Annotated in this window: 58 protein-coding genes and 1 pseudogene (1 of these 59 cut by a window edge); 34 read left to right on the top strand and 25 right to left on the bottom strand. The window is 55.0% G+C overall.

The features are described from left to right. The 6 genes from ACR0EV_RS17605 to ACR0EV_RS17580 all read left to right on the top strand — a co-directional run. Positions 1-213: the final stretch of an iron-containing alcohol dehydrogenase gene (locus tag ACR0EV_RS17605; RefSeq protein WP_480801290.1), read on the top strand. The gene continues 903 nt to the left of window position 1, outside the view; 213 of the gene's 1,116 nt are visible here — the last part of the coding sequence; its start codon lies off the left edge, out of view; its stop codon occupies positions 211-213. 44 nt (positions 214-257) lie between these two features. Further along, positions 258-1,193 carry a LysR family transcriptional regulator gene (locus ACR0EV_RS17600; protein ID WP_480801289.1) on the top strand — a complete coding sequence of 312 codons (936 nt, stop codon included), beginning with the start codon at positions 258-260 and terminating at the stop codon, positions 1,191-1,193. A 126-nt stretch (positions 1,194-1,319) separates the two neighbouring features. Further along, complete coding sequence (locus tag ACR0EV_RS17595; protein ID WP_480801288.1) at positions 1,320-2,360, top strand: TRAP transporter substrate-binding protein; 1,041 nt, start codon at positions 1,320-1,322, stop codon at positions 2,358-2,360. A 32-nt stretch (positions 2,361-2,392) separates the two neighbouring features. After that, positions 2,393-2,884 (top strand): TRAP transporter small permease, encoded by a 492-nt coding sequence (locus tag ACR0EV_RS17590; protein WP_480801287.1) that lies wholly within the window; start codon positions 2,393-2,395, stop codon positions 2,882-2,884. After that, positions 2,881-4,200, top strand: coding sequence for a TRAP transporter large permease (locus tag ACR0EV_RS17585; protein WP_480801286.1), 1,320 nt, complete (start codon positions 2,881-2,883; stop codon positions 4,198-4,200). The genes ACR0EV_RS17590 and ACR0EV_RS17585 overlap by 4 nt, the downstream gene beginning before the upstream one ends. 104 nt (positions 4,201-4,304) lie before the next feature. Continuing rightward, entirely contained in the window at positions 4,305-5,546 is a 1,242-nt protein-coding gene (locus tag ACR0EV_RS17580; RefSeq protein ID WP_480801285.1) for a glycosyltransferase, read from the top strand. 130 nt (positions 5,547-5,676) lie between these two features. Here ACR0EV_RS17580 and ACR0EV_RS17575 read toward each other — a convergent pair whose 3' ends face one another. Next, on the bottom strand, positions 5,677-6,585 hold the full coding sequence (locus ACR0EV_RS17575; RefSeq protein ID WP_480801284.1) for a LysR family transcriptional regulator: 909 nt from the start codon (positions 6,583-6,585) through the stop codon (positions 5,677-5,679). 87 nt (positions 6,586-6,672) lie between these two features. Between ACR0EV_RS17575 and ACR0EV_RS17570 the strand changes: the two genes are divergently transcribed. The 6 genes from ACR0EV_RS17570 to ACR0EV_RS17545 all read left to right on the top strand — a co-directional run bounded on the left by ACR0EV_RS17570 (position 6,673) and on the right by ACR0EV_RS17545 (position 10,965). Beyond that, the gene (locus ACR0EV_RS17570) at positions 6,673-7,314 is read left to right on the top strand and encodes a class I SAM-dependent methyltransferase (RefSeq protein WP_480801283.1); all 642 of its coding nucleotides are present in this window, start codon (positions 6,673-6,675) and stop codon (positions 7,312-7,314) included. A 29-nt stretch (positions 7,315-7,343) separates the two neighbouring features. Continuing rightward, positions 7,344-7,778, top strand: coding sequence for a DUF6326 family protein (locus tag ACR0EV_RS17565; protein ID WP_480801282.1), 435 nt, complete (start codon positions 7,344-7,346; stop codon positions 7,776-7,778). Between the two features lie 59 nt (positions 7,779-7,837). Beyond that, positions 7,838-8,257: a DUF6326 family protein gene (locus ACR0EV_RS17560; RefSeq protein ID WP_480801281.1), complete on the top strand. Its 420-nt coding sequence runs from the start codon at positions 7,838-7,840 to the stop codon at positions 8,255-8,257. 4 nt (positions 8,258-8,261) lie between these two features. Then, on the top strand, positions 8,262-8,903 hold the full coding sequence (locus ACR0EV_RS17555; RefSeq protein ID WP_480801280.1) for a class I SAM-dependent methyltransferase: 642 nt from the start codon (positions 8,262-8,264) through the stop codon (positions 8,901-8,903). A 248-nt stretch (positions 8,904-9,151) separates the two neighbouring features. After that, positions 9,152-10,540 (top strand): MATE family efflux transporter, encoded by a 1,389-nt coding sequence (locus ACR0EV_RS17550; RefSeq protein WP_480801279.1) that lies wholly within the window; start codon positions 9,152-9,154, stop codon positions 10,538-10,540. Continuing rightward, positions 10,537-10,965 carry a glyoxalase superfamily protein gene (locus ACR0EV_RS17545; RefSeq protein ID WP_480801278.1) on the top strand — a complete coding sequence of 143 codons (429 nt, stop codon included), beginning with the start codon at positions 10,537-10,539 and terminating at the stop codon, positions 10,963-10,965. The genes ACR0EV_RS17550 and ACR0EV_RS17545 overlap by 4 nt, the downstream gene beginning before the upstream one ends. A gap of 262 nt (positions 10,966-11,227) precedes the next feature. Here ACR0EV_RS17545 and ACR0EV_RS17540 read toward each other — a convergent pair whose 3' ends face one another. The 12 genes from ACR0EV_RS17540 to ACR0EV_RS17485 form a co-directional block, all read right to left on the bottom strand. After that, on the bottom strand, positions 11,228-11,923 hold the full coding sequence (locus ACR0EV_RS17540) for a 3-oxoacid CoA-transferase subunit B (protein ID WP_480801277.1): 696 nt from the start codon (positions 11,921-11,923) through the stop codon (positions 11,228-11,230). Next, on the bottom strand, positions 11,920-12,576 hold the full coding sequence (locus ACR0EV_RS17535; protein ID WP_480801276.1) for a CoA transferase subunit A: 657 nt from the start codon (positions 12,574-12,576) through the stop codon (positions 11,920-11,922). The genes ACR0EV_RS17540 and ACR0EV_RS17535 overlap by 4 nt, the downstream gene beginning before the upstream one ends. Positions 12,577-12,707: 131 nt before the next feature. Continuing rightward, the gene (gene maiA / locus ACR0EV_RS17530; RefSeq protein WP_480801275.1) at positions 12,708-13,343 is read right to left on the bottom strand and encodes a maleylacetoacetate isomerase; all 636 of its coding nucleotides are present in this window, start codon (positions 13,341-13,343) and stop codon (positions 12,708-12,710) included. Between the two features lie 5 nt (positions 13,344-13,348). Next, positions 13,349-13,714 (bottom strand): Rieske (2Fe-2S) protein, encoded by a 366-nt coding sequence (locus ACR0EV_RS17525; protein ID WP_480801274.1) that lies wholly within the window; start codon positions 13,712-13,714, stop codon positions 13,349-13,351. Position 13,715: 1 nt separating this feature from the next. Continuing rightward, positions 13,716-14,984, bottom strand: a complete 1,269-nt coding sequence (fahA, locus tag ACR0EV_RS17520) for a fumarylacetoacetase (protein WP_480801273.1) — start codon at positions 14,982-14,984, stop codon at positions 13,716-13,718. A 69-nt stretch (positions 14,985-15,053) separates the two neighbouring features. Next, positions 15,054-16,424, bottom strand: coding sequence for a homogentisate 1,2-dioxygenase (hmgA, locus tag ACR0EV_RS17515; RefSeq protein ID WP_480801272.1), 1,371 nt, complete (start codon positions 16,422-16,424; stop codon positions 15,054-15,056). A 3-nt stretch (positions 16,425-16,427) separates the two neighbouring features. Beyond that, entirely contained in the window at positions 16,428-17,534 is a 1,107-nt protein-coding gene (gene hppD, locus ACR0EV_RS17510; RefSeq protein WP_480801271.1) for a 4-hydroxyphenylpyruvate dioxygenase, read from the bottom strand. Positions 17,535-17,695: 161 nt separating this feature from the next. After that, positions 17,696-18,538, bottom strand: a complete 843-nt coding sequence (locus tag ACR0EV_RS17505; RefSeq protein WP_480801270.1) for an HpcH/HpaI aldolase/citrate lyase family protein — start codon at positions 18,536-18,538, stop codon at positions 17,696-17,698. A 2-nt stretch (positions 18,539-18,540) separates the two neighbouring features. After that, positions 18,541-19,740, bottom strand: coding sequence for a CaiB/BaiF CoA transferase family protein (locus ACR0EV_RS17500; RefSeq protein WP_480801269.1), 1,200 nt, complete (start codon positions 19,738-19,740; stop codon positions 18,541-18,543). Between the two features lie 15 nt (positions 19,741-19,755). Continuing rightward, positions 19,756-21,249: a tripartite tricarboxylate transporter permease gene (locus ACR0EV_RS17495; RefSeq protein WP_480801268.1), complete on the bottom strand. Its 1,494-nt coding sequence runs from the start codon at positions 21,247-21,249 to the stop codon at positions 19,756-19,758. A gap of 8 nt (positions 21,250-21,257) precedes the next feature. Then, on the bottom strand, positions 21,258-21,770 hold the full coding sequence (locus tag ACR0EV_RS17490; RefSeq protein ID WP_480801267.1) for a tripartite tricarboxylate transporter TctB family protein: 513 nt from the start codon (positions 21,768-21,770) through the stop codon (positions 21,258-21,260). A 6-nt stretch (positions 21,771-21,776) separates the two neighbouring features. After that, entirely contained in the window at positions 21,777-22,715 is a 939-nt protein-coding gene (locus tag ACR0EV_RS17485) for a tripartite tricarboxylate transporter substrate binding protein (RefSeq protein WP_480801266.1), read from the bottom strand. A gap of 29 nt (positions 22,716-22,744) precedes the next feature. Between ACR0EV_RS17485 and ACR0EV_RS17480 the strand changes: the two genes are divergently transcribed. Then, entirely contained in the window at positions 22,745-23,761 is a 1,017-nt protein-coding gene (locus tag ACR0EV_RS17480; protein WP_480801265.1) for a LysR family transcriptional regulator, read from the top strand. Between the two features lie 365 nt (positions 23,762-24,126). On the opposite strand, the gene ACR0EV_RS17475 is transcribed toward ACR0EV_RS17480, so the two are convergent. Continuing rightward, on the bottom strand, positions 24,127-25,014 hold the full coding sequence (locus tag ACR0EV_RS17475; RefSeq protein ID WP_480801264.1) for a LysR family transcriptional regulator: 888 nt from the start codon (positions 25,012-25,014) through the stop codon (positions 24,127-24,129). A gap of 156 nt (positions 25,015-25,170) precedes the next feature. Here ACR0EV_RS17475 and ACR0EV_RS17470 point away from each other — a divergent pair, with 156 nt between their 5' ends. The 7 genes from ACR0EV_RS17470 (at position 25,171) to ACR0EV_RS17440 (ending at position 31,152) form a co-directional block, all read left to right on the top strand. Beyond that, the gene (locus ACR0EV_RS17470; protein ID WP_480801263.1) at positions 25,171-25,785 is read left to right on the top strand and encodes a nitroreductase family protein; all 615 of its coding nucleotides are present in this window, start codon (positions 25,171-25,173) and stop codon (positions 25,783-25,785) included. Positions 25,786-25,794: 9 nt separating this feature from the next. Beyond that, positions 25,795-26,763 carry a DMT family transporter gene (locus tag ACR0EV_RS17465; protein ID WP_480801262.1) on the top strand — a complete coding sequence of 323 codons (969 nt, stop codon included), beginning with the start codon at positions 25,795-25,797 and terminating at the stop codon, positions 26,761-26,763. A gap of 157 nt (positions 26,764-26,920) precedes the next feature. Next, entirely contained in the window at positions 26,921-27,883 is a 963-nt protein-coding gene (locus ACR0EV_RS17460; protein ID WP_480801261.1) for a DoxX family membrane protein, read from the top strand. Positions 27,884-27,924: 41 nt separating this feature from the next. Then, positions 27,925-28,413, top strand: a complete 489-nt coding sequence (locus ACR0EV_RS17455) for a hypothetical protein (RefSeq protein ID WP_480801260.1) — start codon at positions 27,925-27,927, stop codon at positions 28,411-28,413. Between the two features lie 240 nt (positions 28,414-28,653). Then, positions 28,654-29,085 carry a carboxymuconolactone decarboxylase family protein gene (locus ACR0EV_RS17450; RefSeq protein WP_480801259.1) on the top strand — a complete coding sequence of 144 codons (432 nt, stop codon included), beginning with the start codon at positions 28,654-28,656 and terminating at the stop codon, positions 29,083-29,085. Next, positions 29,069-29,971, top strand: coding sequence for an RNA polymerase sigma factor SigJ (gene sigJ, locus ACR0EV_RS17445; RefSeq protein WP_480801258.1), 903 nt, complete (start codon positions 29,069-29,071; stop codon positions 29,969-29,971). Before ACR0EV_RS17450 ends, sigJ begins: the two co-directional genes overlap by 17 nt. 161 nt (positions 29,972-30,132) lie before the next feature. Beyond that, the gene (locus tag ACR0EV_RS17440) at positions 30,133-31,152 is read left to right on the top strand and encodes an IS110 family RNA-guided transposase (protein ID WP_480801257.1); all 1,020 of its coding nucleotides are present in this window, start codon (positions 30,133-30,135) and stop codon (positions 31,150-31,152) included. 338 nt (positions 31,153-31,490) lie between these two features. Here ACR0EV_RS17440 and ACR0EV_RS17435 read toward each other — a convergent pair whose 3' ends face one another. After that, the gene (locus ACR0EV_RS17435) at positions 31,491-31,772 is read right to left on the bottom strand and encodes a winged helix-turn-helix transcriptional regulator (protein ID WP_113788289.1); all 282 of its coding nucleotides are present in this window, start codon (positions 31,770-31,772) and stop codon (positions 31,491-31,493) included. Between the two features lie 126 nt (positions 31,773-31,898). Between ACR0EV_RS17435 and ACR0EV_RS17430 the strand changes: the two genes are divergently transcribed. Then, positions 31,899-32,819, top strand: coding sequence for an SMP-30/gluconolactonase/LRE family protein (locus ACR0EV_RS17430; protein ID WP_480801256.1), 921 nt, complete (start codon positions 31,899-31,901; stop codon positions 32,817-32,819). A gap of 91 nt (positions 32,820-32,910) precedes the next feature. Here ACR0EV_RS17430 and ACR0EV_RS17425 read toward each other — a convergent pair whose 3' ends face one another. The 5 genes from ACR0EV_RS17425 to ACR0EV_RS17405 all read right to left on the bottom strand — a co-directional run bounded on the left by ACR0EV_RS17425 (position 32,911) and on the right by ACR0EV_RS17405 (position 37,218). Next, positions 32,911-33,069, bottom strand: coding sequence for a hypothetical protein (locus tag ACR0EV_RS17425; protein WP_480801255.1), 159 nt, complete (start codon positions 33,067-33,069; stop codon positions 32,911-32,913). Positions 33,070-33,111: 42 nt separating this feature from the next. After that, positions 33,112-34,458 (bottom strand): dihydrolipoyl dehydrogenase family protein, encoded by a 1,347-nt coding sequence (locus ACR0EV_RS17420; protein WP_480801254.1) that lies wholly within the window; start codon positions 34,456-34,458, stop codon positions 33,112-33,114. A 270-nt stretch (positions 34,459-34,728) separates the two neighbouring features. Continuing rightward, complete coding sequence (locus ACR0EV_RS17415) at positions 34,729-35,388, bottom strand: FMN-dependent NADH-azoreductase (RefSeq protein WP_480801253.1); 660 nt, start codon at positions 35,386-35,388, stop codon at positions 34,729-34,731. Positions 35,389-35,674: 286 nt separating this feature from the next. Beyond that, positions 35,675-36,601: a transcriptional regulator GcvA gene (gene gcvA, locus ACR0EV_RS17410; protein ID WP_480801252.1), complete on the bottom strand. Its 927-nt coding sequence runs from the start codon at positions 36,599-36,601 to the stop codon at positions 35,675-35,677. Between the two features lie 233 nt (positions 36,602-36,834). After that, entirely contained in the window at positions 36,835-37,218 is a 384-nt protein-coding gene (locus ACR0EV_RS17405; protein ID WP_480801251.1) for a Rossmann-fold NAD(P)-binding domain-containing protein, read from the bottom strand. 55 nt (positions 37,219-37,273) lie between these two features. Here ACR0EV_RS17405 and ACR0EV_RS17400 point away from each other — a divergent pair, with 55 nt between their 5' ends. Beyond that, positions 37,274-37,462 carry a hypothetical protein gene (locus tag ACR0EV_RS17400; protein ID WP_480801250.1) on the top strand — a complete coding sequence of 63 codons (189 nt, stop codon included), beginning with the start codon at positions 37,274-37,276 and terminating at the stop codon, positions 37,460-37,462. 46 nt (positions 37,463-37,508) lie between these two features. Here the strand turns inward: ACR0EV_RS17400 and ACR0EV_RS17395 are convergent. The 4 genes and pseudogenes from ACR0EV_RS17395 to ACR0EV_RS17380 all read right to left on the bottom strand — a co-directional run bounded on the left by ACR0EV_RS17395 (position 37,509) and on the right by ACR0EV_RS17380 (position 40,014). After that, a pseudogene (locus ACR0EV_RS17395) lies at positions 37,509-38,650 on the bottom strand (IS3 family transposase). Positions 38,651-38,851: 201 nt separating this feature from the next. Next, entirely contained in the window at positions 38,852-39,205 is a 354-nt protein-coding gene (locus tag ACR0EV_RS17390; protein WP_480801249.1) for a hypothetical protein, read from the bottom strand. Positions 39,206-39,232: 27 nt separating this feature from the next. Next, positions 39,233-39,568, bottom strand: coding sequence for a hypothetical protein (locus ACR0EV_RS17385; protein ID WP_480801248.1), 336 nt, complete (start codon positions 39,566-39,568; stop codon positions 39,233-39,235). Between the two features lie 23 nt (positions 39,569-39,591). Beyond that, a complete protein-coding gene (locus ACR0EV_RS17380; RefSeq protein ID WP_480801247.1) occupies positions 39,592-40,014 on the bottom strand; it encodes a hypothetical protein in 423 nt (140 codons plus the stop codon). Positions 40,015-40,121: 107 nt separating this feature from the next. Here ACR0EV_RS17380 and ACR0EV_RS17375 point away from each other — a divergent pair, with 107 nt between their 5' ends. From ACR0EV_RS17375 to ACR0EV_RS17330, 10 genes are all read left to right on the top strand, one after another. Beyond that, on the top strand, positions 40,122-40,874 hold the full coding sequence (locus ACR0EV_RS17375) for a helix-turn-helix domain-containing protein (RefSeq protein WP_480801246.1): 753 nt from the start codon (positions 40,122-40,124) through the stop codon (positions 40,872-40,874). 783 nt (positions 40,875-41,657) lie between these two features. Then, a complete protein-coding gene (locus ACR0EV_RS17370) occupies positions 41,658-42,578 on the top strand; it encodes a tyrosine-type recombinase/integrase (RefSeq protein ID WP_480801245.1) in 921 nt (306 codons plus the stop codon). A gap of 427 nt (positions 42,579-43,005) precedes the next feature. Continuing rightward, positions 43,006-44,190: a plasmid partitioning protein RepA gene (gene repA / locus ACR0EV_RS17365; protein ID WP_480801244.1), complete on the top strand. Its 1,185-nt coding sequence runs from the start codon at positions 43,006-43,008 to the stop codon at positions 44,188-44,190. Continuing rightward, positions 44,190-45,203, top strand: coding sequence for a plasmid partitioning protein RepB (repB, locus tag ACR0EV_RS17360; protein WP_480801243.1), 1,014 nt, complete (start codon positions 44,190-44,192; stop codon positions 45,201-45,203). The genes repA and repB overlap by 1 nt, the downstream gene beginning before the upstream one ends. 194 nt (positions 45,204-45,397) lie before the next feature. Beyond that, entirely contained in the window at positions 45,398-46,480 is a 1,083-nt protein-coding gene (locus tag ACR0EV_RS17355) for a helix-turn-helix domain-containing protein (protein WP_480801242.1), read from the top strand. 296 nt (positions 46,481-46,776) lie between these two features. After that, positions 46,777-48,891 carry a hypothetical protein gene (locus ACR0EV_RS17350; protein WP_480801241.1) on the top strand — a complete coding sequence of 705 codons (2,115 nt, stop codon included), beginning with the start codon at positions 46,777-46,779 and terminating at the stop codon, positions 48,889-48,891. Continuing rightward, a complete protein-coding gene (locus ACR0EV_RS17345) occupies positions 48,888-50,009 on the top strand; it encodes a phosphoribosyltransferase-like protein (RefSeq protein WP_480801240.1) in 1,122 nt (373 codons plus the stop codon). Before ACR0EV_RS17350 ends, ACR0EV_RS17345 begins: the two co-directional genes overlap by 4 nt. A gap of 2 nt (positions 50,010-50,011) precedes the next feature. Beyond that, complete coding sequence (locus tag ACR0EV_RS17340; protein ID WP_480801239.1) at positions 50,012-51,916, top strand: ORC-CDC6 family AAA ATPase; 1,905 nt, start codon at positions 50,012-50,014, stop codon at positions 51,914-51,916. After that, a complete protein-coding gene (locus ACR0EV_RS17335; protein ID WP_480801238.1) occupies positions 51,909-53,039 on the top strand; it encodes a hypothetical protein in 1,131 nt (376 codons plus the stop codon). Before ACR0EV_RS17340 ends, ACR0EV_RS17335 begins: the two co-directional genes overlap by 8 nt. Next, positions 53,036-54,109 (top strand): carbohydrate kinase family protein, encoded by a 1,074-nt coding sequence (locus ACR0EV_RS17330; RefSeq protein WP_480801237.1) that lies wholly within the window; start codon positions 53,036-53,038, stop codon positions 54,107-54,109. Before ACR0EV_RS17335 ends, ACR0EV_RS17330 begins: the two co-directional genes overlap by 4 nt. Positions 54,110-54,550: 441 nt before the next feature. Here ACR0EV_RS17330 and ACR0EV_RS17325 read toward each other — a convergent pair whose 3' ends face one another. Next, on the bottom strand, positions 54,551-54,952 hold the full coding sequence (locus ACR0EV_RS17325) for a hypothetical protein (protein ID WP_480801236.1): 402 nt from the start codon (positions 54,950-54,952) through the stop codon (positions 54,551-54,553). A 485-nt stretch (positions 54,953-55,437) separates the two neighbouring features. Here ACR0EV_RS17325 and ACR0EV_RS17320 point away from each other — a divergent pair, with 485 nt between their 5' ends. Both ACR0EV_RS17320 and ACR0EV_RS17315 read left to right on the top strand, forming a co-directional pair. Further along, positions 55,438-56,316 (top strand): DUF932 domain-containing protein, encoded by an 879-nt coding sequence (locus ACR0EV_RS17320; RefSeq protein ID WP_480801235.1) that lies wholly within the window; start codon positions 55,438-55,440, stop codon positions 56,314-56,316. Positions 56,317-56,830: 514 nt separating this feature from the next. Continuing rightward, the coding region (locus tag ACR0EV_RS17315) for a hypothetical protein (RefSeq protein ID WP_480801234.1) at positions 56,831-57,040 on the top strand (210 nt) is incomplete at its 3' end.

The following is a 57,040-nucleotide window of genomic DNA, read 5'->3' as shown; positions in this document are numbered from 1 at the left end:
GCTGCAGAGATACCCGAGGAAAAACCAACCGATATTTGGGTGCACGAAATGCTGATGAGCGTCGGCCTTCCCACCAAATTAAGCGATATGGGAGTCTTAGGTTCGGTTTTGCCTGAGATCGCAGAAAAAGCGGCCAAGGATCACCTTTCGGCGACAAATCCGCGCCCCGCTCAGGCCTCAGATTATCTGTCTCTGCTGGTAGCTGCGCTTTGATTCCGACCTTGAAAGGCCTCTTCAGGTCTGCCATGGATATTTGCATGGACCTAAGGCAGTTGAAGTATTTTCTTTCAGTGGTGGAGCACAATAGTTTCTCTGCTGCGTCAGAAGCTTTGAATGTCACGCACCCCGCATTGGGTCAGCAAGTGCGTAAACTTGAGGATGAGTTGGGTCTACAACTGTTCGAGCGTCACTCAAGAGGCGTGAGGACTTCAGCGGCGGGAGCACGACTGGTGGGTCATGCCAGAGAGATCGTGGAAAAGTTCCAGCATACTCGCGATGATATGGCGGCCTTTTCCTCAAACCCTGTTGGACGGGTTCGGCTTGGGGTCACGCCCGCTCTGGGGCGCGTTTTGGTTCCTCTCCTGTTAGAGCACTGCTCCGACAGATATCCTGAGTTGCAACTCCATTTAGTGCAAGGCTACGCCGACCACCTGGAACGCCGTTTGCGCGATCAAGAGCTGGATGTCTCAATAGTGCATAGCAAAATCGACACGCCTCACTTAGAGAGTGTGCCTTTATTTATTGAAGAAATCTGCCTGATTGGCGCACCCAACCTGCTGGAAGGTCTTGAGGAGCCAGTTGCCCCAGCGGAGCTTGCACAATTACCTTTGATCCTGGACGAACGAGGCCAACTCACGCGCACAACGCTGGAAAGCGTGCTAAATGGTACCACCGTCGGACAAAAAAACACTGTCGAGGTTCAAGCCGTCAATATCCGCCGGGAATTTGTGATGCAGGGTACGCATTGTGCTTTGGCCCCGCGCGCTTTGTTCTATGACGAATTTACCTTGGGCCACGTTCAGGCACTTCGGGTCGATCTGCCCGCCTTTAAGCGCACTTTGGGCTTGGCGACACCACGGGTCGAATCGATGTCCCGGGCAGTGGCAGTTGTCCGTGAATCTTTCGTGGATTTGGTCGGACAAGCCGCGCAAGAAGGCCGCTATGGTTGGCGAATCGCGCATAGCGACTGGTGAAACCATTTCTTACGTCGTGCGAAACTAGGACCAACATACACCCCGCGAGAAACCTCCTTTAATCTCGTCTTGGCAAAAGGGCCTGCCAACAACGCTGGCCTCCTGAGCTATTGACGGGAGGATCAAATGCTCAATCACTTCACCAAATGGACGGCAGCTATCACTTTGGTTACTGCCTCGACCATTTCGGCATCTGCCGCGGACCTCAAGTTTCACCATTTCCTGACACCGCAAGCCATGCCGACGGCCAAGGTCATGGTGCCATGGGCACAATCGGTCGAAGAAGCCTCGAGCGGAGAAGTCAAAATCACCCTTTTCCCCAGAATGCAATTGGGCGGCAAACCCCCACAGATCTCTGACCAAGTGAGCAAAGGCATCGTGGATTTTGGGTGGGTGCTACCCGGTTACACTCCAGGCCGTTTCCCACGGTTGGAAGTTTTTGAATTGCCCAGCGTTTACAATGGGGACCCGATGTCCACCTCGCTGGCTATCGCCGACATGACCGAGACCGCACTTGCGGACGATTATTCCCGCAACGGGGTCAAGCCCGTGCTGCAGATTGTTCACGCGGGCAATTTGATGCACTGCAAAGACAAGGCAATCCGTACTCTTGCTGACTTCGAAGGCCTGAAGATCCGAACTCCTTCGCGGACTGGAGGCTTCATGCTGGAGGCCCTAGGCGCCACACCCGTTGGGATGCCCGTGCCTGCGATCCCTGAGGCCCTTTCCAAAGGCGTGATCGATTGCGCAGCGATCCCATGGGAAATCGCAGCCGCGCTAAAGGTGCATGAACTGGCGCAATACCACACCTTGCTGGCCGACGAAGACCGGTTCGGTACCGCGGTGATCTTTACCCTGATGAACCCCGACACCTACGACGCCCTGGGCGCCAATGGTAAGGCAGCCATAGACGCCAACAGTGGGCGCGCGAGCTCGACCATGGCTGCAGAACAATTCATCGCAGGCGAAGGACCTGGGATGCAGGAAGCAATAGACCACGGCAATGAGGTTATCCTCCTGTCTGAGGAGGACTCCAAAGCTTTCAATGAACTGATGGAAAGCGTTGAAGCCCGTTGGGTGGAACAGGCTGCGGAGGCAGGTTTTGATCCGGTTGAGCTGATCGCAAAGGCGCAAGCCGCAATCGCTGCCAACGAAGCCTTGAACTAGGCATGGCACGCCCAGACCGTGTTGATCCGGCAGTGCCGCTGCCGGATAATTCATCTTTCCTTGGCAACATCGCCACTTTTTGGGGTCTGGCCGGCGGCTTGGTTTTTATCGGGTTGACGCTCGTCACAGTCGTCAGCATTCTGTCGCGCTGGCTGATTTCCGCCCCAGTGCCCGGGGATTTCGAACTGATCGAAATTGGCACGTCGCTCGGCGTGTTTATGGCGCTACCATACGCGCAGCTCGTCGGCGCTCATGTGATTGTCGACATTGCCACTGAAGGGATACCCCCACGCGGCCGCGCGGCTTTAGATGCCTTGGCCTCGTTTCTTTTTGGGTTTTTCATGCTGGTATTGACTTGGCGGCTATATCACGGGTTCCAGGACATGATCTCAGGACGTGACAATACGATGATACTTCAGATCCCTCTTTGGTCGACCTTCCCGATCATCATCGTCTCAACCTTTCTGACGGTGTTTGTCTGCTTGCAGACCGCGCTACAGCATTTTCGGAGGGCTCTGCGATGAGTGGAGCGACCGTCGCTGCAATCGGGTTTGGATTTCTCTTTATGATGATCGGTTTACGCGTTCCGATCGCTTTGGCCATGGCATTGGTGGGCGGGGTGGGTTTCATTTCCTATACCAACGCAGACGCGCTGCTGAATATGATGAACGCGCAGGCTTATTGGCGTTTCACCACCTATGATCTGTCCGTCGTCCCCCTGTTTATTTTGATGGGGCAATTGGCAACCAAGGCGGGCCTGAGCCAAGAGCTCTTTACAGCCGCTCGGGCTTGGACAGGTCATCGTCGAGGGGGGCTTGCCATGGCGGCCATCGCAGGATGCGCAGGGTTCGGCGCGATTTGCGGGTCATCATTGGCTACGGCTGCCACCATGGGCAAAGTCGCTTTGCCCGAGCTGAAACGCTACAACTACAATGGCGCCTTGGCGACTGGATCACTGGCCGCTGGCGGTACGTTGGGTATCTTGATCCCACCGTCGATCATCCTCGTGATCTATGCGATCATCGTCGAAGTGAACATTGTGACTATGTTCCAAGCCGCCTTTTTGCCGGGCATCCTAGCAGCTTTAGGCTATATCATCGCGGTATCCATCTATGTCCGCATCTACCCCAAAGCAGGGCCAGCTGCACCCCGGATGCCATATGCGAAGCGCTTTGCCGCGTTGCGCGCCGTGTGGCCGGTCCTGTTCATCTTTTGCCTTGTGATCGGTGGAATCTATTTCGGCATCTTCACGCCGACTGAAGCGGCGGCCGTCGGAGCCTTTCTGACCGGTGTGTTCGCTTGGGTGCGAGGATCGCTGAGTTGGGGTGACCTGAAGGAAGCAGTGCTTGGAACTATAGGCACCACCGCCGCGATCTTTATGATCCTTCTCGGTGCTGAGATGCTGAATGGCTTTCTCGCCCTGACGCAGGTGACATTCATGCTGGCTGATTGGTTTGCCAATTCTGGCCTTAGTCCCTACACGGTGCTGGCATTGATGCTTGTACTGTTCATCCTGATGGGCTGTGTAATGGATAGCCTGTCGATGATCCTTCTGACAATCCCGATTTTTTGGCCGATCTTGTCGGGTATGGATTTTGGTTTGAGCGAGACTGAGATGAAGGTCTGGTTTGGCATTATAGCACTGATTGTGGTCGAGATGGGTCTGATCACGCCTCCTGTGGGAATGAACGTGTTCATTATCAACCAAATGGCCGATCGTATTCCGATACGCGAAACGTTCAAAGGCGTAATTCCCTTTATGGCCTCCGACTTCGTTCGGGTTGTGGTCCTTGTCTCGATCCCTTGGATTACACTCTCTGTTCCGCGTCTTTTGGGATAGAGGTACACGCAAACTAAGCTGATCTGATAACCCACAGCATTTGCAACAATACGCGTGGTCTACGCAATCAGAGAAAGGCAGAACAAATCGCAAAGGTCTTGATCTTGACCCTCGGCAGCCGGGGCGACGTGCAGCCCTACTGCGCGTTAGCCAGCGAGTTGGTCCGACGTGGACATGCCGTAACCCTGTCGACCGGTCAGGGTTTTTCGGACATCATTCCGGACAAGGTTGCCTACCGACCCCTGTCCATCGACATGGAAGCGCTGCTGCAAGACCCGGGTATGCAGGCGGCTATGCATGGGGTCCGGGCCAAGATCCAGGCGTTCCGGGCCAGCCGCGCCATGATGCTACAGCAACTGGATGAGATGTGGGATATCGCGCAGGACATCGGCCCTGACGCCATCATCTATCATCCCAAATCCTTCATCGCGCCCTATCTAGCCCGTGCGCTTGGCATCGTCGCGATCCCAAGCTTCCTGCAGCCCGCATTCCAACCTACGCGAGAGTTCCAAAACCCCCTTTTGGGAATCCAAGGCGTCGGGCCGCGCAGCAATCGGCTTTTCGGTAGGGCGATGATCCGTCTGATGCGGTTTGGTCATAACGCCCTATTGAAAGGATGGTTTCCCCGGCACACGGATGTGCCCCGCACCCCTGACCTGGACGTTTTGGCCGGGTATCACCCGGACGGCGACACGCCACCGCGGCTTTATGCGCACAGCGCGTGTCTTGTGCCCAAACCCGCAGATTGGGGCGTACAGGATCACGTGACGGGCGACTGGCATGACCCTTCTCTCCAAACCTGGTCGCCGCCGGTAAATCTAGAATCTTTTCTCAATGCTGGACTTCCGCCGCTATATGTTGGTTTCGGCAGTACGCCGGCACAGAATGGCTCTCAAATCACCAACATTATTTTGGCGGCTCTCAAACAAACTGGTCAGCGCGCAATCCTTTCGGTTGGCTGGGGTGGACTTGAAGCACGGGAAAACATGGACTCCATCCTTTTCCTTGAACAGGCGCCACATGATTGGCTCTTTCCTCGCTGCCGTGCCGTTGTTCATCACGGGGGTGCGGGCACAACCCACAGCGGGTTGCGCAATGGGCGCCCGAGCCTAATCTGCCCGTACTTTGGGGATCAGCCGTTCTGGGGGCGACGTGTTGCGGCAATCGGGGCCGGACCAAACCCGGTGCCAGTGAAGTCTATGACCGTCGAAACGATGGCCAGTGCGTTACAGAAACTTGAAGATGACAGTTTTCACGAGGCGGCCGGTGCCGCTGCCAATTGTATGGCGCGCGAAACCGGGCCCATGACTGCTGCTGCACTGATCGAACGGACATTGGATGCATAGGTGCTGTACGACCTTTCAAGCGGCCGCATCAAGGCCGCATGCGACTTTCGCGCTCCGTCGCATCTGAAATATCGGAGCGGAGAAAGCAATCATTTGGCACGTCTTGCTATGACCGCGAGCCCGCTTGGTCCTAAGTTGCGACGCCGCGCCCTGCTTTAGCCAATCCTCGCGCTAACAAGTCAAACACGATGCGAATGCGACGGCTGGTTTGCAGTTCCCTGTGGGTCACCAACCAAATCGGAAACTCCAGTGAGGGAAACTCTGAAAGGACTTTCTCGACGCCCGGCTCGGCATCGCCCAGCACTTCGGGCTGCATCGAAACGCCGTAGCCGGCCTTCACGAGCTCCCAAGCGACGACACCGCTTTCACTCGACATCACGAAACGATCCGCCCGGACAGGAACGCCCATGTTGTGGAGCGGGGCCATAAGCCGCTCGGGATCTGCGTTGCCGACAAAGTCATGGGCCGCGATGTCATGGGCAGTCTTTGGGCGACCCGCGCGGTCAAGATACGCGGTTGCCGCGTAAAGGTTGGCGCGGAAATCCCCTACATGCCGCGCGATCAGATCGGGTTGCTCGGGCCGGATATGACGGATCGCGATATCCGCCTCTCGTTGTGTGAGGTTCTGCACGTCGCTTGACGCAACGATGCGGACACGAACACCGGGTGCCGCCTCGCGTAGCGGGGACAAGAGGCCCGGCAGTATTGAAGCAGACAACAAGTCCGTCGCAGTCACGGTGACTTCACCTGTTACCTCCTGCGATTTGCCGGTGGCCACGATAGAAATCAGCGTGGCCATGTCCCCCATGCCGCGCACTTGATCGAGCAGTTCACGCCCAGTCTCAGTAAGCGTCGGCCCGCGCACGCTGCGCTCCACTAGCGTGACGCCAGGCTTGGCTTCCAAGTCAGATACCTGTCGACCGATGGTCGGCTGAGTCGTCTTCAGGGCGCGCGCTGCACCGCTGAACGATCCTTCCTCAGCAGTCGCGAGGAAGGCCCGGACCTGGTTCCAGTCAAAAGAGATCGCATCCCAGTTCATGCATGGGCGTATAGCAGGTGTAGGAATTTCGGCAATCCACTGTTTCTCGATGCACAGCTATCTCAGCATCCAACACGGAGAAGCACTATGCAAAGCGACACATCAAATCCCGGTACCGCATCCTTCTGGGATCGGATCGCTCCAAAATATGCGGCCAAGCCGGTAAAGGATAAGGCAGCCTACCACCAGAAACTAGACTCCGTTCGAGCGCTCTTGAGTGCCGAGGATCGGGTGCTGGAAATCGGCTGCGGTACGGGCAGCACAGCCCTTCATCTTGCTCCCGCGGTGGCTGAGTTCGTCGCGACCGATATCTCAGGCGGAATGATCGCAATCGCCGAGGACAAGCGGAGCGCCACTGGCGTCATGAACGCTAAATTTGTCCAGGCGGATGCGAGCGAGACGCTCTACGAGGCGCCCTTTGACGCCATCCTGAGCTTCAGCCTGCTCCACCTCGTGGAAGACTTGCCCGCGGTCTTGGATTCTGTTTACGCTCAGCTCAAACCCGGCGGGCATTTTCTGTCGAAAACAGTCTGCCTGGGCGATGCTTCCATAGTCCTCCGCCTGTTCGTTCTCGCCCTCGGTGCGATTGGTCTGGCCCCGCCTGTTACTCCGCTCAGCAGGACCGGACTCAGCGGCGCGCTCAAACGCGCAGGGTTCGACCTAGTGGAGCACCGGTATTTCGGAAAAGGCAAATTGAACCCCTTCATTGTGGCACGGCGACCAGCCTAAGCCTTACATCAACGAGAGAGATTCCGAGCATGAGTGCAAAATCCCGACCGCAGAACCCTCGCACCGTTTTGTCAGTGCTGTGGGTTTTCCTGCTGATGAACATCATCTTCCGCGACATTCATCAGTTTCTTTCACCCGGCTACATGGAATGGGTCATGGCCGGCGAGATGTTTGGCCAGCAAATCACCGATAAGCTGTTGCTCTACGGAGGTTTTGCCGTCGAGGTCTTGATCCTGATGGTGCTTTTGCCGCATGTACTGCCGCGCCGTGCACTGCGGAACGTGAATTGCTTTGCTGCGGCGTTCACGACCGCGCTCGTGCTCTTCACTCCGCCTATTGATCCTGATGATGTGTTCTTCTTGGTTATCGTCATGTCGACGTTGGCGGCTATCGTCTGGTTCGGATGGACGCGGTTTGCTGTGCAATCTACCGCGACCCAGCAGCCTTATCCCAGCCCAGTTTGACACCGCGCGCCTAGTTACAAGGTGTCTACTCCCCGATCTGCAAACGAACGGACTTTATTATGCGCAAAGTGGACCCGCATCTCATGCTGGCGGCCCTGTGGCTGTTCATCCTGCTCAACATCATATTTCGGGACCTCCATCAGTTCGTGATGCCCGGCTTCATCGAAACCATCATGACGGGACACTTCAACGGGATGGAAATCACGTCTGAACTCATGCTGTTTGGCGGGGTCGTTGTCTCGGTTCCGATTTCGATGATCCCGCTCTCACTTATTTTGGAGAGGCGGTTTCTGCGGCCGCTGACCTTTGTCGGTGTCGTCATCACCACGGTCACAATGATCCCCCCTGCCCCAATGGATCTGGACGACGTATTTCATCTGGTTCTGCAATTCCTGGGTATTGCCGGCATCGTCAAAATCGCCTGGGGCGGGGCGCTCCAACAGGTTGTCCGCGGCAAGTTCATGGCAACGAGGCGATAGAACTATGACCTATCTCGCAAACTCTGACAGAGGTGCTATCGGGCTCTACGACAGGTTGGCTCCTGTCTACGACCAGCTCCATCAACGCTGGTTGCGGCTATCCGGAGGCGAGGCACAAGCTGCCCTTGAGGCCGCCGTTAGAGTCGAATTGGCGAAGAGGTCGCAACTCCTCGACGCGGGTTGCGGAACCGGCCGATTTGCGCGCCGCCTTTTGGCTGAAGGCGTCATGCCCAGACAGATCACCTTGTTGGATCCGTCAGAAGCCATGCTCGCACACTGCGCCGACCTCCCAGTGGAGACGAGCCGCGGCCGGCTTGAAGCTTTGCCATTTACCGATGCGTGCTTCGACATCGTGACCTGTGCATGGGCGATCGAAGCTGTGCCCGAACCAAACACTGCCTTGGAAGAATTATGCCGTGTGTTGCGACCCGGAGGGTTACTCTGTTTGACGTTCTGTGCCGAGAAACCGCAGCGAAACATCCTGGACTGGGTGATGCAAAAGCGAATTGTGTATCGTCAGACGGGCCGGTTTCTCAGCAGCGACTGGGTTGGTACATGTCTACGCGATGCGATGAGCTGCGACGTGCGTATCCTGCCGTCCGCAGGCCCCGCGGCGACGATAATCGCGCGTCGAAATCAAACCTGATGCGCTGTGGCTCGTGTCATGAGCTTCTACGCCATTAAGTGTACTGAATCGTTCAGAAGGGGCTTGACGACTACGCTGCCAGTTCGTAACTGACGGCATGGCTACAGACGCCTGCCGCTCGCTGACTTACGTCTTGGTGAAGTTCTGTATCAGACACGATCTTCGTCATCCCAGGCACATGTCGCGCGGATGGTAATGCGGGCCCCTTCCAAATCTTGCGTAACGTCAGCCAGAAGGAACACGGGGTCATGTCGTACCAATCCGACACCTACTTGAAGGGCCCGCTCGGCCCGATCTACGCAAAAACCGCGCTACCGATTATCTTTGTGATGGGCATGAACGGTCTCTTGGCCGTGGCCGATGCCCTTTTTCTTGGATACTTTGCGGGACCAGATGCGCTTGCAGCCGTCACGTTGATGTTCCCACTTTACATGTTGGTCGTGGCGCTTGCGACGCTTGTATCATCGGGCATGTCGAGCATCCTTGCACGTCATCTAGGCGCCGGGCGCGTGCATGACGCGCGGGCAATTTTCGCAGGCACCCATGGTCTTGCGGTGACTTTGGGCCTGACGCTTACATTGCTCTTTTTTGCATTGGGCGAACCTCTGGCCCTGCTTGTTGCAGGGGGATCCACGCATCTCGCTGACCTTGGGCTCGTTTACCTGCGCATTACAGTGCTGGCCGCACCGATGATGTTCATCCTGTCAATCAACTCTGACGCGCTTCGCAACGAAGGACTGGTCATGCTTATGGCGGCTTTGAGCCTTCTCGTTTCGCTGTCGAATATGGGTTTTAACTATATGTTGATCGGGTTGTTTGACATGGGCGTTGCCGGGTCGGCCTATGGCACAGCGCTATCACAGGTCTTGGCCCTTGCGATCATCCTGGTGTTCCGAGTGTTTGGCGAGACTGCGCTGCGACCCACTGCGCTCTGGCGGCATTCGGTCTTTACGGGGTGGGGACGCATCTTTGCGCTTGGCGCGCCGCAGAGCCTGAATTTCATTGGTTTAGCGTTAGGATCCGCCGCAATCTTGGCAGCACTCCAATGGGTCGAGGCCCCGAGATTTGATGCGACCGTCTCTGCATACGGCATCATTACGCGCCTGATCACGTTCGCCTTCTTGCCGCTCTTGGGTCTTGCCCACGCGATGCAGACCATCACCGGCCAGAACTACGGGGCGGGCACTTTCCATCGAAGCGATGCGAGCCTGCGCATAGCCGTCGTCGTGTCTTTTATCTATTGCGTTGTCCTGCAGCTTGGCATGAGCTTGCTCGCGGCTGAGATTGGGTCCGCCTTTGTCGCGGATGACACGGTTGTCTCTGAGGTTGCCCGCATTCTCCCGATCCTGTCTGCGGGGTTTTTCCTGGCGGGTCCCCTGATGATGGTTGCGATGCATTTTCAAGCCATCGGTGACGCGAGCCGAGCAGCGATGCTCGGTTTGTCCAAACCTTATCTCTTCGCGATCCCACTGACATTTGTATTAGCGCAGCAACTGGGTGAGGTTGGGATCTGGCTGGCGGCCCCTGCCGCGGAGATTTTGCTACTGATGCTGACAATATTTGTACTGATGCAATTGGCGCGGCGACGCGCGCTCAGCTGGGGCCTGTTTCAAACGCGAAAGGAGAGCTTGCTATGACCCGCGACCTTCCAACCCTTTCAGAGGCAAAAAAACTCGCTATGACGTTGCGGGAACGGCTGGTCGCAGAAGGGCGTGCGCTCGGTCACTCCCAGGCCCTGGAACGGATCGCTCACGACCATGGCTTTCGGGACTGGAACGGGTTTCGCGCGGCAATTGAGGCGCATCGCCCCAACGGCTGGATCAGCGGGGAGCGCCTGACCGGTCGTTATCTGGGCCAAGCCTTTAAGGCAACGATTCTGTCCTCTGAGCCATTGCGCCCCGGATGGTATCGCCTCGTGCTAGATCTCGACGAAGCGGTGGACGTCGTGCAGTTTGAGAGCTTTTCAAACCTGCGCAAGCAAATCCGTGCTGAAGTCGGACCGCAGGGCCATTCGAAAGAGCGTAGGTCCGATGGAACACCGCATGTGGTGATCGATCTGTGAGAGGTCACTTGGGGTTGTCCGCGGCGAGTCGGTACTTGCGGAATTGCGTGCCGTCCAAAGTGACGTCGCCCTCAGATACCGCACCCATGCGGGCCAAGGCCCTAAACTTGGTTCGCGTAGGTGGCAATAGAAATGTGACCGAGTTGATCCGCGCATCGGCACGGGCAAAGGCAAGCGCCTGATGGGTGACCCGCGTCCCAAAACCCAAAGGCTGACGGATTGTGAACTAGCCCAAAATCCCAATCCGCCCGTTCGAGCTTTGTCATTCAGCGTCAACCGAGGACGGAGACCAGGCTGACAATTTCATGACACCCACGTCCGAAGCAACGGAAAACGTAGCCTCAGTGCATTGCTTTATTTTCTCAATGGCTACACCCGGCGCAAATTCCTTGAGCACTAAGCCATCCCTTGTTGGTGCAAAAACCGCTAGCTCCGTAACAAGCAAATCAACTGGCCGAGTTGATGTTAGGGGCAAGTCGCATTCAGATACAATTTTTGATTTTCCTTTTGCGGAGTGCTGCATTGCAACGACAACGCGGCGCGCTCCTGTGACCAGATCCATCGCGCCACCCATGCCCGGTACAAGTTTGCCCGGAACCATCCAGTTAGCTAGACGCCCCAAGGTATCCACCTGCAAACCACCCAGAACAGTCATGTCCAGATGGCCACCACGAATAATTCCAAAACTCATAGCACTGTCGATCGACGCCGCTCCCGGCACAGCAGACACAAAGCCGCCGCCGGCGTCCGTCAAGTTTTCGTCCTCCATGCCTTCGGGTGGACGAGCACCAAGTCCAATGACACCGTTTTCGGCTTGAAAGAATACACCTGCATCAGAAGGTAGGTGGTTCGCAACCATACTCGGCAAGCCAATTCCCAGGTTAACAAGCATTCCAGGTTTGACCTCTTGTGCGACGCGCCTCGCGATAATGTCTTTGGGATTGGTCGGGCTTGTCATTTGCGAGGCCTTTCAAGTATGTAGTCCACTAGAATCCCCGGTGTTTTGACGTTGTCTGGCGGGATTGCGCCGACGGGCAATATATGCTCCGGTTCGGCAATTACAGTCTTACCAGCCATCGCCATTACGGGATTAAAATTGTGCGCTGTCAGTGAGTACTCAAGGTTGCCAACATAGTCGCAGTTTTTGGCTGAAATTAGAGCAAAATCGGCAGCTATGGCCCGCTCTAACAAATACTCTTGTCCATCAACGGTCGCGATCTCCTTCCCCTCGGCGACAGCAGTCCCCAATCCAGTTGGCGTAAGAATTCCTCCCAGTCCAACTCCAGCCGCGCGTATCTGCTCAACCAGCGTGCCTTGTGGGATGAGTTCAACTTCGATCTCCCCGGACATCATCATTTCCTGTGTTTGTGGATTCAATCCAATATGACTGGCGACGACCTTCCTGACAGCCTTTCCGGCAATTAGTTTGCCGATGCCAACGTCTGGCATTGCTGTATCATTGGCAATAATAGTCAGCCCCTTCGTACCGCGCGCGACAATCGCTTCGATAACCCTAGTGGGCGTTCCAACACCCATGAATCCACCAATCATTACGGTGGATCCATCCTTGATCATCTCGGCCGCAGTCTCTGCTTTTATCGCTTTTTTCATCTAACCTATCTCGCTACTTCTATTGGCGTGCGCCTTGAGCCTAGTCACAGAGCACTTCGCGATTTGCTCCGCTTCTTCTTGGCCTGAGCTCACGAGAGAGCTTCACTGCTCGACTTACGCGGCCACCCAACTTAAGCCGAATGTTTGACGACTTCGGGATGCGCCAACCTAAATGCCTCCAGTTTCTCAGTACCACTCGAGACAGCAATCAATCTCGGAAATGGAGCAAGATTTACCTCCCACCTTCTCGCGTTGTACAATTGTGGCACAAGGCAGCAATCCGCCAACGTCGGAACTTCTCCGAAGCAGTAGGTACTGGGTGGCAGCTGCTGCAACACGGCCTCAACGTCCGCCAATCCCGAGCTGATAAAATGCTTCATCCAATCCTTTTTTTCCCGGGCTGGTTCATCGAAATTTGCAGCTGCAAAGGCAGCCACGCGAAAGTTACAAACGGGATGAATCTCCATCGCGATTGCATAGGAGAGCGCTCGGACCTTTTGGGCGTCGATTTCTTTTTCTGGCAATAACCGGGAACCGGCCCTAGTGCCATGCAGGTATTCGATTATTGAAAGCGATTGGATGAGGATCTGACCATCAATCTCCAGAACCGGGACCAGGCCCTGTGGGTTCGTTTCAAGATGATCCGGGGATCGTTGCTCGCCCGCAAGGAGGTCCACAGTCTTGGACTCGTATTTGATCCCCAAAAGGTTCAGGGCAATGCGTACACGATAAGAGGCAGACGAGCGCCAATAGTCGTGCAGAACCACCCTGCTCACGTTGCCATTCCAATTACGATTTTGCCATGCACTTCCTGAACCGGTATCGGGTCAAGGCGCTCTCCGATACCTAAACCCTCTATGCCTTCGCCCGTTTCGACGGAAAAACCTGCCGAATGGTTGGTGCAGCGCAAGGTTGACTTGTCGGCCGAAATTAGACGATCACCCTTGTGGTCGAGCGGCAGGTATTGATGCGGACAGGCGTTGACATAGGCCTTCACCTCGTCGTGCCGCCGCACCAGCAGGATTGGATACCCTTCAAGTTCAAGGCAGAGCGTATCGCCATCAGGAATGTCAGCGACGGCACAGACCTCGATACCAGGCTCTGGGGCACCCCTGTAGGATTTCCACGCGTCCGACATGTCAGCCCCCGAAATCGACAGCGGGAAGGATCTTTCCGGCGCAGTTGCCGAACCCGATCCGGTAGTCGCCTTCACACCAGCCGGCGATGTCGATTGTGTCGCCATCTTCGAGGAAGGTGCGGGTGCCGTCAGCGACATCAAGGGGGTCACGACCGTTCCATGTCAATTCCAGCATCGAGCCGAAACTGTCCCGCGTCGGCCCGGAAATGGTGCCGGAGCCAAGCAGATCCCCCGTTTCCATAGCGCAGCCCGACGAGGCATGGTGCACGAGTTGAAGGGCCGACGAATAATACATGTACTTGTAGTTCGTCCGGCTGATTGTGCTGGGTTCTCCACCTTCAGGCGTCAAACCAACTTCCATCTGAATGTCGAAATTGTTCGGCGTCGCTTCCGACAGATACGGCAGCAGCGGCTTGGCACGCTCTGGTGCCGCCACTCGGAAGGGTTCAAGCGCCTCGCGGGTGACGACCCAGGGGCTGATGGATGTCGCGAACGCCTTGGACTGGAAGGGCCCGAGCGGCTGGTATTCCCAGACTTGGATGTCCCGCGCCGACCAATCGTTCATCAACACATAGCCAAAAATATTGTCATAGGCCTCTGAGGCGTTGACGGGTTGTCCCATCTTGTTGGGTGTGCCAACAACAGCGCCGAGTTCGAGTTCGATGTCCAGCCTTTGGCAAGGGCCGAAGCGGGGCCCCTCGTCATTTGGGCCTTTGAGCTGGCCGTTCGGGCGGTGGATATCCGTGCCTGACACAACCACAGTCGATGCGCGTCCATTATATCCGATCGGAATGTGCAGCCAGTTCGGCATTAACGCGTTGCTGGGATCGCGGAACATCGTGCCAACATTCGTGGCGTGTTCTTTTGAGGCGTAGAAATCAGTGTATGAGCGGACGAAGAATGGCAGATGCAGCTCGGCGGCAGATTGTGCGACAAGCGGGAGGTTCTGGTCGCCTCCGTCCGCATCGAGAAGCCCGGCAATCTTCGCCCGCGTTTCCGACCAGATGGCTTGCGGCAATGCCATGAATGGGTTTAGCACACCCTGGTCGAAGACCTTTTCGTCACCACCGGGCGCCAGCTTTCCCTCCGCTTCCAGCGCGGTCAGATCAAGAATGCTGTCTCCGATGGCCACACCCACGCGCCGCGAACCGTCTGCTTCCGAGAAGACCCCATAAGGCAGGTTTTGGATCGGAAAATCGCTGTCTGGCGCATTGGCGCTTTTGACCCAGCTTTGGCGTTTTGGGTCATGTGTATCGTTCAGAGCGGCCATGGCCGTCCTCCCTTCCCATGTCTTTTTTTGACCGCGCGGCCCAATGGGCCGCGCCTGATTTTGTTTGGGTTACTCGCCGTTCCAGACGGGTCGCTTGGGATCGAAATGGTTCCGAAGCGGTTTCCACGCGTCCGGATACTTCACTTGAAGCGTCTCCAGACCAGCAGCATATTTCGTGAGCTGTTGCGGGAATCGGGTCTCGAACATGAAAGCAATCGTGTTGTCCAGCTTCTCAGGCTCAAGGTCTTTCAGCGACGCTGCATAGAAAGCATCCGCATCAGGGCCATGTGGCAGCATCATGTTGTGACACGACATGCCGCCTGGAACAAAGCCCTCGGGCTTGGCGTCATAGACCCCTTCGATCAGCCCCATGAACTCCGACATGATGTTCATGTGATACCACGGCGGACGGAAGCTGTCTTCAGCCACCAGCCAGCGCGGCGGGAAAATCACGAAATCGATGTTGGCAGTTCCGGGTTCGCCAGACGGCGCAGTCAGAACGGTGAAGATCGACGGATCGGCGTGATCGTTGCGGATCGGACCAACGGGCGAATAGTGCCGCAGGTTGTACTTGTACGGTGCGTAGTTGCCGTGCCATGCCACCACGTCCAGCGGCGAGTGGTTGATCTCGCAGGCATGGAACTGCCCGCACCACTTGGCCACGACGCGGTGCGTCACGCCATCTCTTCGCTCGTAGGCTGCAACCGGCGACAGGAAGTCGCGTGGGTTCGCCATGCAATTGGCACCGATCGGTCCGCGCTCGGGTACGGTAAAGACCGCGCCATAGTTCTCGCAGATATACCCGCGCGCCTTGTCATCGCCGTTTAGGAGCACTTTGTACTTCACACCACGCGGGATACAGACAATCTCGCCAGGGGCCACGTCGATGATCCCGAACTCGGTAAAGAACCTCAGTGCGCCCACTTCCGGCACGATCAGCATTTCGCCATCGGCATTGTAGAAGACCTCTGTCTCCATGCTTGTCGTGACCGCATAGGTGTGGATCGCATAGCCAACCTGGGTCAGGACGTCGCCGCCGGTAAAGATGGTGCGCATACCTTCCAGCCAGGTGCCTGCGTCCTCCGGAATGGGTGCCGGGTCCCACCGCATCGGCGCTAGCGGCAAACCGCTTTCATCCGCAGTTGGGGCAGAGCGGAAATGCGGCAGCTCGAACCGGACCATGTCCGAAATATGCTGCACGGTTGGACGCATTCGATAGAGCCACGATCGTTCATTCGAAATCCGCGGCGCGGTAAAGGGTGAGCCGGAAAGCTGCTCTGCATAAAGACCATAAGGGCAGCGCTGAGGGCTATTCTGCCCGATGGGTAGGGCGCCTTCAATGGCCTCGGTTTCAAAGTCGTTGCCAAAACCGGGCATATAACCTTCGTTGTACTTGGCGCGGCTTTTGGCCACGACGAAATCATTGGTCGGAGCGTTCATCGATCAACCCTCCGCCTTCAGAACACCGCGCTGAATCTGATCTTCTTCGATCGATTCAAACAGAGCCTTGAAGTTGCCCTCGCCAAAGCCGTCGTCACCCTTGCGCTGAATGAACTCGAAGAAGATCGGCCCGATCACAGTCTTGGAGAAGATTTGCAAAAGAATGCGGGTCATTCCGCCTTTGACGACACCCTCGCCATCGATCAAGATGCCGTGCTTCTTCATCCGGTCCAGCGGCTCGTCATGGCCCTGTACTCGGTCATAAGACTTGTCGTAGTAGATCTCCGGAGGAGCAGGCATGAAGTCGATGCCCGCATCCCCAATCTTGTCGGTCGAGGCATAGATGTCTTCCGAAGCAACTGCGATGTGCTGGATGCCCTCGCCCTTGTATTCTTTCAGATACTCCTCGATCTGGCTCTGATCGTCTGAGCTTTCATTGATCGGAATGCGAATCTTGCCGCAAGGTGACGTCAAAGCGCGACTGGTCAGCCCGGTGATCTTGCCTTTGATGTCGAAAAACTTGATCTCGCGGAAATTGAACGCCGTGGCGTAGAACCGGTACCAGGTGTCCATGTTCCCTTGCATCACGTTATGCGTCAGGTGATCGATGTAGTAGAATCCGGCGCCTACAGGACGTGGGTCACGTTCGCTCAACCACTCAAAGTCCTTGTCATAAGGGCTTTTCCCGCCGTCATAGTCTTCGACAAAGTAAAGTAGAGACCCGCCAATCCCCACGACCGCGGGTACATCGATGGATTTGCCGTCACCGGTGTATTCTTCGGCCCCGTAGTCTTTGGCACACTTGAGTGCATGCTGGGCATCTACGACGCGCCATGCCATGGCCGGCGCACAAGGTCCATGCTCTTTGACAAACTCCGCCGCGTGACCACTTGGGTCGCGGTTGAGCACATAATTGACCCCGCCCTGCCGATAGACTGAGATGTCCTTGGTCTTGTGCTTGGCGACCTCGACATAGCCCATCTTGGTAAAGAGGTCTTCGAGAACACCCGGCTCAGGATGGGCAAACTCGACAAACTCGAACCCGTCCGTACCGGCAATGTTCAGTTCGTCAATCTTGGCTTTTGGGGCATCATGCGGAAAGGGTCCCATGGCTGGTCCTCCTTAATTTGCGTGGCTTACGTGCCCTCCACGCCGATTTCAAAGCCCCGGCCCGCGGGACGTTCTCCATCTCAGAACGCCTCGATCATAACGAGTATCGCGCCTAGGCGGAAATACAATGTTGATATCTCTTAAATTGCGTTTCCTTATAATCAGATCCTTGCGAGCATTGTGCGAGCCCGGGTCACCAAAGGTAAGTCAATCATCTGCCCGTCGACCTTGAAGATGCCCTCGCCCATTTGAGCCGCATCTTCTGCCGCAGCCACCACGCGCCGTGCCCAATCGAGTTCGTCCTGCGTCGGCGAGAACACCTCGTTCAACACGCCGACCTGGGCGGGATGGACCGCATAGCCTCCACTCGATCCGATAGCGCGGGCGTATGACGCCGCTTCCTGCAGACCGTCCAGATTCCGGAAGTCTGACATACTTGCCGCGATGGCATATGAAGCGACGGAGGCCGCACGCGCGGCCTGACCCACTTGCTGGGCGGCGGGTCTGAGCACTTCGGGCGTCGCCGCCACGCCCATCGACGTCGCATAATCCTCGACCCCCAAGGTCATGCCCTTAAGCCGCGGGGTCGCTTCCGCGATCTCGCTTGCCTTCAAAACAGCGCCAGCCGACTCCAACATGGCGATAAGGCCGATATTGCCCGCAGCAAGACCGCGCTCATGTTCCAACTCGTCGATCATGCCGCTGATTGCCCGGACCTGGCCCGCGTCTTCGCAGAGCGGCAAGTGAATCGCCGAGACACCTTCGATCACGCAGGCTTCCAGATCGCGGAATGCCGGCGCCCAAACCGCGTTGATCCGGACTGTTACATCCACGTCAGATGCTAGCCTTGCTACGGCATCGGGCAGCGCGGCTCGCGCCTCGTCTTTGCGGGACGGATCGACACTGGCTTCCAGATCGAGCACAATCGCATCGGCTCCGCGGCTAGCAGCCTTGGCAATGAATTTCTCTTCAAGCACAGGGATGAACAGAAGTGACCGCCACATCGTCAGGCACTCTTCTGGGCCAAGCCGGCAGCCTCGGCGTCAGCATATCCAAGTTCAGCCAATATCTCATCCGTATGCTCGCCCAGCTTTGGGGCAGGCGCACGCACGGTTCCTGGCGTTTCGCTCAGGCGCGGAAAACTCTGATGCATTGGCAGGCGCTCCATGTCCGCGCATTCATAGTCCAGAAGAACTTCCCGGCCTCGTACGTAAGGATGGTCGATCAGATCGGCGATGTCACAGATTGGGCCGACCGTGACGCCCTTGGCCTCGAAGTAGGCAAGGTTTTCCTCCAGCGTCCGTGTCTTCATATCGGCGGCGATAATCTCGTCAAGTTCTTCGGAGTGCTCAATCCGCGCGCGCGACGTCGCATAGCGCGGGTCGTCGTTTAATTCGGGCCGACCGATGGCAGCGGCCAGCTTCTCCCACATGGACTGCATCGAGGCGGACATTGCGATGTGTTTTCCGTCTTTCGTCGGATAAAGATTTCGCGGCGCGGCCACATCACTGGAATTCCCGGCGCGCTGCGGCACCTTTCCTGTCGCCTCATACGATGCTGCCCAAGGCCCCAGAATCCCGAATAGCGGCTCGAAAAGAGACAGATCAACCACCTGCCCCTTGGCGTGGCCCTTGTCGCGCGCAATCACAGCCGACAGAACACCGCCAAACCCTGCAAGCCCGGCCACCATGTCAGCGAGAGCCAAGGGCGGAAGGAGTGGCGGTTTGTCGGCCCAGCCGGTCATCGCGGCAAAACCCGACATGCCTTCGATCAGGCTCCCGAATCCGGGCTTTGATTTGTAAGGACCGGTCTGCCCCCAGCCGGAGACCCGCACGATGATAAGGTTCTCGTTGGTCTTCCAAAGGTCCTCGGGGGCCATGCCCCATTTTTCCAGGGTTCCCGGCACGAAGTTTTCGCACAGTATATCGGCCGAAGCGACAAGTTTATCGAGGACCACGCGTCCCTCGTCGGACCGGAAATCCAGCTCCATGCTTCGTTTCGAGCGGGCATAGACTTTCCACCAGCTTTCCGCCTCACCGAAACGGCGCAGATCGTCGCCTTTTCCGGGGCGTTCGATCTTGATCACATCGGCTCCGAAGTCCGCCAACATGTGAGTCATCATGTTACCAGCAGCGAGGCGTGTCATATCGACCACGCGCAGTGCGTTCAGCGGGCCTTTGGCATCAGGGGTGTAGGATGTCTTCATGGGGGTTCCTTTTCTTTAGCCGTCGGACAGGCGCTGGCGGTCTCGGACCAGGAGCCAAGCGACGAAGGGCGTCGCGGCGAAGAGCACCAGCGCAAAGGGATGATCGAGAATGGCAGACGGGCTGCGGCTGAGCAAAATCACCGATTGCCGGATCGACAGTTCAATCATGGGACCCAGGACGAGACCAATGATGAAGCAGACAATCGAGATTTCGAGTTTGAGCATGAAGAAGCCCAACACTGCAAATCCCAGCATCACCCAGACCGCAAAGAACCCGCCTTGGCTAATGTATATCCCAACGACGCAGAGCAAGAGTACGATGGGATAAACCACGAAAGGTGGCACTTTGACGATCAAAGCAAAGACCCGAAGCCCGATGCTGCCGACAACGAGCACCATTACGTTGGCCATAATCATCGCGGCAAAGAGGCCGTAGATGAGCGAAGCATCGCGCTGAAAAATCAGCGGGCCGGGCGTAACCCCGTGGATCAGGAAAGCTCCAACCAGCAACGCCGCGGTCAAGTTGCCGGGAATGCCGAGGGTCAAAAGCGGGATGAGGTTTGCGCCTGATACAGCCGAGTTTGCGCTTTCCGTCGCCGCGATGCCTTCGGGAACGCCCGTGCCGAGTTTTTCAGGCGCTTTCGAGAAGCGCTTTGTCGCGGCATAGCTGAGGAAGGCGGCGAGCGTCGTGCCAAGACCCGGCAGAGCACCAATCGCTGTGCCGATCCCGGCACCACGGAAAACCGTCTTCTTCAGCGTCAGGAATTCACGGAATGGCAGACGATCTTCGCCTTTGCTTGTAGCGACAGCCTTGGCATCCTCCGGGCGGTAGTTCCGGCCTTCCTGAAGGCGCAGGATAATTTCCGGGACCGCAAGGACGCCGATGGCCACGGCCGCTAGTGGCAGGCCGTCAAACAGATCGACCATTCCAAACGTGAAGCGAGGCGCGGCGGTTTCCGGATCTACGCCGATGGTGGCCAAAAACGCGCCGAGTGCTGCCGCAAAGATGCCTTTGGCTAGCGAGCGCCCCGAGAGTGAGGCGATGAGCGTGAGCGAGATCACCAGGATCGCGGCCAGCTCCACCGGTCCGGCGCGCAGGGCGAAAATGGCAAGCGTGGGCGCCAGAAGGATCAGCACGAGGTCCGAACAGCTGTCCCCCGCTACCGAAGAATAGAGCGCAGTTTGCAACGCTCGGCGCGGTTTTCCCGATTTGGCCAGCGGGTGGCCGTCGAGCGTGGTGGCGGCCGAATGCGGCTCGCCTGGTGTGTTGAGCAAGATGGCTCCGATTGCGCCTCCGAACCCCCCGCCCTTCATCACACCCACCAGCATCCCGATAGCCGCAAGCGGCGCCATGGTGAACGTAAGCGGGATGGCAACGGCGATCGCCATGGGCGCGTTCAGGCCGGGGACCGCACCGATCACGATCCCGATCACCACGCCCAGCACGACGGACAGAAACGTCGTCAGTGACAGGGCGTCGAGCATTGCTGCAATAATGAGGTCCATCATCTTTCCCTTCAGGGCAGCGGAAGCTCGAGGCCCCACCAGAAGCCAGCGTAGATAACCGCAGGTGCGGCCAGAGCATTGAACGCGTAAGCCCAAAGTGGCGCACGGCTGTGGATCAACGTGAAAGCGATCAACCCAAGGGGCGCCGCCACCCAGAAACCGGCATAAGGCGTGTCAACGGCTTCACCAACCAGGCCCATGACGGCGAGCATCACGGCAACGGCAACGATGCAGAGTGCGAGGTGCCCGACGTCCGCCCAAGTGAGCCGACCGGCGAGGGGATCTTCGACGCCGGAGCGTAGGTTCTGCACAATCAGAATGGCCCCGAGTGCGGCCATGAGCCATGCCAGGGCGCGAGGCGCGAGGCTGGGCGGAAGCCCGAAGGCGCCTGCGTCATTCACCTGAGCCGGGATGATCCAGAAAATCAGCGCGAGGCTGAAGATGGCGATCACAATCCCGAGGATGAGGTCGGTTGCGAGGCCTGGCGACGCGACGTCGCCAGATCCCTTGGGAGGATGCGTCATCGCACCTTACTCCGCGATGACCTTGAGGAGCTCCTGATAGGCAACCGCATCCGCCGCGATACCTTCGGCTGTCTCCGGCCCCGTCTTGAAGGTCTCAAAACCGCGGAACTTGTTGTTCACGAAGTCCTTGAACTCTTCAGACTGAACCGCTTCGGCCAGCGCGGCTTCCAATTTTGCCAATGCGTCTGGATCCATATCAGCAGGCCCGAAGAAGACGGCCGCTTCAACCACGCTCGCATCATAGCCAAGACCGTTGAGCGTCGGGATGTCGGCATGTTCCTCAATACCTTCCGGGTTAAGCGCCGCGACCACTTTCAAAGCACCGTCTTCCATCATCGGGAGAGCATTCGAGCCGGAGAATCCCAGATCGACATGACCGCCCAGGACGGCCTGGCGTGCTCCAGCGCCGCCACGCGTTGGCACGATGTTCACAGCCACGTCTTCCTGTTTGCCGATGTATTGCATGATTGCGCGATCCAGCGGGATAATTGAGGCATAATTGATCCAGCCTCGCTCCTTCGCGGTCTCAAGCATTCCGGCCCAGTCATCAAAAGGCGCATTGGGGGGTGCCGCCAACACGGTGCGATATCCATGGGTGGTGGCGATAAAGCTCACATCGTCGGGCGTGTAGCCGACGCTGCCAGTGAGCGGAGTGAAGGAAAAGGTTGTCGCGACTGCAAACCCGATTGTATACCCGTCGCCGTCCTGCGCGCGCACATATTCTGTTGCAACAGCACCGCCGGCGCCACCGCGGTTCTCGACGATGATCTTCTGACCAAGCGCGTTTTCCATCTCGGTCGCCAGAATACGTGCCGCCGTGTCGCTGCCGCCGCCAGCACGGAAACCGACCACAAGATTGATCGGTTTTTCCGGGAATTCGGCCCAGGCAGGTGCTGCAAAGGCAAAGGCAGCCACAGAATAGGTGAGTAATTTCGAAAGCTTCATGTTGGTTCCTCCCATCGAGCACGGCTGAAGTGCCCATCTTCGGAACCTTAACGAAATGCCTCAAAATACAGAAATACAATGTTGATATTTATAGTATCGCGATTCATTATAATAAGATGATCGAGAATAAGCATATTCGCAGCTTCCTTCGCGTACTTGACCTAGGGAGCTTTTCCAAGGCCGCGAAGTCGCTGAATATAGCACAACCAGCCCTGAGCCAGCATGTGCAGAAACTGGAAGATGCGCTCGGGACAAGGCTACTGGATCGGAGTGCGCATGGCGTCTCAGCCACGGCAGACGGGCGAGACTTCAGCGACCGAGCGCGAGACATTCTAGCCCAGGTCGACAGCGCGGAACGTCGGTACCGAAGGGGCTCAGACGAACTGATTGGCGAAGTTCGACTCGGATTGCCCGGGTCAGTTTGTCCGGTGCTTGCCCCGCCTCTCATGCAAGCCGCTGCGGAAGAATTTCCTGGCGTACAACTGCATGTGTTTGAACTGATGAGCGGCGATCTCGCAACTCAACTTCGAGAGGGTCGTTGCGACATAGCCGTTCTTTTTAACGTAGACGAGACTGAAGACTACACATCGGAGCGCCTTCTGACCGAACATCTGCAACTGATAGGCGCTCCTGATGCCCCTTTGGTTCAAGAAGAAACCATTGCAGCTGAACAATTGTCGGATGCGCCTCTGGTCGGCACCAGGCCTCCGCATGGGCTGCGGTTGGTCCTTGAGCGATGGTCAAGCGACTCCGGCGTGCGTCTGAGGATTCAGTTTGAGGCTGACGCGCCTTCAGTGTTGGTCAGGCTGGCCTCTCAAGGGTCCTGCTATTCCATCGTATCCAAAGCGGCAATAGCTCACGAAATTCCGGCCGGGTCGATCAGGGCCGCGGAGATTGTCGCCCCTCCAATCGAGCGGACTGTTTGCCTCGCGTCTTCCAAGCGACTCCCTCCCGATAATGCGAGGCAGCAGATCTACGCACTAACAAAGAAAACGGCAGCAAAACTCGTGGATGCATCGGCTTGGCCTGGGAGAGCATGCTCCTAAAACAGGATTAGACCGTGGCTCGGTTCTTATTGGATCAAATCGGGCTACCGAACAACGTTTGGTTGGCGAATTGCCAAAAGCTCCCAGATCTCTGACATAACCTTGCCCATAGCCGTGTCACGCCGGCGTATTGCGAATATCTCAGTGTGGCGAGGCGGGAAAGGACGTGCATCCGCCAGGATGCGCGCCCCTGCCAGGGCCTACCTTCCGCGATTGCTGGAACATACCCGACGGGCTGCACCCGATTTAGCTCCAATGGTGAGGACGCAATGATGCCCACTGAACAGTTCTTTCCGTCAACGCAGTGCGGTCTACTACTAACATCGCAGTGGGTCGGCGCATTCGGGCGTAAGATGCGGGCGCTTCTATCCCTGAAGCTCTTCAACAAGAAACTCGAGAAACACCCGGACCTTCGACATCACGTAGCGTCGGGAGGGATAAACGGCGTAGAGTCCGGTTTCGTTCGGCCTCCAGTCTTCCAGAGCCGTACTCAGCCGTCCCGCGGCCAGATCTTCCGCGACATACATTCGAGGGACAAGGCTCAGACCAAACCCGGCACGCAAAGCATCCCGGACCGCAAGGCTGGACGAAACTTTGTAGCGGCCCCGGACGGGGACTTTGACAGTTCGCCTGCCCTGTATGAAAGTCCATTGAACGGCATGGTCCGACAAGGTGAACTGGACGCAATTGTGCAACGCCAGGTCCTCGGGTCGGGTTGGACGACCGTGCTGTTCGAAATAAGATGGTGCCGCGCAGACGACGTGATCCATGATCATCAACTTTCGCGCAATCAGTCCCGAATCTTCAAGATCGTCACTCCCGCGCAGGGCAATATCAAACCCTTCTTCAACCAGGTTGACCCGCCGGTCATCCAACCTCAGGTCCAACGTCAGTTCGGGATATCGGTTGAGAAACTTCGGGATTTTTTCCGACAGGCCAATCAGCGTCACCGTAACTGGTGCGCTCACACGCAAAACGCCCGAAGGCGTATCCTGAATGGCCTGAAGTGTTGCGTCGGCTTCTTTCAAATCATCCAAGACTTGCACGACACGCTCGAAATACAGCGTGCCGGCCTCGGTGAGACTCATCCGCCGGGTCGTGCGATTGATCAGACGCGCCGAAAGATGCTCCTCCAACTCGCCGACATTCTTACTGATGGCAGCAGGAGACAGGTTCAGCTTGCGCGCCGCAGCTGCGAAACTGCCAAGCTCGACCACGGTTCGAAACACGGTAAGGGCGGTCATACGGTCCATGATTATTTACTTTAAGTGAAGTAAGAGTTCATCGATAGCCGTATTCTATACCTTCATGCATCACTGTATTTCATAAGGCATCAAGCTGCGTAGGCGATTTTGGCCACGCATCCACGGCAGGACAGAACGTCCGAGTAGATGACTAGGAGTCCCGAAATGCAAACATTCAGAACCGCCCACCATCCAATCGAACCGCTCTTCCTGGATCGCTGGTCCCCACGCGCATATGAAGCAAAACCCATGCCCAATGCCGATCTTCTGACCATCCTTGAAGCAGGCCGTTGGGCACCCTCTGCATTCAATGTCCAGCCATGGCGATTTCTGTATGCCCATCGCACCGACAAACATTGGACAGATTTCCTGTCGGTGCTGAACCCAGAAAACCGGCAATGGGCCGGATCGGCATCGGCGCTGATCTTTCTGATCTCGGACAAGGTGATGCCAGCTGATGAAGACAGGCCCGAGATGATCTCGAAATATAACAGCTTCGATGCTGGGTCCGCCTGGATGCAAATCGCGCTTCAAGCAACCGCGCTTGGCTACGCTGCCCATGCCATGGCGGGCCTTGATTTCGAACACGCGACCACAGTTTTGGGTTTACCAGACCGGTTTCGACTTGAGGTGGGGATCACCATCGGCCGCGCCGCCGAGGCCCATCGCCTTCCGCACGATCTGCGTGTGCGCGAGGTGCCGAGCAATCGATATCCGCTTGAGCAGATTTCCTACTCTGGTCCTTACCCCGCCAGCTTTACCGCATTCGCAGCAGAATAGGAGGTTGCCATGTCCTTCGACCCAAACGCATCCGTCAAACCAGCACTATTCAGAGCCGATCTGCATGTTCACTGCCTGATGCTGGTTGCGACATTCTTGGTCGCGACGTCCTTCCCGGTAGTCGCCGCCATCACAGACAGGCTGGACAGTGTTGTGCTGACTTTTGTGCGGTTCGCTCTTGCGACATTGCTATTCGCTCCGCTGGTGGTTTGGCGCTTCGGCATCGTCTGTCCCAGCCTGCGCGACCTGTTGCGCTACAGTTTGCTCAGCCTTCTGCTGGTCACGTTTTTCTGGTGCATGTTTGCATCCCTAAGAATGACCACACCGCTGAACACCGCCGCAATCTTCTCGGTAAGCCCCGTCATTACCGCAGGCATCGCAGCAATCCTGTTGCGCGAGCGGATGACCCCAGCCGCGCGTATTGCGCTTCCCCTAGGCGCGATTGGCGCGATTTGGGTGATATTCCGGGGTGATCTGACCGCACTTCTGGCACTGCAGATTGGTATGGGCGACCTGTTGTTCTTTGCAGGCACAATTGCGCTCGCTGGATATACCACACTGGTCAAAGTCCTGCACAAAGGCGAGCCTATGGCCCGCATGACCTTCTGGATATTGGCCACCGGATCGATCTGGCTTTTGTTAGTTTCTCTGCCCCGTCTTGGCAGTGTCTCCTGGGCCGAAATCCCGATCCGCACTTTGGCAGGCATCACCTATTTGTCGGTCTTCACCACCATTGTTACTTTTTTCCTGTTTCAGTGGAGTACAACCCGGATCGGCCCGACCCGTGTGATGTCCTACACATTCCTGAACCCGACTCTGGTGCTTTTGATCGGTTTGTTTGCGGGAAACACCCTGCCACCATTGGCAACCTGGCCTGGCATGGTGATGGCGATCGCAGCTACAGTCATTCTCCAGTCGGACTTCACCCGATGGTTCGGGTATATGAGACGGGGCATTCGGCCTACCGCGCCGAGTTAAGCCAATCCAAATCAACTGCTGTCCTGGGATACGAAAGGATCGCGACATGCCAAGTGTTCAACATCGTCTTTTTGCCACGATCCAGCGGCCTGCCCGCCAGTGTCTGACCAGTCCTGACCGGAAGAAACCAAGACAGCCAGCATTTGGCCTCGCTGGGTTGGTGGGCCTGCTGATAGTTCCGAATGAATCACAGGCGCATGTCCGTTGGTTTGTCGATCCCAACAGCCCCGAGGTTGCAACATTCGAGCCTTATACTCTGTTCGACCCCGCTGTATTGATCTGGATCGCGATCGCGACTGTCCTGATTGGAACTGCAATCTTCCTCGACTCTCGGTTGCCGACTGTTCCGATCGCCAACACCAAAATTCGCCATGATGTCATGGAGCTGATGCGGATCCTTACCGGTATTTCCTTTCTTTTGACCGCCTATGATGGCGCACTGGTCGCCCCTCACCTGCAGGCCCAGGGCGGGTTTGGGCTGTTTCTGGTGTTCCTGCAGGCCGGGATCGGGATTCTCTTGCTGAGTAACCACTTCCTGCACCATGCCGCCATCCTGATGCTGATCCTGTTCATGGGTATGATGATCCAGTTCGGCGTCGTTCGGTCGTTCGAATATGTCAACGTCGTAGGTATCGCGCTCTTCCTGCTCTTCAATTATTTCCCGACCGATGAATTGCGCGCAAAATTGAAACCGTACTCTGTAGACATGCTGCGAATATTTACTGGGCTTTCGCTGATCATGCTCGGTTTTTTTGAGAAGCTGCACGGTGCCGCGCTCGGCCAGGCATACCTCTCTGAGTATCAATGGAACTTCATGCAACTTCTTGGCTTCGACTGGTTCAGCGACAGGCTCTTTGTCCTTTCTGCCGGGGTTATGGAAGTCGTTTTTGGTCTTATCTTGGTCCTTGGCGTTGTCACCCGATTGAACATCCTCGTTGTTGCCGGGTTGATGCTAATCTCCAACGCTGTGTTCATCTTGCAAAGCGAGCAGGACGAAGCGCTGAAGGAACTGATTGGCCATCTGCCCATCATTGCCACCGCGCTGATCCTGCTGCTGTTGGGATATGGGCAACGGCTGAAGTTCACGGTTCGAAGATCTGCCAAGGTCGCAACGGCCTGATCTACGAGGCCCAGAGCAGCACATCTCGTTCGGAGGTTGCCATGAAACTATTTAGAAGAATTGAGGTTCCGCTGATATACGTCCTGTATTGGACCCTCGGCTGCCTGTTACTTGGTATACTGTTCGCACCTGCGGTCAGAACCTTTGACGTAAATCAGCCGGTCGACAAAGCGCATGGCCATGCCCAAATTCACAGCCAAGTCGAGGTTGATCCAGAAAACGCACCGAAAGTGTGGATCAAAGTTGAGAAGGACGCGCTCGCCGGTTGGAATGTCTACGTGGCTGTCGAGAACTTTCGGTTTGCACCTGAGCGGGTCAACCAAGCCAATACGACAAACGAAGGCCATGCCCATCTCTACCTGAATGGCATAAAGGTCACGCGGCTCTACGGAACCGCGTTTCACTTGACGGGATTGCAACAGGGGGAGAACGTCGTGTCGGTCAGTCTAAACGCAAACGACCACTCTGATCTGGTGTTGGGGGGCGAACCAATTGAGGCTTCAGCGTTGGTCGTCGTGGGTGATGAATAAGAGGTTCTGTCGCAAGTGGGTTTCCAGGCGCTTCGGCACTTTCATCGCCCCAATCGACATTGACACCACAACAACCTGTAGCGCGGCCTGTTGGGTGCCGCCCCGTAAACCTGAAACTGTTAGTGAAGAAAGAAGAATGTCTTTCATTTCAGATGCATGGCAACAATTGCGCGCCAACGCGTCACAAAAGGTGGCCGTGAATCGTCATCAAAGTAGAACATCAACGATAGGAAATAGACCATGACGAGTTCAAACGCGATCAAATATGAAACCGCGATCCCGGATGTCTTACAAACTCTCGCGGGCGTTCACGAGGTTCTCGATGGCAAGGGACTTGATTCAAAGCTGCGCCATCTTCTTCGGCTGCGGGCCTCGCAGATCAATCGCTGCGGGTTCTGCGTGAAGATGCACACGACTGAGGCGCGGCAAGATGGAGAAACCAGCGAACGGCTTGACCGGGTTATTGTTTGGGACCATGTCCGGGATTTCTCTGAGGCAGAAAAGGCGGGATTGGAATGGACCGAAGCGCTGACAATCCTTGACCCGAAGCTGGACCTTGGATCCATTCGCGCGAAACTGCGTAAGCATTTCTCGGATACCGAGATCGGACTTCTCACGACTGAGATAAGCATGATCAATCTCTGGAACCGGATCAATGTATCCAAACACTGAGCTTGCACAGGCTGAGGTCCTCTTTTTTGAGGATCTCAGACCTCGCCTCAACGGTCTGGCTTATCGCATTTTAGGCTCGTTCAACGACGCTGAAGATGCGGTACAGGACACATTCCTGAAATGGGCCAGCACCGATCGATCGGAAATCGAGAACACCGCGGGCTGGCTTATCTCGGTCTGTACCCGCCGCTGTCTCGACATGCGTCGAACGGGGGACCGGGCACGGATGGACTATGTCGGCGCCTGGCTACCTGAACCCATTCAGGTTGCTGTGCCGCCCGAGGCCGAGACGAGGGTTGAGCTGGCCTCATCTCTGTCGATGGCGTTCATGATGATGCTGGAACGGCTGACCCCAAAGGAACGAGCGGCCTACCTGCTGCACGACATCTTCGATCTCTCTTATGGCGAAATTGCGGAGACGCTGGACGTATCAGAACCCAGCAGTCGAAAACTGGTGTCGCGTGCTCGAGCAAGTGTTAGCCAATCGAAGACACGCCACGCAACACCAGAACCGCGCCAGGAAGAGTTTCTGACGGCGTTTCAATCAGCCGTAGAGACCGGCGAGCTCGGTCCGTTGACTCGAATGCTGGCTCAGGACGCAAGGTTGAGCACAGACGGTGGTGGCAAAGTGGCGGCGATACGTGATCCGATCCTTGGCCGGGACGCGATCTGTGATTTCGTCTCTCGCAAGTTGCGGCGCTATTGGGCAGAGCTTGATTGGACTCGGGCAGATCTGAATGGAGCGCACGGCGTTTTGATTCAGGCTGACGGGCAAACAAGCTCGGCTGTCTCTGCAACCTTTAACGAGGCTGGGTTCGTTCAGGAAATTCTGATCGTGCGCAACCCCGACAAGCTGCACAACCTAAATTCGGTGCAGGTTCACTAATCCAATCAGCCGCTCATGGCCCGAAGGAGACATCTGGCAGACCACTTGGATGCAGCGGTCGAACCCGCAAAGCTGATGGGGTGGATGGCTCCTGCTCCAACCGGCGTCGCGATGCGCCATATTGCAGGTGTCTATGTCTGCTTTCTGAGAGGAGCCACCCCATGCAAGTTACCACCATTGGTCTGGATCTGGCCAAGAACGTTTTTCAAGTTCACGGCATTTCTGAGGATGACACGGTCGTCTTCAATCGTCCGCTTCGGCGTGCACAAGTTCTGCCTTTCTTCGCGAAACTGGATCCGTGCCTGATCGGCATGGAGTCCTGCAGCAGCGCCCATCATTGGGCCCGAGAGCTTACCGCCCTGGGTCACGACGTGCGTCTTATCCCGCCAACGTACGTGAAGCCTTACGTCAAACGTGGCAAGTCCGATGCGATAGACGCAGAGGCGATCTGCGAAGCGGTCACGCGGCCGACCATGCGCTTCGTGGCGATCAAAACAGTCGAACAACAGGCTCTTCTGTCACTACACCGAGCTCGTGATCTTTTGGTCCGTCAAAGAACACAGCTGATCAATGGCTTGCGTGGATTGGTCGCCGAGTTTGGTATTTACATCCCAAGAGGCTTGGCTCGTGTGATTGGCTTTGCTGAAGAAATAACACTCGGTGAAGCTCTTGATTTGCCCGACATTGCCAACGAGGTGATCCGAAACCTGTCCGAGCAACTCATGGCTCTGCACAAGCGGATACGTTGGTACGAGGGACGGTTGAAGCAGGTCGCCAAAGAAGACGCGCGTGTTCGTCTGCTGCGCACCATACCTGGCGTCGGCGCTGTTACAGCCTCGGCAATCATCGCCAGCATCGGCGACGGGCATCAGTTCCGCAATGGACGCGAGTTTGCTGCATGGCTCGGTCTGACGCCAGCGAACAAATCCAGCGGAGGGAAAGAGAGGCTTGGTCGGATCACGAAGATGGGCGACCAATATCTCAGGCAACTGCTGGTCGTCGGGATGACATCGCTGGTGCGGCAAACCCGGTCACATCCGGAACGCGCAAGCAAATGGTTGGCATCATTGCTCGAACGCAAAACCGCTCGGGTTGCCACAGTCGCCATGGCGAACAAGACAGCACGGATTGTCTGGGCCGTTCTCACCCGCAGCGCACCTTACAATCCACATATGGTCTGAGGAGAAAAGAACCACGAGTAAGCAAGACCTGCGAGATGATGGTGCATAAGTCTGCCGCCAAAACCAGGGCACTCCGCCGAATGGCTCGGGTATTGCAGCCCGCAAAGCTGATAGGAACTTGGTTTGCGGAACCCATCAGGGCCAGCGGTCAAAACCGCGCAAACAGGCCGGACACATGACTGCTTCTGACAAATGCACAAATCAGATCAAAAACGTCTTGCTATGCAGGAGCCATCCACACAAGCTGTTCGCTGTATCTGCACGAACTCAGCGGTGACAGAGAGCTGGATCGCAGGACAAACCGAACCTTCAATCTATGATTCTGAACGTCCGCTCTCCTATTCCTGAGCGTGTAAGTGTTTCGCCCATTCCTTGCTGAAGTCTCCGAGTGGGCAGAGATGATCATAGAGGTGTTGCCCCAGATCAGTCGACGCATATCCTTCGGCAACGCGATGAACAAATCCCGCCGCTTGAAGCTCTTTCAGTCGGGTGTTGAGTGCCGCAGGTGAGATTGTTTCGCATTCTTCTTGCAGCTTTCGGAATGTGCATGGGCCAGCCTCGCTCAGCGTCCAAAGGACTCCCATAGCCCAGTGCCGTCCAAGCAGGTCGAACAGAGCCATAATGGGCGCGCCGCTTTTTGAACCACGGACAGACTGACCTGGTATCGGTATCTTAGTCACTTGCTATACTTTCTGTAGCGATCTATATTGCTATGTATTTTGTAGCAACCCGAGCCAGTATTGCCAATGACCAAGACAGACACATACGAAATCCGTGATGATCGGTTCAGACGCAGCGTCAAACTGGATGAGCCGATCGAGAAAATCTGGACAGGCGGCAAATGGACAGAAGGACCGGTGTATTCTCCGACGTTCAGATGCCTGATCTGGAGCGACATTCCCAATGATCGACGGCTCCGCTGGGACGAACTGACCGGAGCAGTCGGAGACATCCGCTCAGGCCTCGGATGCTACACGAATGGCTCAACGCTCGACCGGCAAGGGCGGATCGTGGCTTGTGAGCATGGGACGCGCAGTGTCACCCGGATTGAGCATGATGGGTCGGTTACGACTCTGGCCAGTCATTTCGAGGGAAAGCGGTTCAACAGCCCCAACGATGTAGTGGTGCGATCAGATGACACGATCTGGTTCAGTGACCCATCCTACGGAATCGAGTCTGACTACGAAGGGTTTCAGGCAGACCCAGAGCTTGACGGGGAGCATGTCTATCGTCTCGATCCGGCCACTGGCGATGTCACACAAGTGACTACTGACTTCGCCTGTCCGAATGGACTTGCATTTTCGCTGGACGAGCAAACGCTGTATATCGCTGACAGTGGTGGCACGCGTTACGCAAGCGGAGAGCATCATATCCGCGCGTTCTCCGTTAGTGCAGACGGCAAGCTCTCAGCCGGGTATGTCTTTGCTGAATGCGAAGAAGGCGTCTTTGACGGATTTCGGCTCGATACCCAAGGCCGTATCTGGACGAGCGCAAAGGACGGCGTTCATTGTTACCACCCGGATGGCACGCTGCTGGGCAAGATTTTCGTCCCAGAAGAAGTCTCGAATGTTTGCTTTGGCGGGCCCAAACGCAATCGCCTGTTCATTACCGCCTCCACAAGCGTATATGCAGTCCTCCTACCAACAACTGGCGCTTTTCAGTTCTGATGGCAGAGGCTACTATGCTGAAGGCCTTAACGGGCCGCGGATTTCGTCTTGTCCAAGGCGCATAATTGAGAGTTACCAATACCTTCGGTTCTCAGATATTAGATGCGCGGGCGTTCATGGCTGATGACATAGACTTAGCTGCGTTCTGGGCCAGCAAGGCAATACGGTATCCGTCCCGTGCAAACCGGCGGGCAACCGATGCTCCAGCTCCGTAACCTACACCTGTAATCAGACAGACTTTATCGTTCATAGTGGCTCTCCTTTGGGAAGGATCAGCTTGTATCAAGCTGCTCTAAATCAAGGATTTCATATCAGCAGCGAAGGTCGGAAACGCATAAAGCGAGGACTTGAGATCGCTGGCAGAGATCCCGTGACGCATGGCCATCGCAAAGAGATGAATCAGTTCGTCACCGTGATGGCCCAGAATATGAGCGCCCAGTACTTGATCGGTACTCTTGTCGACCAAAACTTTGGACCAGGCTGCCGTTTCCGCGTAGGTCTTGGTGGAAAACCAACCGGACATATCAGAAACCGTAACTGAGACATCGAGACCCTTTTCCCGCGCTTCGGCTTCAGTCAGGCCCACGGTGCTGAGCGCTGGAACGGTGTAGACGGCGCTGGGGATCACGCTGTAATCCGGCCTTTCAGTTGGTCCATGCACGATGTTGTGGCCGACAATCTGACCCTCATACGTTGCAATGGGGGAAAGTTGAGCGGAGCTGGTGACAGCATCGCCCGCAACCCAGACTGAAGAGTTGGAGGTGGACCGCATCGTATCGTCGATCAGAATACGAAGTCCGTCATGCCTGACACCGGCGGCATCGAGGTTAAGCCCGTCGATATTGGCGACGCGGCCTGCGCCGTTGACGACCCGCTCGGCCAAAAGACTTTGATTTCTGCCGTCATGTTCGAATTCAACACGCAACCCGTCTGCAGTCTTCTCGATTGCCGTCACCGATACTCCGGTTTTGACCGCTACGCCCAGGCGTTCGGTCTCCGCTTGCAGAGCCGCGACGGCGTCGCTGTCCATACGTGGCAGCAACTGTGGCAACGCTTCAAGGATTGTCACCTGCACTCCTGCTCGCGCATAGACATGGCTGAACTCCATGGCAATGACGCCGCCGCCAATGAAGACAACTTCTTTCGGCAATGTCGCATCGGACAGAACTTCGTCGGACGTGATCATGTGCTCCGTGCCGGGAATAGGCAGAGGCCTTGGCTTCGATCCTGTTGCGATAACGATGTCCTTGCCATGAATAACATGACCGTCGACCTCAACCTCGTTCGGCCCGACAAAACGCGCGGTGCCTCGAAAGACATCACCGCGTTTTTCGGCCAACCCCTGCATGGCTTCAGGGATGAAACCAATCAGGTCTTTCTCTCGGTCGATCAGTTTCGTCCAATTGAGATTTGGCTTGCTGACTTCGATCCCATGGATGGGGGCTTGTTCGATCTCGTGCATTGCATGGGCAGCTGCCACCAGAACCTTCTTTGGCGTGCAGCCGCGATTGGGGCAGGTGCCGCCAAAATCGCGCGCTTCGATAAAGGCAATGGTTTTTCCGGCTTCATGCGCCACGGAGGAAACACCGAACCCTGCATTGCCCCCACCAATAATGATCACATCATATGACTCGCGCATATTGTTACTCCTCTCGTTCTAATTTCCGATTGCAGATCTTCGTCTATAGAGATCACATGGCGGAACCGAAACTTTCGGTGTGGATCTGCTCGGCGGGAACGCCTTGGCTTTTCAGATCAGCCTGCACGTCGCCCATGAAACTGACTGGTCCGCACAAAAAGTAATGCGCGTCAGGTTTTTCGATCAGTCGAGCAAGCAACGCTCCGGTGACGCGTACCCGGGAATTGTAGTCGCGGCCATAGCCATCTCCAGTTGCCGGTCTGCTAACGGTTAGGCAAGCTCACGCGCAATATGACGTGCCTGGGCCTGAGCTGAGGCAACCGAAGCTTTGTGACGCTCATCGGCAAATTCCTGATACTCGGCCGCAGCTTCGAACATGCGTTCTGCGCCCAGGTACTTGCGCAATGTGCTGATATGCGCAGAAAGGTGACCCGAGTCATTGCGAATCCCACCGTTCTCAAAGCCGAATTCGCCAGCCGATGTCAGCAGCACCAGTGTTTTTCCGGACATGATCGGTTCCAGAGGGAAGTCGCCGCGCGCCAAATCAAACGTAAATGTCTTGTTGACCCGGATGATCTGATCAAACCAAGCCTTCAGGGCTGCGGGCATGCCATAGTTGTACATGGGCGTCGAAATCAGCAGGATGTCGGCGCGGTCGAGTTCGTCAATCAGCGTGTCAGACAAGCTGACCAAAGCGCTCTGTTCAGGAGTGCGTTCTTCTTCTGCTGTAAAGACAGACGCGATCCAATCGTTGGAAATGAAATCTGGTGGTGCCATTCCGACGTCACGCAGAATAATTTCGACGTCCGGATCAACCGTTTTCCATTCTTCTACGAAACTGTCCGCCAAAGCGCGGGAAATGGAGTTATAGGCCGAAACGGGGTTGTCGGTGCGGCGTACGCTGGCGTCAATTCTCAGGATTGTGGTCATCTTGTCACCTAGTCAGTTTGCAATGAACCATTCAAAGGTGAAGCCAGTGATGCGCAGGTACAAATGAAGAGAATTCTGAATAGAATGAACTGACCTCAGCCATCTCTAGTCGCTGAAAAAATCTTCTCCAGGTAAGACCCCGTCGCAAGGACATCAGCGTCCCTGTTGGGAAGGGTCAAAACTTTGCATGCGCAAGAACTCCTGATTAGGGTCTCAGAAACGCATGCTTTTCGGCAATTTAGAAATGACAAAAATTCAAGCGACGGATTAGATCGCTGCGGACGCGCTATTCTTCAAAAAACCTTTGACCAACGGCGCTGTCGCGAAACTCATCTGCTTGGTCCAACAGCCATTCCCGGAACACACGAACGCGAGCACGATTGGCGTATGTTTCAGGGCAGACGAGAAAATAGCTCTTGTTCTTCAATGCCGTGTCAAAGGGGGCAACCAGCATATTACGTTCCAGAAAACGCGCGGCGGCCAAAAGGCTGACCAGGGCCACACCATGACCATCGCTTGCCGTCAGCAAGCAGATGTGTTCCTCGGAATAGGTGACATAGGGCTCGACATCACCAGTCTGCAAGCCAGCCGCGTCCATCCAGCGCTCCCAACTCGGATCCGCATCGGAATACCCGCTCCATTGGTATTCGATCAGACGAGACTTCAGAAGATCTTCGGGAGAGCTCAGTGACTTCGCCTTTTCCGCGCTGCAGACAGGTGCTACCCAGTCATTCAAGACCCAAGCCACATTGCTGTCAGGATAATCGCCAAAGCCATACCGAATGGCCACATCCACATCGCTGGACTTGAAATCCACCAGCTGATCGCTTGACAGAACCCTTACCGAAATCTCCGGGTATTTCTCGTAAAAGCCTCGCAGCCGCGGGCTAAGCCAGTTCGCGGCAAAGGACCCGGTGGTTGAGATTGTCAATGTGCCCGCAAGGTCGTCTTCCTCCAACGCGAGAGAGGCAGCTTCGATGTTCTTGAAAGCCTCAATAATGTGGGGCGCGTAATTTGCCCCATCCTCCGTCAGTTTCAAGGCGCGGGTCAGCCGGTGGAACAGGGGCACCCCAAGTTGATCCTCCAGCGATTTGATCTGATGGGAAATGGCAGTCGGAGTGACGCATAATTCATCGGCGGCATCCTTGAAACTCAGATGTCGGCAGGCTGCTTCGAAGGCCTGAATGCTTTTCAACGACGGTATCTTCGCCATGACACGCGGCTTTGCTCTCCTGATGCGACGCTATTTCGTCGCTCCACTCTAACCCGATTGCCAGTTGACATGTGGACGAAAATCTCACCGGTGAGGTGAAAACATCTAATTTGAGAAGATAGGGCATTCTCTCTTGAATTTGCGTGAAAATTGGGAGCAGGGACATGCTTGACCTCTATTTTTGGAAGAGGAATGGCGGGAAGCCAATTGCTTCCCGCAGAGTGCCGCCGACTTCAAACACTTGATGACCAGACACCATCAGCAGCTGCCTTCACCGCATAGTCGTTGAAATCACGTGGCATTCGGCCCAGGGCACGTTGCACGCCATCGGTGAGATGGGCATTGCGACCGTCCAGAGTTTCGCGGGCGATCGCTGTAAAGACATTGGCGACAAAATCATCTCCGGCTTGCGCGACATTAGCGTGGAAGTCTTCGAAGGTGATCGGCACGTGCTGAACAGGACGCCCCATGGCTTCGCTCAACGACGACGCCATCTCGGCGAAGGTCATGAGGCGCGGCCCAGTGACTTCGTAGCGTTCGCCCATATGCCCGTCTTCAGTCAACGCCGCAACGACCACATCAGCGATATCGTCAGTGTCGATGATCGGCTCAGGCACGTTTGGGGACGTTGATATTCGATCGACCAGGATAAGAACGTCTGCGCGTACCAACGTGACCGAGCTAAACGGCTGGTTTACCTCAATGCAGTTCGAGAAATTCTCCGTCCGCGACGAGTTCCTGTTCAAAACGGTTCTGTCGTTCACGAGTGGCATAACGGTCGAACATGCATACAAGATACTCAATGCCATCCAGCATGAGTTTGAGACCGCCGACAACATTGCGTTTGACCCAGCCCCTTGATCCGGGCCGTTTGGATGCAGAATCCGTTCCTGTTTCTTTCTCGTGATTAGGTTGCGGTCAAGGTCTGCTGAGCGGAGCCCTCGCGTAGCTCAAGCGAAGCAGGCCGGGTGGCACGGTTGAGATTGGCGTAAACGGCTGGAGCCAGCCCGCCAAGTGATGTGTGTGGTCGCTGGGTGTTGTAATCGATCCTCCAGTTTTCGATGATCTTCCGGGCTTCGGCGAGATTGCCGAAGATATGCTCATTCAAACATTCATCTCACAGACGACCATTGAAGCTTTCCACGAACGCGTGTTGCATTGGTTTGCCGGGCGCGATGTAGTGCCAGCCAACTCCGGTATCTTGGCACCATCTCAGCACTGCATGAGACGTCATTTCCGTTCCGTTGTCGGAGACGATCAAATCGGGCTGACCACGCCGACGGACCAGGTCATCCAGTTCACGCGTCATCCTCGCGCCGGACAAAGAACGATCCACGACAGTTGCCAGTGCCTCACGGGTGCAGTCATCTACAATGCACAACACGCGGAACCGCTGCCCATCTTCGAAAGCGTCGGAGACAAAATCCAACGACCAACGCTGATTGGCGCGATCCGGCACCAGAATGGGTCGCCGCGTGCCCAGAGCCCGCTTGCGTGACCGCCTACGGCGCACCGCCAGCCCTTCCTCGCGATAGAGCCGGAACAGCTTCTTGTGGTTTACTTCAAAGCCTTCCCTGGTCAGCAGGATGCCCAACCGACGATAACCGAACCGACGACGTTCGTTCGCCAGCTCGCGCAGCCGCTTGCGTAGGGCATCATCGCCCTGATCCCGCTTCTGATACTGAAAGACTGACCTATGCAGATCGGCCAATTCACACGCCCGACGCTCGGACAAGCCATGCTGATCCATCACATCACGCACGGCTCGTCGCTTCACATCAGGCGTCAGTAGTTTTTTGTCGCGAGATCCTTCAATGCAGCATTATCCAGCATCGCATCCGCCAGCATACGCTTCAGCTTGTTGTTCTCGTCTTCCAGCGCTCGCAGCTTCTTGGCATCCGACACGTTCATGCCGCCAAACTTTGCTTTGTATTTGTAGAAGGTCGCATCACTGATGCCGTAGCGGCGACAAAGCTCCTGCGCTTTCACGCCCGCCTCGTATTCCTTGATCATTCCAATGATCTGTTCGTCTGAAAATCTGCGTTTCATAGTCCATCCTTTGCTTGGACGGATTACTAACACCTCAGTGACCCGATTTCAGGGGGCTGGGTCACGTTCCTGAACAATCGCGAAGCCTTGCTTCTGTTTCTGCTCGGGACGGTCTCCGCTAGTGGCACTTTGATGGCGTGTCCCCCGACGCAGGCGAACGTCTCGTCTGAAACCAAGGGCCAATCTTAGCTTTTGAGGCGGTTAACGTTTTCTATTGTTGCTGAGCTGCGAACCCATGAACATTGCTTGGATATCTCCTTGGGTCCGAAAGCTCAAAACCAGCAAATAGGTGGTCAAGAAGGGCGCTCCGAAAAAAAGCGCCAGAATTGCCAGCCCCATCCCTGCGGCTGAGAACCCGTTTCGCCATGCTGTCCAAAGGGCTGACAAGAGCAGGAAGCCGAAGAAATCGAGGTTGAACTGGCCGGACCACTCCATCTTTAGCATGTCACCAAAGAAGATCGGCAAAAGGTTCAGCCCATGATTTGCAACAACCACCGCCGTGTAGGTGACGATGATGCTGAGTAGCGTTGCAAGGAAAACGCGGAAGACAGCCATTTCTTCAGCTCCTCTAATTGATCCGCGCTACGCGTGGACGCCGAGTAGCAGTTTGCGTGCGTCGCTCCCGGATTCTCCTATCAGGTAGATCAGATACGGCGCGAAAAAGAGGATGCCCAATGGAGGCGTACAAACGCCCAAGATCAGGCCACTTCGCGAAAAACCGTTTCGCCATGCCATCCAAATGCCGGATAAAACAAGGTACGTGGCAAAATCGACATTGAACTGCCCCTGCCAGTTCATTGCGAAAATCGGGCCAAGAAACGGAGTGAACAGGTTCAACCCACCATCTGCAACGGCGGTAATTGTGAACAGGATGATCAGTGCAGTCATCGCGATCAGCACAATGCGAAACTTGGACATTTTCTTCTCCCTAAATGGTAGTGCTAGTCTGTGGCAGGCCTCCACATTGGCCCGACGACCAACAGGAGAACGAGAATGTTCCACAACGTGTTCGGCCAGTTGCCCGAGGTGATTGATCCAGCGCTATCGAGCATGAACCACGACAGCACGCTGGCCAGAAGCGTCTTTCGGACACCCTCGGGGCTTACGTCGTATACCCAAGTTTTCAAGCACCACACCATGACGCCCCAACCCAGCAGGAACCCGCCCGCGAGTGCGGACAAGAACCAGACTTCTTCAGATTGGTAGGAAGGAAAACCGTCAATTGGCCAAGCCAATAGATCGAGCCCCCAACGTGCCGGTTCGTTGAATGCTGGCATCGTTCCAAGAAACAGGAGGGGACCGAAACCCGCGATTACAAGTGCCGAGATGTTGAGCCAATATTTGTGAAATGCCTTGGTCGCCACGGCGTGTCTCCATGTATCTTGTACCGAGACCTACGAGCTGCTGCCTCGTCAAAGCAATTACCTCAAAGGTAAGTGCGAAAGAGAATTCCACGTGCTAAACGAGGCCTATGACTGAATTCTCCGAAGCACTGAAATCGTGGCGTAAGTTCCGTCGCTATAGTCAGCTTGATCTCGCGGCGGAGGCTGAAATTTCGGGCCGGCACTTGTCCTTTCTTGAAACCGGACGGTCCCGGCCTAGCCGTGAAATGGTCATGCGCCTCAGCGAAACATTGCGACTCCCTCTGAACGCGCGAAACCAGTTTCTGACGCAAGCCGGATTTGCCGCCAAATATGGAGACCAGACCTGGACAGATGCAGAAATGGCTCCAATCCGTCAGGCCGTTGAATGGACGCTCTCCAATCACACGCCCTATCCCGGGTTGGCTGTCGATCGACTATGGCGGATCGTGCAAACCAACCAAACCGCAGCTGCGCTTTATGCTCAATTCGGCATTGGCGTCGGGGATAGTCTTGTCGATCTCGTGATGTCGGATGCTTTGCGGGAAGTCGTCGAAAACTGGCCGGAGGTAGCTCTGTCCGTGGCCGCGCGATTGCGTGTGGAAAATCTTGCGCAAGGTGGCGTTCCGGAATTTGATCGCGCGGCAGAGCACCTGGCCAAGGTCGGCGCTCCTTCTGGGCGCGCCAAAAGCCCTGTTATTCCAACCATCGTCACTCTGGGAGGCGCACGCCTGACAATGTTTGCCACCATTTCGCAGATTGGAACACCTGAAAACGTCATACTCGATGACTTCAAAATTGAGCTCTACTTTCCTATGGACGATGAGACACGAGATGCCTTTCGGGGTATGAATGCATTGTAAACATCACTTACCTTGCTAAGACGGCGCCAGATAGAAAGCGCACTGTTTCGCCCCCGCCTGAATTGAACCCTGAATGTCACTCGGGGGAATTAACCCCCGAGTGCAGAACGTACTGAAAACACTCACTCACGGTCAAACCGCCACCATAACATAGCGTCAAGGTTGGTCAAAAGCATGGCAAATGCGGGGAACAGTGAAGTCCGATTTCCAGATTTCGCTGTGCAAGGATATAGCGCCCAAGATCCGTGCGCGTTTACAAGCCATCTTTCCTGCTTGCGCGCATAATTATGATTTTTTGCCCGTTACATTCGCCATACCAAAACTTCCCATTTACTCCCGATAAGTATCGCTTATTACGTATGATTGATTTCCCGCAGAATTGCGCGCAGACTACCCCGCATGTGTCGGTTTTCCTTAACCAATGGACTCGCGACGGCATTGGTCCGTAACCCGTAGACCTCTGCCCCGATCCGGCAGAAAACCTTATTAGATGCAGCACCGTAACCTGCATTTTTGTAAACAAATACCGGCACAAATTTGGTCCGCGTCTACACTTAAAGGACCAACCCAGCATGAGGCCAACCATGAAACATGGTGAAAACAAGCAAGAGCAGTCTACAGGTAAGGGAAAATCGACATCATGAAGCCCCTTGCGCCATACCTCCCAGCCCCCTCCCCAGCCCTCTCCGCTGTGGATCAGGAGGCGCTGACAGATCTTTATATCCGCATATCCGCTGGACCCCCGCCAATACGCTGCGAGCTTATGAGCGTGATCTGCTCTACGTGACGGCGTGGAAGGCTGCGCGGTTCGATCTGGCCTTGCGCTGGCCCGAAAGCGAAGCCACCGCGCTGGCCTTCATCCTTGATCATGCGCGCGATCTCGGAGATGCCCCGCCCGAGGACCCCGCGCGACAGGTGGCAGAGGCACTGATCAACCAAGGCCTGCGTAAGTCGCTGGCCTGCCCGGCCCCGTCGACGCTGGACCGGCGCATCGCCTCCTGGCTGGCCTTTCACCGGATGAAGAACCTGACCTCCCCGTTTAGCGCTAGCCAGGTGAAACAGGCCCGCGCCAAGGCGCGCCGCGCCGCCGCCCGCCCCCCTGCCCCAAAGTCGCAGCACCCGATCACCCGCGACATTCTCGAGCAGCTGCTCGCCACCTGCCAAGGATCCCGCCGCGATTGCCACGACCGGGCTCTGCTGATGCTGGGCTGGGCCAGCGGTGGACGGCGCCGGTCCGAGATCACCGGGTTGAGGCGCGAGGATGTGTCGCTCAAGGAATTCGACACATCCGGTGTGGTCTGGCTCTCGTTGCTGGAGACCAAGACGACAACCAAAGGTGAAACGCCGCGGCTGGTGCTGAAAGGCCGCGCAGCCCAGGCGCTGGTGCATTGGATCGAGGTTGGACAGATTAAGAACGGGCCACTGTTCAGATCAGTCTCAAAAGCGGATCGTGTGCTGAAACGTCGGCTTTCACCAGACGCTATCTATCAGATCGTTAAACATCGCCTCCAGTTGGCAGGGTTGCCGGAGGACTTCGCCTCGCCGCACGGTCTGCGTTCTGGGTTCCTAACCCAAGCCGCACTGGACGGCGCCCCAATCCAGGCTGCCATGCGCCTGTCCCTGCACCGCTCCATGGCCCAGGCACAAAAGTACTATGATGACGTCGATATCGCCGAAAACCCGGCGACGGACCTGTTGGGGTGAGCACTTACTGATTGTTCAAAGCAAACCCAGCCCGAAGGATATGCTGGCTACCGCGACTATGTCTTATTTTCTGCTCCGCCTTCAAAGTGGCCAGCGCGGAAGCATATGCAGCAGATCGCAATAGATCCCCAAATTGATCGACTATCTGACGATGTTGCAAACATGTCTTGAGATGGCAGTGTCTCTTTGCCCTCCGCTAGCATAGGTCCCAGCAGGCTTGCGAGAGCACAGGATGCGAAGCGCAAGGCAAGAGAGCCTGCATTTTGTGTCAGCTCAAAAAAGTTCACAGCTGTGAACTATTCCAACAACATGTGGTAGAGCGCTGAGTTCGCTACCCTACATGTAAAAAAAGGTTGACTTGAATCATTACATCAGGTCTCAGTGTTGGTAGAGCGTAAATCGCCAATTCGAGCATACAGATGTAACCATGATCCCAACCACACCCATAGCATCAACTTCTCCAGTTGATATCAGCAGTGAGATCAGTAGTCGATTGAATCTCGCAATCAAAGAACACCTTCTTGCGGCCTATGCTCCCGACTCAACAAAGCAACTGCGCCTTTTCCCAGCTCAAGAGGTTTGTGACCTGATGGGCATTAGCCATCAGTATCTTCGCAAAGCAACTGTTGAGGGCGCTGTTCCCGAGGCCAGTGAGATCAATCACGGTCGTAGGTATTATACAGGTCAGGAAGTTTGGGAACTACGGAAACTTCTGGACGCCCGTAGTAAAACTCCTGGACGATACGTCCCACGACGGTGCGAAGGCGAGACGCTACAGCGAATTCAGGTTATGAATTTCAAGGGCGGATCGAGCAAATCCACGACATGCATTCACCTTGCGCATTACCTCGCCCTGCAAGGCTTCAGGGTGCTTTGTGTTGACCTTGACCCTCAAGCTTCGCTTTCGGCAATGTGTGGCCTTCAAACCGAGCTGGATGAGAGTATTGATACCGTTTACGACGCGATCACATACCATGATCCAATTCCGATGAAGGAAGTCATCCGAGAAACTTACTTTCCCGGCCTTTCGATCGCGCCCGGCGGGCTGATGCTGTCCGAATTTGAGGCAGAGTCGGCCAAACTAAACAGCAAGCAACACCCCTTTTTCGCGCGCCTTCACGACGCTCTTATGTCAGTTGAGGCCGACTACGATGTGGTTCTGATCGATAGCCCCCCAAGCCTTGGCTTTATCACAATGGGTGGTATGGCGGCCGCGACTTCAGTGATTGTGCCACTGACTCCCTCGATGCTCGATGTCGCGTCCACAGCGCAGTTTCTAAAAATGACTTCGTCGTACATGGAGGTAATTGAAAGAAGCGGGGCAAAACTTGTTTATGATAACTACCGTCTCTTAATTACGCGGGATGAGCCGGTCGACACACCATCCCAAACAATTGTCGCGTTTATGCGGGCCCTCTTTCAGGAGCGAGTAATGACTGCAACCAGCCTGAAAAGTACCGCCATTAGCGATGCAGCGATGCTTCAGCAATCAATCTATGAGCTGAACAGGTCGGATCTGACCCGTGCAACTTACGACCGAGCCAAGTCCTCTATGGATGCCGTCGGCAAAGAAGTAGAACAAATGGTTCTTGAAGCATGGGGACGCAACTGATGGCAAAAGAACGCAGAGCAAGAAAGCGTCATTCCAGCATGATGGAGATCGCAGAGCAGGCGACTATGGACGTCAAGGACGCAGTCCCCGCCCCTGCCCGACCAATCACTCCGGGTCTTCAATTCATTGAGGACACATATAACGCTATTGATGAGATAGACCCAGATCTTATCGATGACTGGGGTGTCGAAGATCGACTCGAGAAGTTCACAGCTGTGAACTCCGGGGCTGACGAAGACACTGACATACCCAACCATTCACTTGAACAATTGGCGGAAAGCATTCGAGAAAATGGTCAGCAAGTGCCAATTCAGGTGCGCCACGAACCTGGTCGAACCGGTCGTTATCAGATCATTTATGGTCGGCGTCGCCTAGCTGCCTGCCGCTATCTGAAAGAAAATTACCCAGATGAAGAAATTAAGATTAAAGCTAATGTTGTCGATCTTGATGATGACAAGGCTCTGATCGCCAAGGCTCTTGAAAATGCGTCCAGGAAGGACCTCACATTCTACGAGCGCGCTCGATTTGCCACAGACATCATTGCTTCAGGCAAAAGCAGGTCAGAAGTCATAACAATCATGTCCCTGACCAAGTCTGGGTTGTCCAACTTAGAGCGCGTTACGAAGTCAATACCGCGAGAACTGGGTGATGCCATTGGAGCTGCGCCAGGCTTTGGTCGCACCAAGTGGATGATCTTGGTGGACGCTTTAGATCAAAAGGCGATCACACTTCGCAACGCATTCCGTGAACTGGAGAAGCTGCCTCCCGACTCTTCTTCAGACGAACGACTCTTGGCGCTGCTTGATGAGATAAAGAGGAAATCCGAAACACCTAGACCGAACCCCAGAATCGTCGGGGAGGGCCTGGCAACCGTCAAACAAGGGGCTTCCGGACTGAATATAAGTATTAATGACAGCGTAGCCCCAGGTTTCTCTGATTGGCTAGACGAACACATTGAAACTCTAATGAAGGAATTCCGGGACCGCTTTGAGGCAGTAAGCGGACGGAAGTAAGAAGTTCACAGCTGTGAACAAATCATAGGCAAGCGAGCAAAGGAGAAAAGGTAGAAAGAAATAGCCCCCGAAAGCGGTGATGCTCCCGAGGACCAAATCTTGTCTAGCAACTTGAACTTAGCTCCTCCCGAATCACCACACAAGAAAAAACACCCTTGGGTGGGCGATATTTCTGTGTCTGCTGACAAAAAGCCATGAGGACAGTAACAAATTTCGCTCCGGCAGGAGCAGTCCGGTCGTTGGCCGGGCAGGGGAGCAGTGCACCCAAATGGATGCAACTCCGTGCTATAGAAGAGGCCCGTGAACCGCTTGGGCTGAAAGCTACGAGCATATCTATTGTGCGAGCCATGCTCTCTTTTATGTCAGCTGACCGTGTAAACGAAATGGCCGATGAACATCACATCGTCTATGCAAGCAATTCTTCAATAGCTGACCGTGCCCACGTGAGCGTTCAAACAGTAGAGCGTCACGTCTCGAAGTTGATAAAATTGGGCATCATCAAACGCACTACCGCTGCAAACGGCAAAAGATGGTGCAGACGAGACGGAGCAGGGCGGGTAACGCTGGTCAGTGGACTGTCGCTTCTACCCCTGGCAACCCGTCATGCGGAGTTTACAGCCCTCGCCGGTGAGTATCGTCGTGCGCAAGAGGCCCTTCAGGTGCTTCGGGATGAATGCACAGTAGCGATGGCCCAGCTTCAAGACGTCATCTCAGATGGTGTTCAGGATCTACTGGTTCGGGCTCGACTAATCCTACGCCGTCGGCCGCAACAGGACATTCTTCAGGGGCTGCTGGACGAGATAAATGAGTGTGTTTCTGTGGAAAACCGCTCATCGGAAACCTGCGAGCCCGCCAATTTGAGGGACGGCGACGGCGAAATTGAGGGGCACAAAGAACATTTACTGACTCATAAAAGTAATAAAGAAGATCTTTATTGGAATAAGGTGACCCAGGATCAAATGGAACACGCATTCCCTCGGTTGTGCTCAGAATTACGGTTTGCCCGAAATCAGGCGCATTGTGATCAACTAATGGACCAATTAGCGGACCACATGAAGCTTGGAGAGGGTTGGTATGCAATGAAATCATCACATGCCCCAGCGATACGCTTCATGGTCTTAGGTTATATTTTGCAACGCGTTGAAATAGTACGAAGCCATAGAGCATACCTGACGTGGATTTTGAACAAGATTGATCGCGGAGAAATGGAACCGAGGACTCTGTTGATACCACAGAAAACCGGGCGAGATGGATGGGAGGATTGTAAGAAAACTTAGCGCGGTGCCCCGGATAGCGGCCAATTGCTCGAAGGCGCCACCGGAAACTCCTGCAGCGGTTTGTCTCCTTGGAATGATTGAGAAGGCGAGGGCAGGGGAGTTGAATATTGAGCGCAGACTCAATGGACGATTGAGCGGCTATTCAAACTCGAACCTTGTCCATTCACGGGGTCTTGAACGACTGAAGAGAAAGGTGTTTCAATGCCAGGTTATTTTCAGAACGCCCACCTAATTCAGACCTGAGACCTTGAGAAAATTGAACGTCCTGCGTTGGTTTCGTTAGCGAACGGTCTTGATTGGTTTCGGGCTCCAAGTTTGGAAAAACAGTCCCTCAAGCAGTTGAATCTTCGCAACTTACAGTCGATGATGGAACAATCGAGGAAAGAACATATAACTCAAGTGATTTGAACCAAGTTGGTCAACAACCGCGCGTTGTCAAAGCGCTGTTCTGGCATCTGACTCAAATCTCGAAGAAAGACAGGCAAACAATGGCTTCGCGATACAGGGCGGAACTCAATAGGTCTGAAGAAGCCTATCGATCAGCGATTCGTGCCGACATCTCGGAACTACGCAGGGTTGTCGATTCTTGGCGTGACCAATCTATGCTTATGGTCGGTTCGGGCGGTTCATACTCGGTAGCTAGCTTTGCTGCCCAAATCCACGAAGCCAGCAGCGGCTTTCCAGCGAAAGCAGTAACTCCGCTAGAAGTAACCTTGGGCAATCTGCAGGAAACTGGCGTAGCGTGTTTTTCTGCAAGCGGTCGAAATCGTGACATCGGCGTTGCGTTCAAAACTGCAGCCCAGCGAGAACTGTCGCCTCTTTCGGCGCTGGTGCTAAGAGACGAGAGTCCACTCCACGCACTAAACAAAAGATTTCAATATTCGGACGTAGTAGGCATTACCGCAGATAGCTTTAAAGACGGTTTCTTAGCAGTGGGGTCATTAATCGCATCGTCCGTATTGATTACACGCGCTTATACGGAAAATTCGCCAAATGAAGTGGAACTCCCGCCAACTCTAGAAGAACTAATGCACCTGGCAACTGTAGGCTGGTCTGCGCCAGACATTGCTGTGCAAGCCAAAGAGCTGTGTGAAAGTCGAACCATCAGTGTTCTGTCTACAAACTCTCTTCGAGCTACTTCTGTGGATTTGGAATCCCGCTTCGTAGAAGCTGGCTTAGGCAATCTACACGTCGCAGATATAAGGAATTTCGGTCACGGTCGCCACTTTTGGATGCACAAACACAGGGCGACAACCGGCATTGTCAGTCTAATCGGCGACGGAATGTGCGCACTTGCAGATAAAACGCTTGACGTGTTGCCCCCAGAGATACCGCGCCTTCGGATAGATTTTCAGGGGTCAAAGCATGTTCAGGCGATTGCGGGAATTATTGCTGGCCTCTACATTAGTCTCGGAGCAGGCGAGGCTGCCGGAGTGGATCCTGCCAAGCCCGGCGTGCCAGATTTTGGGCGAAAGCTTTATCGAATTGGGCCAGCGCCACCTCGCACGCCCCAAAAAGAGCTGAACTTCCGGGCATCTATTCTCCGAAAGGGCCTTCCGACTTCGGGAAGCCATATGGCAGATTGGCGCACGCACTATGAATTATCAATTGCTTCAGTCACCAGCGCCAAAATCCAAGGCCTTGTAATGGACTACGATGGCACCATTGCCGATGAACGTGATCGGTACAGAGTCGGATTGCGTTCACCAATAGCGCGACAACTAACCCGGCTTCTTGGGGAAGGGTTGGCCGTTGGGATAGCTACCGGCAGAGGGCCAAGCGCCGGAGCTTCGCTGAGATCGAGCATACCGAGTGATTATTGGAGTTCGGTGCTCGTAGGATACTACAACGGAGCAGTTATCACTTCGCTTGCAGACGACCGTGATCCTTTGGTTGAGGAAATGGACGAAAACGATCAGTTCATTTGTGAACTGAAGAAGGCGGCAACCCTGTCGTCTTGCCATATGCGTGCAAACAAAAAACAGATCTCAGTAAAGCTCGACAAACGGTCCGACGTACCACTCGCGTTTGCAGAAATTCAGGCGGCGCAAACTAAAGGGTCTTTCGAGAGTCCTATCGTCGTGTCGAGCCATTCGGTGGATATCTTAATCGGAAGGCAAAGCAAGTTGATGCTTGTGAGCGAATTGTGTTCTCAAAGAGGAATACATGCTGATACGGTTCTTCGACTTGGCGACCGAGCCATGCCACCAGGAAATGATGCTGAGCTTCTCGACCACCCTTTGGGGCTGAGCGTTGAGGTAGCCAACCGAGATCGAAAGACAGGCTGGGCGTTTGCTCCAGCAGGAATTCGAGGCGTACAAGCATCTGTTTATTATCTTCAAAGGCTCAAGAAATCGGGGGGCCATTGGGCTTTAACGATCAAGGGTGGTGATAGAGGCTTGAAGACTTGAAGAAAGAACTGGCAGAAACGCTTCTCACAAAGATTATGGGCTGGACCGACGCTGAAAAAGCGGAGGAAAGAGCTCTCTTGGAAAGCTTCGCGGCCTACAAATACGACGAATACCAGCAGTTTGCTCCAGGTCGTAGGTTCCTTGAGAGTTTGGCGCTTTGGCTGCAGCAGTTCGAAACAAAACAAGAGCGTGATACGGCATATGCTTTTGTGAAAGAGCGCCTCATTTTCATTTCTAATGCCGAGATCAACCACTTGGTTGGATTGGCTTTTCCGACGTTTGTTCGTCCAAAGCTCATTTCAGATACAGCGAAGTCTGACCCTCGCATTGAAGCACACCGTGTGAAATCCTTGGTGAAATCAGAAGAATATCGAGCAAGACTACGTAAAACGCTTTTTCTCGGGCTTAGTGATGGTGCACGCACAGACCAGTTTCGCAGAGCCCATCCTCAAGACATTACCCATGAACAAGTTTTCCATGCCTACGATATGTCGTCTCCTAAAGCTAAAGGGTTTACCGACAAGCTTCAAAAAGACCTAGCAACTATCTTTGAAGCCGAAGTACCCGAGAAGGACGCGAAGTTTGACTATGTTGTGCTGCTCGACGACTTCACGGCGAGCGGAACGAGCTATCTGCGAGAGGATAAAGAGGGCGGGTGGGACGGAAAAATTTCAAAAATCATCCGCGAGCTGGATAGTGACGAGGCCCTTGGAACCGCAGTGGCGAGCAAAGGGGTCACGGTTATTATTGTGATTTATATAGCCGCTGATCAAGCGATCGAGCACATCGAGCAGCGCCTGAACAAAGTACCGTTTTCGAAAGGCTCAATAGAATTCCACGTTGTTCATCGGCTGAACAACGGCGCAAAACTTGCGCTGCCAAGCGACAAAGAAATGCTCTCGTTGGCTGGTCAAGACCGGTACTTTGACGAAGAAGCTGATGACGAGCATTCTAAAGTTGGAGGTACTTCTAAGCGGTTTGGTTATGCGGGATGTCAACTACCTGTTGTTCTTTCCCACAACACGCCCAACAATTCTATCTATCTTTTGTGGGCAGAAGATGTACATAATGTTCGCGGTTTGTTCCCACGCGTTAGCCGTCACAGAAAGTTTGAATAGCAGTGAGAAATCCATTCCGCATACGAGCATCCCAACGGTCGGTAAGTGATGAGCAGTTTGTTCGGCTGTTCGGACCAAGTGCCTTGGATGTTGTAAGCGACAAGGAAGATCCGTTTTCGGGTCTTGTTTTCTTTCGTAGTGCTCCGGGAGGCGGGAAAACAACTCTATTGCGAATGATGCTCCCTCGTCCTCTTGAGCTTGCCGTGTCGCTAAGAGATGACCAACAGGTGAAGCCGACATTTGATGTACTGAACAGCCTCGGAGCTGTCGATGAAAATGGCGTCAACCTTCTTGGAGCAATGATATCCTTTTCGACGGAATACCAAGATTTGGCTCAAATCGATCGAGGCAACGGGCTGTTCAGATCCCTTTTGGACTCAAGGATTGTAATTGCTACGCTTCGTTCCCTGCTTGATCACAGCGGAAGACTATACCCAAACGATTTAGAGGCACTCCAGGTTTCTTGGGAGCCCGAGTCAGGTGCGACTATTCCGGCATCCGCGAGTGGCTTGGAACTATTTGAATGGGCCTCAGATATTGAGCGCAACTTCTACGATCGCATGGACGATCTTGGGGAACCAAACGAGCTGCAAGGTGGGCACACCAGACTCGACAGCTTGAGATGGTATGCGAAGTCGAAAATGCTGGTCGCAAACAGGGAAGTTCGAGCCCAACGAATTCTCCTTTTTGACGAGCTGCAGTTCTTGGATAGTGGCCAGCGTCAAAGCCTAATCAAGCTGGTTACAAACGCTAGGGAGCCGTGCGGAATTTGGATTGCTGAACGACTTGATGCGATGAGCCAACAGGACCTTCTAACGGAAGGGGCGTTGGAAAAGCGGGACTATGACTCTGTCATCCAACTGGAAAAGCAATGGTCAAACAAGAAATCGTTAGGTTTCACCAGGTTCGCCGAACAGATAGCTAATCTCCGGGCAGCCAAAGCTGATGGCTTTGAAGGCCGTGAATTCTTTCCGCTGATCGCAAACGAAGAAGATCCCGACTTGAGCGGAGTTCTTTACAGCACCAGAGCTGAGGAAATCGAACAGCAACTAGTTGGAAAAGTCGGAGCTGATAGCCGCTATGAAGAATGGTTGGCCGCTGCACGAGATGATCAGAAAAATGCGATCAACGCCGCGATAAAATGGCGTTCGACCGAAATCCTCATCGAGCGTGATTTGAAGCGAAGCCAATCCTCTTTCGCATTTGATGTTCTTCCCGCGGACGAGCTCGAGGAAAAAGAAAGAGCTGTTTCGCGGGCTGCTGAGCATTTCTTGAGAACCGAAATGGGAACACCACTCTACTACGGAAAAGAAACGCTGGCGGCTGTGGCTAGTTACAATATCGATCAGTATCTTGAAATTGCTGGATCGCTCTTCGAGGAGATCTCTGCAAAAATCTCCGGACCGAGAAGCATTCCCAGAGCGTTGTCTGCTGATCGTCAGGATGCAATCATCCGAAGTGTTGCTGAGCTGCGTTGGGAAGGTTTAGTCCGGCGGTTGCCACACGGATACGATGCAAAAAGGTTCTTGGAAGCCTTGGGAAGGTTTTGTAGGGAACAGACCTTTCGACCGACCGCACCGTATATGCCTGGCGTCACAGGTTTCGCGATATCGATGCAGGATCGGGATACTTTGGCAACAACAGACGAGGACAAAATTAAGCACCTTCTCGAACTACGGGACGTGATTGCGTCCCTCGTGGCACACAATTTGATAACGCCAAATTTGGACCGAAAGGCCAAAGGCAAATCTTATATGGTCTTCTACTTAAACAGACTGTTGTGTGTGAAATTCGGCCTGCCCCTGGGCTACGGCGGATGGCGTGAGCAATCACTTGGCACTCTTCACCGTTGGATGGAGCTCGGTGAGGCAGCGGAGCGCTCTGAAAAGGAGCCGCGTTTTGTCTAATAAACCTACTGAAATGCGTTGGGATCCGTATATTTTTAAACAGGGTCCAGAGTTCGACTCCTTCTGGCAACAGTATGTTGCGCAGGATTCCAGGCGTTACTTATTCCTTCTTGGGCGCGGGTTTGACCCAAGGGCTCTGTCTGCTTTAAAAAAGATCCTCAGTTTTGGCGCCGAAATCGATGTTTGGTTGCTAGCTTTTGACAACGGTTTCGAAGACAGCGAGCGTCGAATTGAACTGACTCGAGAGAACGTTACGGAACTTGAAGGCTTGGCCGGCGTCGCTAAAATTCAGGAAATCGAAATTGTCTTGGGAAGATCCGGTCAAGGCAATACGACTTCAAGGAATGTTCGCCGCGCGCTTAACAACGCAGGTGAACTGAACGACTACACCGACATTGTTGTTGATATAAGCGCCATGCCTAGAATGGTCGCACTCACGTCAGTCGCTTTTTTGCTTCACGAACTGGACTCTCTGGCCGAAAGCTCGATTGAGGTTAATCTGCATGTGACAACGGCCGAGAGTGTTTCTGCAGATATCGGCGCGGCACGCGGCACTCTTCGCGACGATGTTACCAACGTAGTAGGCTTCTCCGGTCGGCTTGGAGGCGAGTCAACCGATCAGATTCCCCGTGTATGGTTCCCAGTGCTTGGCGAACAGCAAGGAATTCGTCTGAACAGAATTCGAGACTCCCTTGATCCGGACGAAATCTGTCCGATTATACCGTTTCCAACCAGAGAACCACGGCGTGGCGATGAAATCATTCGCGAACATAGACAGCAACTGTTCGAAGACTTCCAAGTGGAACCTGGGAACATCCTAAGAGCATCAGAATACAACCCCTTTGAGGCCTACAAACAGGTCTTTTGGGCCATGGATAGATACCGAAGGGCGCTTGGTGAACTGGGTGGCTGCAAGGCATTTGTCTCACCACTATCGTCAAAACTTTTGTCAATTGGTGCCTTGCTGGCGTGCTATGATCATTTATACGGAACCATCGGGGGAGAACGGATGTCAGTTGGAATTTTATACGTGGAAACGGCGGATTACGCCGACCCCATTATTGATGATTCTACTGAATTCGAACTCTCCTCCATGTGGCTCCGCGGAGATTGGGAGCGATGACCTTGGATAACGAACCGGTAGCTATCGAGAATTCACGCCTAAGCGCTTTCGGTGCCGGCTTTCTGGCGATGGATGTAGTTGAAGGATTAGAGACTACATTTGCCACTGCCGGAGGGACCTGCGGAAACGTCATGGCTCTTCTGAGTTGGCTCGGTTGGGCCTCATTTCCCGTTGCAAGGCTTGGATTGGATGAACCTGGCGACTTTGTTCTTGAGGACCTTAGGTTCGACGGCGTTAGAACAGAATTCGTCACTCAAGAAGAAGCAGTCAGTACACCTGTCGTTGTCCAGAAGTTCAAAGTTGACGCGGAAGGTCACAGGTCTCACCGTTATGTACTTACCTGTCCTGACTGCGGTGGCTGGTTACCGCGCTTCAGACCGGCAACGATCCGGCAGGTACAACCAATCATCGATTCCAATGTTTTGCCAAATGTCTTCTTTTTCGATCGGGTTTCGCCAAGCGCAATTAAGCTTGCGTCTTGGGTTCGGGAACATGGAGGATTGGTCGTTTTTGAACCATCTTCAATTGGTGATGAAAATCAGTTTCGAAAGGCCACGAGTATTTGCCATATCCTAAAATTTGCAGAGGACAGGCTTGGCCATCTAGATGACATTCGCAACCTTGCCGACCCTGATCTAATTATTCAAACCCTTGGATCGCGCGGTCTTGAATTCCGATTTGGTAATACTTGGTATGAGATGGCTGCATTCGAAGCACCACTTTTTTTGGATGCGGCAGGTTCAGGTGATTGGTGCACCGCAATACTATTAGTCGAACTTGGCACAAGAGGCATGTTGGCGCCGGAGCAATGGAAAGCTAATGAGCTGGCCGCTGCTTTGAACAAGGGACAGGCGGCTTCTGCGATAAACTGCGGTTTTGAAGGAGCCCGCGGGGCAATGTATGCGACGGAAAAGTCAAAACTTTTTGCAGCAATAGCTAATTTGACGGACGGTCGCGAGGTGTCGATCGAACGTCTAGTCGAAACTAAACCAGAACCACGCGTGAAATTGTGCTCCCTCTGCAGGGTTCCACCTTTTGATGAAAAGGAAGCCGTAGTGTCGGCGGGATAATAGTTCTGCTTCTGGATTGGCCAAACACTGCTAAACGACGTACGATTTCTTCAGTTCGCTTCGCGGCGAACGTCCGGAATTCGGAATGCAACCTCAGCATTGTCGGACGTTCCTCAACAGCAGGTTTGGGCTGTGACAGGACGTGGAAAACGGTGCGGGGGCTTATGCTGCGTCTGCTCCGAGATCTTCAATGAGCTCAAGCCCCCCTTATCAAGTGTGATTGCATGGACGCGATAGCCGCTCCGTGCTACTGAATTTCGAATATCTTTTTTGTGGTGAAAAAGATGACCTGGGCCCGTTCCGAAAGGACGGGCCTTTCTTTTTGGATCTGGATTGGTGGCGGCGCCGGGTCAATAACCCGGTCGCTAGTCTGACAGGTCTCCCAACGAAGGAGTTTGCCGGATCGGGAGTGATAAATCACCGCCGCCATAATCTCGAACACTACGAAGAACCGAGACGGCTCAGAATAAGCTCTTTGGGGGATTGATCCAAAACCAATGTTTCGATGCCAAGGCGCAAATACCTATCAGGCGCGGACGAGGATCGGTATCCGGATTTGGAGATCTTAGTATCCTCCTCCTTAGTGATAGTGATCATCGGGTTTTCGACGAAAATGTTCCAGACATCAAATGGCGTTTGATGAGCTGCGCCCTGAAGAATTTGTAGCCATATCGCCTTTAAGGGCAGAGGATGCTCATTGATGGTCAACTTGTGCCAATCGCCCAACCTGTTGACGCTATTCATAAGATCATGTGCGGAACGGCTGATACGGTTGTTTTCATCTTTGATCTTGCTAGATCCTGCGTCCTTGCCGATTGTCGCGTAGTTGGACAGAACCCGCATAGTGAAAGTGATAACTTGATCACGTTTTTCACGGTGCCTAGGGCACACGGGCACGCCCGCTCAGCCCTGCCCAGACATTATCATTATTGGCGATAGCAGACCGCTGAGGCGGTCTGCTGCGCTTGTCTTCCCCGAGCGTCAGGGGGCCGAAAAGCTCTCGTATCTGATCCCGTCGCGCTGGAAGGCGCAAAGGGAGATCCGCGCCAGGTCGCGGATCACATGAATTTATTTGTGCGCCTCAAGCAGAAAAACGGCTTTCACCCGCTGCGCGGGCAAACCTTCCGTTTTTCAGCCTGACCAGTTCGCCCGGATCACATCCGGATCTTTTCCATCGGCCCCCCTCCTTTCCGGGAAAAACCGCGGATGGGTGCATGTGGCTGATGTTGAGGCCGATGGGTCGTTTCCTTGACCCATCGGAACAAACCAAACCGAGAGCGGATAGGTCGAGAGACATCGGCCACCGCATCACCACAAAAAGAGAGTTTATGACTATGGGTTACAATCGTTACATGAGCGGAATGTCCTGCGGTGGTCTGGTCACAGGTGAGGCCCTGACCGACGATCAATTGCGCAATGCCGTGCCCTCGATCTTTGCCACCGAAGCCCACGAAAGCCGGTCTGACCGCTTTGTTGCTGTGCCGACCATCGACGTACTGGCCGGACTGCGTAAGGAAGGGTTTGACCCGTTCTTTGCTCAACAGGCCAACACCCGCACGCCCGGAAAGGCAGAGTTCACAAAGCACATGCTGCGCCTGCGTCACCGCTCGATCACCAATGCTGAAGGAGAAGCCTTTGAAATCATCTTGGTCAACGCCAATGACGGGACATCATCCTATCAAATGGTTCCGGGTTTTTTCCGGTTCGTTTGCGCCAATGGTCTGATGGTTGGCGACAGCTTTAACGAGGTGAAAGTACGTCACTCTGGCGACGCCATCCATGAGGTGATCGAAGGAGCATTCACCGTTCTGGAAAATGCGCCGAAAGTGGCCGAGCAGGTCGAAACCTTCAAAGGAATCGCGTTGGACGCCGCCGAGCGCAAAGTGTTCGCGGAAGTGGTCCACGAGCTGCGCTTTCCCGACGCTCACAAAGAGGATGGAAAACCCGCGCCGGTTGAAGCGGACACACTGCTGAAAACCCGTCGCAATGCAGACCGCCTATCCGACCTTTGGACAGTTGGGAATGTTCTTCAGGAGAACGTCATCAAGGGCGGGTTGCATGGTCGCGTCAAAGATACCAACGGTCGCACACGTCGCCAGCGCACTCGCGCCGTTGCAGGGATCGATCAGAATAAAGCGCTGAATCGGGCAATTTGGTCTCTTACCGAAAAGATGGCCGAGCTGAAGGGTGTGGACCTCGCAGCCTGAAAAAAATCGCGCGGCTCGACCAGGGCCGCGCGACCTCAAATGATGTGACATGATGTGAGCGGGTGTGTTGTCCCGGCCGAGCGGGGCAGGGTGCCCCGATCGACCAGGACTGTGCGCTACTCGTGCGCAGGGCCGCCGAGCGGCCGGGATCGACAGTTTACCACAGGCAGGTCGCTCTCATTCTCGCGTGTTCGCTTTGTTGCCTGCTGCGGTTCCGACGAATTATCTCCCAAGGTCGAAATTGCCGGAACTGGAAAACTGCCGATTCCCGCAAGTGGGTAGGGCGGTTCTGATCTCTCACCTTTCAGAAATTGGAAATGTACTCAGTCAGTGGAGATCCGCGCGAGGCGCGCGGCTCGCATTGATCATTTGACAGGGCAGGAGACACGGGCACGCCCGCTTACCCCTGCCCAGGCACTGTTCATATTGGCGAAAGCAGACCGCTGAGGCGGTCTGCTGCGCTTGTTTTCCCCGAGCGTCAGGGGGCCGAAAAGCTCTCGTATCTGATCCCGTCGTGCTGGAAGGCGCAAAAAGAGATCCGCGCCAGGTCGCGGATCACATGATTTTTTTGTGCGCCTCAAGCAGAAAAACGGCTTTCACCCGCTGCGCGGGCAAACCTTCCGTTTTTCAGCCTGACCAGCTCGCCCGGATCACATCCGGATCTTTTCCATCGGCCCCCCTCCTTTCCGGGGAAAAACGCGGATGGGTGCATGTGGCTGATGTT

The sequence above is a fragment of the Ruegeria sp. CF8 genome, assembly GCF_056537285.1.
Note: the sequence above shows the minus strand (reverse complement) of the source record. Positions and strands in the feature narration are given on the sequence as shown.

Excerpts from the sequence above, each read along its gene's own strand:
- ACR0EV_RS17325 (WP_480801236.1), bottom strand. The coding sequence starts at position 54,952 with ATGCGGGTTCTGTCCAACTACGCGACAATCGGCAAGGACGCAGGATCT.
- ACR0EV_RS17375 (WP_480801246.1), top strand. The coding sequence starts at position 40,122 with ATGACTGAATTCTCCGAAGCACTGAAATCGTGGCGTAAGTTCCGTCGC.
- hmgA (WP_480801272.1), bottom strand. The coding sequence starts at position 16,424 with ATGAACGCTCCGACCAATGATTTCGTCGTGGCCAAAAGCCGCGCCAAG.
- ACR0EV_RS17490 (WP_480801267.1), bottom strand. The coding sequence starts at position 21,770 with ATGACGCATCCTCCCAAGGGATCTGGCGACGTCGCGTCGCCAGGCCTC.
- ACR0EV_RS17545 (WP_480801278.1), top strand. The coding sequence starts at position 10,537 with ATGACCCGCGACCTTCCAACCCTTTCAGAGGCAAAAAAACTCGCTATG.
- ACR0EV_RS17485 (WP_480801266.1), bottom strand. The coding sequence starts at position 22,715 with ATGAAGCTTTCGAAATTACTCACCTATTCTGTGGCTGCCTTTGCCTTT.
- ACR0EV_RS17535 (WP_480801276.1), bottom strand. The coding sequence starts at position 12,576 with ATGAAAAAAGCGATAAAAGCAGAGACTGCGGCCGAGATGATCAAGGAT.
- ACR0EV_RS17495 (WP_480801268.1), bottom strand. The coding sequence starts at position 21,249 with ATGATGGACCTCATTATTGCAGCAATGCTCGACGCCCTGTCACTGACG.
- ACR0EV_RS17330 (WP_480801237.1), top strand. The coding sequence starts at position 53,036 with ATGACCTTGGATAACGAACCGGTAGCTATCGAGAATTCACGCCTAAGC.
- gcvA (WP_480801252.1), bottom strand. The coding sequence starts at position 36,601 with ATGGCGAAGATACCGTCGTTGAAAAGCATTCAGGCCTTCGAAGCAGCC.
- ACR0EV_RS17430 (WP_480801256.1), top strand. The coding sequence starts at position 31,899 with ATGACCAAGACAGACACATACGAAATCCGTGATGATCGGTTCAGACGC.
- ACR0EV_RS17565 (WP_480801282.1), top strand. The coding sequence starts at position 7,344 with ATGAGTGCAAAATCCCGACCGCAGAACCCTCGCACCGTTTTGTCAGTG.
- fahA (WP_480801273.1), bottom strand. The coding sequence starts at position 14,984 with ATGGCCGCTCTGAACGATACACATGACCCAAAACGCCAAAGCTGGGTC.
- sigJ (WP_480801258.1), top strand. The coding sequence starts at position 29,069 with ATGTATCCAAACACTGAGCTTGCACAGGCTGAGGTCCTCTTTTTTGAG.
- ACR0EV_RS17500 (WP_480801269.1), bottom strand. The coding sequence starts at position 19,740 with ATGAAGACATCCTACACCCCTGATGCCAAAGGCCCGCTGAACGCACTG.
- ACR0EV_RS17585 (WP_480801286.1), top strand. The coding sequence starts at position 2,881 with ATGAGTGGAGCGACCGTCGCTGCAATCGGGTTTGGATTTCTCTTTATG.
- ACR0EV_RS17570 (WP_480801283.1), top strand. The coding sequence starts at position 6,673 with ATGCAAAGCGACACATCAAATCCCGGTACCGCATCCTTCTGGGATCGG.
- ACR0EV_RS17415 (WP_480801253.1), bottom strand. The coding sequence starts at position 35,388 with ATGACCACAATCCTGAGAATTGACGCCAGCGTACGCCGCACCGACAAC.
- ACR0EV_RS17600 (WP_480801289.1), top strand. The coding sequence starts at position 258 with ATGGACCTAAGGCAGTTGAAGTATTTTCTTTCAGTGGTGGAGCACAAT.
- ACR0EV_RS17555 (WP_480801280.1), top strand. The coding sequence starts at position 8,262 with ATGACCTATCTCGCAAACTCTGACAGAGGTGCTATCGGGCTCTACGAC.
- hppD (WP_480801271.1), bottom strand. The coding sequence starts at position 17,534 with ATGGGACCCTTTCCGCATGATGCCCCAAAAGCCAAGATTGACGAACTG.
- repA (WP_480801244.1), top strand. The coding sequence starts at position 43,006 with ATGATCCCAACCACACCCATAGCATCAACTTCTCCAGTTGATATCAGC.
- ACR0EV_RS17540 (WP_480801277.1), bottom strand. The coding sequence starts at position 11,923 with ATGACAAGCCCGACCAATCCCAAAGACATTATCGCGAGGCGCGTCGCA.
- ACR0EV_RS17450 (WP_480801259.1), top strand. The coding sequence starts at position 28,654 with ATGACGAGTTCAAACGCGATCAAATATGAAACCGCGATCCCGGATGTC.
- ACR0EV_RS17550 (WP_480801279.1), top strand. The coding sequence starts at position 9,152 with ATGTCGTACCAATCCGACACCTACTTGAAGGGCCCGCTCGGCCCGATC.
- ACR0EV_RS17575 (WP_480801284.1), bottom strand. The coding sequence starts at position 6,585 with ATGAACTGGGATGCGATCTCTTTTGACTGGAACCAGGTCCGGGCCTTC.
- ACR0EV_RS17355 (WP_480801242.1), top strand. The coding sequence starts at position 45,398 with ATGAGGACAGTAACAAATTTCGCTCCGGCAGGAGCAGTCCGGTCGTTG.
- ACR0EV_RS17475 (WP_480801264.1), bottom strand. The coding sequence starts at position 25,014 with ATGGACCGTATGACCGCCCTTACCGTGTTTCGAACCGTGGTCGAGCTT.
- ACR0EV_RS17470 (WP_480801263.1), top strand. The coding sequence starts at position 25,171 with ATGCAAACATTCAGAACCGCCCACCATCCAATCGAACCGCTCTTCCTG.
- ACR0EV_RS17320 (WP_480801235.1), top strand. The coding sequence starts at position 55,438 with ATGACTATGGGTTACAATCGTTACATGAGCGGAATGTCCTGCGGTGGT.
- ACR0EV_RS17435 (WP_113788289.1), bottom strand. The coding sequence starts at position 31,772 with ATGGCTCTGTTCGACCTGCTTGGACGGCACTGGGCTATGGGAGTCCTT.
- ACR0EV_RS17385 (WP_480801248.1), bottom strand. The coding sequence starts at position 39,568 with ATGTCCAAGTTTCGCATTGTGCTGATCGCGATGACTGCACTGATCATC.
- ACR0EV_RS17505 (WP_480801270.1), bottom strand. The coding sequence starts at position 18,538 with ATGTGGCGGTCACTTCTGTTCATCCCTGTGCTTGAAGAGAAATTCATT.
- ACR0EV_RS17440 (WP_480801257.1), top strand. The coding sequence starts at position 30,133 with ATGCAAGTTACCACCATTGGTCTGGATCTGGCCAAGAACGTTTTTCAA.
- ACR0EV_RS17560 (WP_480801281.1), top strand. The coding sequence starts at position 7,838 with ATGCGCAAAGTGGACCCGCATCTCATGCTGGCGGCCCTGTGGCTGTTC.
- ACR0EV_RS17420 (WP_480801254.1), bottom strand. The coding sequence starts at position 34,458 with ATGCGCGAGTCATATGATGTGATCATTATTGGTGGGGGCAATGCAGGG.
- ACR0EV_RS17425 (WP_480801255.1), bottom strand. The coding sequence starts at position 33,069 with ATGAACGATAAAGTCTGTCTGATTACAGGTGTAGGTTACGGAGCTGGA.
- ACR0EV_RS17525 (WP_480801274.1), bottom strand. The coding sequence starts at position 13,714 with ATGTCGGACGCGTGGAAATCCTACAGGGGTGCCCCAGAGCCTGGTATC.
- repB (WP_480801243.1), top strand. The coding sequence starts at position 44,190 with ATGGCAAAAGAACGCAGAGCAAGAAAGCGTCATTCCAGCATGATGGAG.
- ACR0EV_RS17465 (WP_480801262.1), top strand. The coding sequence starts at position 25,795 with ATGTCCTTCGACCCAAACGCATCCGTCAAACCAGCACTATTCAGAGCC.
- ACR0EV_RS17390 (WP_480801249.1), bottom strand. The coding sequence starts at position 39,205 with ATGGCTGTCTTCCGCGTTTTCCTTGCAACGCTACTCAGCATCATCGTC.
- ACR0EV_RS17455 (WP_480801260.1), top strand. The coding sequence starts at position 27,925 with ATGAAACTATTTAGAAGAATTGAGGTTCCGCTGATATACGTCCTGTAT.
- ACR0EV_RS17595 (WP_480801288.1), top strand. The coding sequence starts at position 1,320 with ATGCTCAATCACTTCACCAAATGGACGGCAGCTATCACTTTGGTTACT.